Annotated in this window: 58 protein-coding genes and 1 tRNA gene; 21 read left to right on the top strand and 38 right to left on the bottom strand. The window is 60.6% G+C overall.

Going from position 1 to position 53,976, the window contains the following annotated elements; genetic code table 11:
* Positions 1–89: 89 nt before the first annotated feature.
* The 9 genes from HX807_RS28500 to HX807_RS28460 all read right to left on the bottom strand — a co-directional run bounded on the left by HX807_RS28500 (position 90) and on the right by HX807_RS28460 (position 8,334).
* Positions 90–1,022, bottom strand: coding sequence for a sigma 54-interacting transcriptional regulator (locus tag HX807_RS28500; protein WP_177009586.1), 933 nt, complete (start codon positions 1,020–1,022; stop codon positions 90–92).
* Positions 1,023–1,424: 402 nt separating this feature from the next.
* Entirely contained in the window at positions 1,425–2,525 is a 1,101-nt protein-coding gene (ychF, locus tag HX807_RS28495) for a redox-regulated ATPase YchF (protein WP_010177033.1), read from the bottom strand.
* A gap of 23 nt (positions 2,526–2,548) precedes the next feature.
* Complete coding sequence (gene pth, locus HX807_RS28490; RefSeq protein ID WP_003208389.1) at positions 2,549–3,133, bottom strand: aminoacyl-tRNA hydrolase; 585 nt, start codon at positions 3,131–3,133, stop codon at positions 2,549–2,551.
* A 165-nt stretch (positions 3,134–3,298) separates the two neighbouring features.
* Complete coding sequence (locus tag HX807_RS28485) at positions 3,299–3,898, bottom strand: 50S ribosomal protein L25/general stress protein Ctc (RefSeq protein WP_003208391.1); 600 nt, start codon at positions 3,896–3,898, stop codon at positions 3,299–3,301.
* A gap of 138 nt (positions 3,899–4,036) precedes the next feature.
* Positions 4,037–4,978: a ribose-phosphate pyrophosphokinase gene (locus HX807_RS28480; RefSeq protein ID WP_003208392.1), complete on the bottom strand. Its 942-nt coding sequence runs from the start codon at positions 4,976–4,978 to the stop codon at positions 4,037–4,039.
* A gap of 45 nt (positions 4,979–5,023) precedes the next feature.
* Positions 5,024–5,098 (bottom strand) — tRNA-Gln (locus HX807_RS28475).
* Positions 5,099–5,134: 36 nt separating this feature from the next.
* Positions 5,135–5,986 (bottom strand): 4-(cytidine 5'-diphospho)-2-C-methyl-D-erythritol kinase, encoded by an 852-nt coding sequence (ispE, locus tag HX807_RS28470; RefSeq protein WP_003208395.1) that lies wholly within the window; start codon positions 5,984–5,986, stop codon positions 5,135–5,137.
* 1 nt (position 5,987) lies between these two features.
* A complete protein-coding gene (lolB, locus tag HX807_RS28465) occupies positions 5,988–6,605 on the bottom strand; it encodes a lipoprotein insertase outer membrane protein LolB (protein WP_008432261.1) in 618 nt (205 codons plus the stop codon).
* 4 nt (positions 6,606–6,609) lie between these two features.
* On the bottom strand, positions 6,610–8,334 hold the full coding sequence (locus tag HX807_RS28460) for a tetratricopeptide repeat protein (RefSeq protein ID WP_008432263.1): 1,725 nt from the start codon (positions 8,332–8,334) through the stop codon (positions 6,610–6,612).
* A 274-nt stretch (positions 8,335–8,608) separates the two neighbouring features.
* Here HX807_RS28460 and hemA point away from each other — a divergent pair, with 274 nt between their 5' ends.
* The 6 genes from hemA to HX807_RS28430 all read left to right on the top strand — a co-directional run bounded on the left by hemA (position 8,609) and on the right by HX807_RS28430 (position 13,975).
* Positions 8,609–9,898, top strand: a complete 1,290-nt coding sequence (gene hemA, locus HX807_RS28455) for a glutamyl-tRNA reductase (protein ID WP_008432265.1) — start codon at positions 8,609–8,611, stop codon at positions 9,896–9,898.
* Positions 9,895–10,977 (top strand): peptide chain release factor 1, encoded by a 1,083-nt coding sequence (prfA, locus tag HX807_RS28450; RefSeq protein ID WP_003208405.1) that lies wholly within the window; start codon positions 9,895–9,897, stop codon positions 10,975–10,977. The genes hemA and prfA overlap by 4 nt, the downstream gene beginning before the upstream one ends.
* Positions 10,978–11,805 (top strand): peptide chain release factor N(5)-glutamine methyltransferase, encoded by an 828-nt coding sequence (prmC, locus tag HX807_RS28445; protein ID WP_003208408.1) that lies wholly within the window; start codon positions 10,978–10,980, stop codon positions 11,803–11,805. It begins immediately after the preceding gene.
* Positions 11,802–12,557, top strand: a complete 756-nt coding sequence (locus HX807_RS28440; protein WP_177051819.1) for a molybdopterin-synthase adenylyltransferase MoeB — start codon at positions 11,802–11,804, stop codon at positions 12,555–12,557. Before prmC ends, HX807_RS28440 begins: the two co-directional genes overlap by 4 nt.
* Positions 12,550–13,344 (top strand): glutamate racemase, encoded by a 795-nt coding sequence (murI, locus tag HX807_RS28435; protein WP_177051817.1) that lies wholly within the window; start codon positions 12,550–12,552, stop codon positions 13,342–13,344. Before HX807_RS28440 ends, murI begins: the two co-directional genes overlap by 8 nt.
* Before the next feature lie 112 nt (positions 13,345–13,456).
* On the top strand, positions 13,457–13,975 hold the full coding sequence (locus HX807_RS28430; protein WP_003208415.1) for an acyloxyacyl hydrolase: 519 nt from the start codon (positions 13,457–13,459) through the stop codon (positions 13,973–13,975).
* 137 nt (positions 13,976–14,112) lie between these two features.
* Here the strand turns inward: HX807_RS28430 and HX807_RS28425 are convergent, their stop codons facing one another.
* From HX807_RS28425 to HX807_RS28370, 12 genes are all read right to left on the bottom strand, one after another.
* Entirely contained in the window at positions 14,113–14,418 is a 306-nt protein-coding gene (locus HX807_RS28425; RefSeq protein WP_003208416.1) for a YkgJ family cysteine cluster protein, read from the bottom strand.
* 54 nt (positions 14,419–14,472) lie between these two features.
* Positions 14,473–14,964, bottom strand: coding sequence for a DUF2878 domain-containing protein (locus tag HX807_RS28420; protein ID WP_008432274.1), 492 nt, complete (start codon positions 14,962–14,964; stop codon positions 14,473–14,475).
* A complete protein-coding gene (locus HX807_RS28415) occupies positions 14,957–16,228 on the bottom strand; it encodes a cyclopropane-fatty-acyl-phospholipid synthase family protein (protein ID WP_003208420.1) in 1,272 nt (423 codons plus the stop codon). The genes HX807_RS28420 and HX807_RS28415 overlap by 8 nt, the downstream gene beginning before the upstream one ends.
* Positions 16,215–17,021 (bottom strand): DUF1365 domain-containing protein, encoded by an 807-nt coding sequence (locus HX807_RS28410; RefSeq protein ID WP_003208422.1) that lies wholly within the window; start codon positions 17,019–17,021, stop codon positions 16,215–16,217. Before HX807_RS28410 ends, HX807_RS28415 begins: the two co-directional genes overlap by 14 nt.
* A complete protein-coding gene (locus HX807_RS28405) occupies positions 17,018–18,265 on the bottom strand; it encodes an FAD-dependent oxidoreductase (RefSeq protein WP_177051815.1) in 1,248 nt (415 codons plus the stop codon). Before HX807_RS28405 ends, HX807_RS28410 begins: the two co-directional genes overlap by 4 nt.
* Positions 18,262–19,044 (bottom strand): SDR family oxidoreductase, encoded by a 783-nt coding sequence (locus HX807_RS28400; RefSeq protein WP_177029275.1) that lies wholly within the window; start codon positions 19,042–19,044, stop codon positions 18,262–18,264. Before HX807_RS28400 ends, HX807_RS28405 begins: the two co-directional genes overlap by 4 nt.
* The gene (locus HX807_RS28395; RefSeq protein ID WP_003208426.1) at positions 19,041–19,463 is read right to left on the bottom strand and encodes a nuclear transport factor 2 family protein; all 423 of its coding nucleotides are present in this window, start codon (positions 19,461–19,463) and stop codon (positions 19,041–19,043) included. Before HX807_RS28395 ends, HX807_RS28400 begins: the two co-directional genes overlap by 4 nt.
* Positions 19,456–20,901, bottom strand: a complete 1,446-nt coding sequence (gene phrB, locus HX807_RS28390) for a deoxyribodipyrimidine photo-lyase (RefSeq protein ID WP_177051814.1) — start codon at positions 20,899–20,901, stop codon at positions 19,456–19,458. The genes HX807_RS28395 and phrB overlap by 8 nt, the downstream gene beginning before the upstream one ends.
* Positions 20,902–21,831: a MerR family transcriptional regulator gene (locus tag HX807_RS28385; protein WP_177051813.1), complete on the bottom strand. Its 930-nt coding sequence runs from the start codon at positions 21,829–21,831 to the stop codon at positions 20,902–20,904. It lies immediately after the preceding gene.
* A gap of 3 nt (positions 21,832–21,834) precedes the next feature.
* On the bottom strand, positions 21,835–22,806 hold the full coding sequence (locus HX807_RS28380) for a DUF523 and DUF1722 domain-containing protein (RefSeq protein WP_008432288.1): 972 nt from the start codon (positions 22,804–22,806) through the stop codon (positions 21,835–21,837).
* Between the two features lie 112 nt (positions 22,807–22,918).
* Positions 22,919–23,134 carry a TIGR02450 family Trp-rich protein gene (locus HX807_RS28375; RefSeq protein WP_008432289.1) on the bottom strand — a complete coding sequence of 72 codons (216 nt, stop codon included), beginning with the start codon at positions 23,132–23,134 and terminating at the stop codon, positions 22,919–22,921.
* Positions 23,131–24,117, bottom strand: coding sequence for an NAD(P)/FAD-dependent oxidoreductase (locus HX807_RS28370; RefSeq protein ID WP_003208434.1), 987 nt, complete (start codon positions 24,115–24,117; stop codon positions 23,131–23,133). The genes HX807_RS28375 and HX807_RS28370 overlap by 4 nt, the downstream gene beginning before the upstream one ends.
* A gap of 209 nt (positions 24,118–24,326) precedes the next feature.
* Between HX807_RS28370 and HX807_RS28365 the strand changes: the two genes are divergently transcribed.
* Complete coding sequence (locus HX807_RS28365; protein ID WP_177051812.1) at positions 24,327–25,226, top strand: TIGR01777 family oxidoreductase; 900 nt, start codon at positions 24,327–24,329, stop codon at positions 25,224–25,226.
* A 14-nt stretch (positions 25,227–25,240) separates the two neighbouring features.
* Positions 25,241–26,266 (top strand): ferrochelatase, encoded by a 1,026-nt coding sequence (gene hemH / locus HX807_RS28360; RefSeq protein ID WP_177051811.1) that lies wholly within the window; start codon positions 25,241–25,243, stop codon positions 26,264–26,266.
* 344 nt (positions 26,267–26,610) lie between these two features.
* Here hemH and HX807_RS28355 read toward each other — a convergent pair whose 3' ends face one another.
* From HX807_RS28355 to algW, 3 genes are all read right to left on the bottom strand, one after another.
* Entirely contained in the window at positions 26,611–27,330 is a 720-nt protein-coding gene (locus HX807_RS28355; RefSeq protein ID WP_003208440.1) for a DUF4198 domain-containing protein, read from the bottom strand.
* Between the two features lie 12 nt (positions 27,331–27,342).
* Positions 27,343–29,454 (bottom strand): TonB-dependent siderophore receptor, encoded by a 2,112-nt coding sequence (locus tag HX807_RS28350; protein WP_177051810.1) that lies wholly within the window; start codon positions 29,452–29,454, stop codon positions 27,343–27,345.
* A 108-nt stretch (positions 29,455–29,562) separates the two neighbouring features.
* Positions 29,563–30,717: a Do family serine endopeptidase AlgW gene (gene algW / locus HX807_RS28345; protein WP_003208442.1), complete on the bottom strand. Its 1,155-nt coding sequence runs from the start codon at positions 30,715–30,717 to the stop codon at positions 29,563–29,565.
* Between the two features lie 103 nt (positions 30,718–30,820).
* On the opposite strand from algW, the gene HX807_RS28340 reads away from it, so the two are divergent.
* From HX807_RS28340 to cysN, 3 genes are all read left to right on the top strand, one after another.
* The gene (locus tag HX807_RS28340) at positions 30,821–31,579 is read left to right on the top strand and encodes a Nif3-like dinuclear metal center hexameric protein (protein ID WP_003208444.1); all 759 of its coding nucleotides are present in this window, start codon (positions 30,821–30,823) and stop codon (positions 31,577–31,579) included.
* Positions 31,580–31,835: 256 nt separating this feature from the next.
* The gene (gene cysD / locus HX807_RS28335; RefSeq protein ID WP_003208447.1) at positions 31,836–32,753 is read left to right on the top strand and encodes a sulfate adenylyltransferase subunit CysD; all 918 of its coding nucleotides are present in this window, start codon (positions 31,836–31,838) and stop codon (positions 32,751–32,753) included.
* A 9-nt stretch (positions 32,754–32,762) separates the two neighbouring features.
* A complete protein-coding gene (gene cysN / locus HX807_RS28330; protein ID WP_008432291.1) occupies positions 32,763–34,661 on the top strand; it encodes a sulfate adenylyltransferase subunit CysN in 1,899 nt (632 codons plus the stop codon).
* A 168-nt stretch (positions 34,662–34,829) separates the two neighbouring features.
* Here the strand turns inward: cysN and HX807_RS28325 are convergent, their stop codons facing one another.
* From HX807_RS28325 to HX807_RS28315, 3 genes are read right to left on the bottom strand one after another with little or no spacing between them, the layout of a single operon-like run.
* Positions 34,830–35,729 (bottom strand): acyltransferase, encoded by a 900-nt coding sequence (locus HX807_RS28325; RefSeq protein ID WP_177051809.1) that lies wholly within the window; start codon positions 35,727–35,729, stop codon positions 34,830–34,832.
* Positions 35,730–37,829 (bottom strand): phosphate acetyltransferase, encoded by a 2,100-nt coding sequence (pta, locus tag HX807_RS28320; protein WP_003208454.1) that lies wholly within the window; start codon positions 37,827–37,829, stop codon positions 35,730–35,732.
* Positions 37,830–37,889: 60 nt separating this feature from the next.
* Positions 37,890–38,228 carry a DUF3565 domain-containing protein gene (locus tag HX807_RS28315; RefSeq protein ID WP_003208456.1) on the bottom strand — a complete coding sequence of 113 codons (339 nt, stop codon included), beginning with the start codon at positions 38,226–38,228 and terminating at the stop codon, positions 37,890–37,892.
* Between HX807_RS28315 and HX807_RS28310 the strand changes: the two genes are divergently transcribed.
* The 3 genes from HX807_RS28310 to HX807_RS28300 all read left to right on the top strand — a co-directional run bounded on the left by HX807_RS28310 (position 38,197) and on the right by HX807_RS28300 (position 40,635).
* The gene (locus HX807_RS28310) at positions 38,197–38,682 is read left to right on the top strand and encodes a peptidylprolyl isomerase (protein ID WP_003208457.1); all 486 of its coding nucleotides are present in this window, start codon (positions 38,197–38,199) and stop codon (positions 38,680–38,682) included. The two genes, HX807_RS28315 and HX807_RS28310, sit on opposite strands and share 32 nt — an antisense overlap.
* A 135-nt stretch (positions 38,683–38,817) precedes the next feature.
* The gene (locus HX807_RS28305) at positions 38,818–39,300 is read left to right on the top strand and encodes a glutathione peroxidase (protein WP_102606072.1); all 483 of its coding nucleotides are present in this window, start codon (positions 38,818–38,820) and stop codon (positions 39,298–39,300) included.
* 231 nt (positions 39,301–39,531) lie between these two features.
* Positions 39,532–40,635 carry an NADH:flavin oxidoreductase gene (locus HX807_RS28300; RefSeq protein WP_177051807.1) on the top strand — a complete coding sequence of 368 codons (1,104 nt, stop codon included), beginning with the start codon at positions 39,532–39,534 and terminating at the stop codon, positions 40,633–40,635.
* Here the strand turns inward: HX807_RS28300 and HX807_RS28295 are convergent.
* Positions 40,604–41,806: a glycosyltransferase family 1 protein gene (locus HX807_RS28295; RefSeq protein WP_177051805.1), complete on the bottom strand. Its 1,203-nt coding sequence runs from the start codon at positions 41,804–41,806 to the stop codon at positions 40,604–40,606. The two genes, HX807_RS28300 and HX807_RS28295, sit on opposite strands and share 32 nt — an antisense overlap.
* A gap of 64 nt (positions 41,807–41,870) precedes the next feature.
* Complete coding sequence (gene cysZ, locus HX807_RS28290; protein ID WP_177051803.1) at positions 41,871–42,626, bottom strand: sulfate transporter CysZ; 756 nt, start codon at positions 42,624–42,626, stop codon at positions 41,871–41,873.
* A 293-nt stretch (positions 42,627–42,919) separates the two neighbouring features.
* Between cysZ and trxB the strand changes: the two genes are divergently transcribed.
* Entirely contained in the window at positions 42,920–43,882 is a 963-nt protein-coding gene (gene trxB / locus HX807_RS28285) for a thioredoxin-disulfide reductase (RefSeq protein WP_003208470.1), read from the top strand.
* Between the two features lie 182 nt (positions 43,883–44,064).
* Here the strand turns inward: trxB and HX807_RS28280 are convergent, their stop codons facing one another.
* From HX807_RS28280 to HX807_RS28255, 6 genes are read right to left on the bottom strand one after another with little or no spacing between them, the layout of a single operon-like run.
* The gene (locus tag HX807_RS28280; RefSeq protein ID WP_008432300.1) at positions 44,065–44,406 is read right to left on the bottom strand and encodes a HopJ type III effector protein; all 342 of its coding nucleotides are present in this window, start codon (positions 44,404–44,406) and stop codon (positions 44,065–44,067) included.
* Positions 44,399–44,695, bottom strand: coding sequence for a DUF1244 domain-containing protein (locus HX807_RS28275; protein ID WP_008432302.1), 297 nt, complete (start codon positions 44,693–44,695; stop codon positions 44,399–44,401). The genes HX807_RS28280 and HX807_RS28275 overlap by 8 nt, the downstream gene beginning before the upstream one ends.
* Before the next feature lie 23 nt (positions 44,696–44,718).
* Positions 44,719–45,090: a dihydroneopterin triphosphate 2'-epimerase gene (gene folX / locus HX807_RS28270; protein ID WP_003208474.1), complete on the bottom strand. Its 372-nt coding sequence runs from the start codon at positions 45,088–45,090 to the stop codon at positions 44,719–44,721.
* Between the two features lie 2 nt (positions 45,091–45,092).
* Positions 45,093–45,653, bottom strand: coding sequence for a GTP cyclohydrolase I FolE (folE, locus tag HX807_RS28265; RefSeq protein ID WP_003208476.1), 561 nt, complete (start codon positions 45,651–45,653; stop codon positions 45,093–45,095).
* A 20-nt stretch (positions 45,654–45,673) separates the two neighbouring features.
* A complete protein-coding gene (gene folM, locus HX807_RS28260; protein WP_177022707.1) occupies positions 45,674–46,384 on the bottom strand; it encodes a dihydromonapterin reductase in 711 nt (236 codons plus the stop codon).
* Between the two features lie 57 nt (positions 46,385–46,441).
* The gene (locus HX807_RS28255) at positions 46,442–47,002 is read right to left on the bottom strand and encodes an antibiotic biosynthesis monooxygenase (RefSeq protein ID WP_008432309.1); all 561 of its coding nucleotides are present in this window, start codon (positions 47,000–47,002) and stop codon (positions 46,442–46,444) included.
* Positions 47,003–47,217: 215 nt separating this feature from the next.
* Between HX807_RS28255 and HX807_RS28250 the strand changes: the two genes are divergently transcribed.
* Positions 47,218–48,174: a MerR family transcriptional regulator gene (locus tag HX807_RS28250; protein ID WP_371316501.1), complete on the top strand. Its 957-nt coding sequence runs from the start codon at positions 47,218–47,220 to the stop codon at positions 48,172–48,174.
* Positions 48,175–48,176: 2 nt separating this feature from the next.
* Here the strand turns inward: HX807_RS28250 and HX807_RS28245 are convergent, their stop codons facing one another.
* The gene (locus HX807_RS28245; RefSeq protein WP_003208483.1) at positions 48,177–48,782 is read right to left on the bottom strand and encodes a hypothetical protein; all 606 of its coding nucleotides are present in this window, start codon (positions 48,780–48,782) and stop codon (positions 48,177–48,179) included.
* 58 nt (positions 48,783–48,840) lie between these two features.
* The gene (locus HX807_RS28240) at positions 48,841–49,308 is read right to left on the bottom strand and encodes a PAS domain-containing protein (protein ID WP_177051801.1); all 468 of its coding nucleotides are present in this window, start codon (positions 49,306–49,308) and stop codon (positions 48,841–48,843) included.
* Between the two features lie 113 nt (positions 49,309–49,421).
* On the opposite strand from HX807_RS28240, the gene HX807_RS28235 reads away from it, so the two are divergent.
* Positions 49,422–49,877 carry a flavodoxin gene (locus HX807_RS28235; protein ID WP_003208486.1) on the top strand — a complete coding sequence of 152 codons (456 nt, stop codon included), beginning with the start codon at positions 49,422–49,424 and terminating at the stop codon, positions 49,875–49,877.
* Here the strand turns inward: HX807_RS28235 and HX807_RS28230 are convergent.
* Positions 49,858–50,754, bottom strand: coding sequence for a LysR family transcriptional regulator (locus HX807_RS28230; protein ID WP_177051799.1), 897 nt, complete (start codon positions 50,752–50,754; stop codon positions 49,858–49,860). The two genes, HX807_RS28235 and HX807_RS28230, sit on opposite strands and share 20 nt — an antisense overlap.
* Positions 50,755–50,853: 99 nt before the next feature.
* Between HX807_RS28230 and HX807_RS28225 the strand changes: the two genes are divergently transcribed.
* From HX807_RS28225 to HX807_RS28210, 4 genes are all read left to right on the top strand, one after another.
* On the top strand, positions 50,854–51,240 hold the full coding sequence (locus HX807_RS28225; RefSeq protein WP_177022708.1) for a CidA/LrgA family protein: 387 nt from the start codon (positions 50,854–50,856) through the stop codon (positions 51,238–51,240).
* Complete coding sequence (locus tag HX807_RS28220) at positions 51,230–51,916, top strand: LrgB family protein (RefSeq protein ID WP_102368140.1); 687 nt, start codon at positions 51,230–51,232, stop codon at positions 51,914–51,916. Before HX807_RS28225 ends, HX807_RS28220 begins: the two co-directional genes overlap by 11 nt.
* Positions 51,917–52,065: 149 nt before the next feature.
* The gene (locus HX807_RS28215) at positions 52,066–52,848 is read left to right on the top strand and encodes a class II aldolase/adducin family protein (RefSeq protein ID WP_003208491.1); all 783 of its coding nucleotides are present in this window, start codon (positions 52,066–52,068) and stop codon (positions 52,846–52,848) included.
* Positions 52,848–53,750, top strand: a complete 903-nt coding sequence (locus HX807_RS28210) for an alpha/beta fold hydrolase (protein WP_102368142.1) — start codon at positions 52,848–52,850, stop codon at positions 53,748–53,750. Before HX807_RS28215 ends, HX807_RS28210 begins: the two co-directional genes overlap by 1 nt.
* Positions 53,751–53,976: the final 226 nt, after the last annotated feature.

Raw genomic sequence — 53,976 nt, 5'->3', positions numbered from 1 at the left:
GATCGGCGAAGTTGCTGATCATGTAGATGGCCTTTCCTTGAGTGGTTAAATGAAGATTTCAGTTCCAGAAAAAACTGCTGGTCCTGGGTTTAACCTGTTCCGCCGAGTGATATATCCAGTTGTTTCATCCTGTAGTACAGCGTGCGCTTGGCAACCCCCAATTCCCCGGCTACTACATCCACGTTGCCGCCGTGACGGCGCAGCGACTCTTCAATCAGCGATTTCTCGATTTGCTGTAGCCGCGCCTTGAGGTTCATCTCTATGTCCTGATGGTCCCTCATCGACTCTGAAAGCGGCGGAAGATCCAACACAAAGCGCTTGGCTGTCGAGCGCAGTTCGCGGACGTTGCCCGGCCAGGAATGGCATAGCAATTGTTGCAGCAGCGAGCTGGATGCCAGGGGTATCGGGTATTTAAAGTACTCGGCTTCCTGGCGGACGATGTTCAGGAACAAGGGGATAATCTGCTCGCGACGTTCGCGCAGGGGAGGGAGGCTGATGCTGATTACGTTCAGGCGAAAATACAGGTCGCGCCTGAATAACCCTTGCTCGACCATTTCGTGCAGCGAATGCTGGGCGGACGCGATAACGCGCATGTCCACCGGGATAAAGCGGGTAGAACCCAATCGCTCAACGCCCCGGGACTCCAGTACCCGCAGCAGTTTGGCTTGCAGGGTGAGGGGCATGCTGTCTATTTCGTCGAGGTACAAGGTACCCAAGTGTGCGGCTTCGACAAAGCCTGCCCGTGATTGCATCGCACCGGTGTAGGCGCCGCTGTTGACCCCGAACAGTTGGCTTTCCGCCAGGCTTTCGGGAATTGCAGCACAGTTGACGGCGACGAAGTTGCCTCGCCGGCCCGATAAGCGATGGATGCGTTGGGCCAGGGTATCTTTACCGGTGCCGGTTTCCCCCAGCAAAAGTATGTCGATGTTTAAAGCCGCAGTATTGTTGATAGTGGCTTCAATGGTTGGGCATTCAGTAAATGGATCATCCGTTTCAAACGTGCTTTGATAGGAGGCCGACATATCGCTGTTGCTCCTATTGTTTCTCATTGTTTTACTGAGGGGCTTCCCTGCTGATATGGATAAGTAGAACGGAATTTAGCTGATTTGTCATTCTGTCGGAGAGTGCGAAATAGACGTTTGTTATGTGTGAAAAACCAAAAAATCTTAAGTTAAATATTATCAAGTGGGCGCTCGCTCGTGATTGCCTGATAATGGGTCGGAATAATCTTAAACTCGGGGGTGTCAGGGAGGATTGACGTATTTTTACGTATTGAGGGCTGTGGTTGTTTTATAGGGTTGCCGTATTAAGATGTCAGGGGATATTTCAAAGTCGATCTTTGTAGAAAGTTGCAAACATCGCCCACAAAAAAGCCGATGCAGTGCATCGGCTTTTTGTTTTGCGGCATAGGCCGCAGGTAAAGCTTATACGTTGAAGCGGAAGTGCATCACGTCGCCATCCTTGACGATGTATTCCTTGCCTTCCAGGCGCCATTTACCGGCTTCCTTGGCACCGGCTTCACCCTTGAACTGGATGAAGTCGTTGTAGGCGATGACTTCGGCGCGGATAAAGCCTTTTTCGAAGTCGGTGTGGATCACCCCAGCCGCTTGCGGGGCAGTGGCACCGACCTTGACGGTCCAGGCGCGTACTTCTTCAACACCGGCGGTGAAGTAGGTCTGCAGGTGCAGCATTTCGTAGCCGGCACGGATCACGCGGTTCAGGCCAGGCTCTTCCAGGCCCAGGGCCTCGAGGAACATGTCTTTCTCTTCGCCGTCTTCCAGCTCGGCGATTTCCGCTTCGATCTTGTTGCACACTGGAACAACCATCGCGCCTTCTTCTTCGGCAATGGCCATGACCACGTCGAGCAGCGGGTTGTTCTCGAAACCGTCTTCAGCCACGTTGGCGATGTACATCACCGGCTTGGTAGTCAGCAGGTGGAAGCCCTTGATCACCGCCTTTTCGTCGGTGCTCATGTTCTTCATCAGGCTGCGTGCCGGCTTGCCCAGAGTGAAGTGGGCAATCAGTTGCTCCAGCAAGGCTTTCTGGACCACTGCGTCCTTGTCGCCGCCCTTGGCGTTACGCGTGACCTTTTGCAGTTGCTTCTCGCAGCTGTCGAGGTCGGCGAAGATCAGCTCCAGGTCGATGATCTCGATATCGCGTTTCGGGTCGACGCTGTTGGAGACGTGAATCACGTTCTCGTCTTCGAAGCAGCGGACCACGTGGGCGATGGCATCGGTCTCGCGGATGTTGGCGAGGAACTTGTTGCCCAGGCCTTCACCTTTCGACGCGCCGGCTACCAGGCCCGCGATGTCGACGAACTCCATGGTGGTCGGCAGGATGCGCTTTGGATTCACGATGGCCGCCAGGGCGTCCAGGCGTGTATCGGGCATCGGCACGATACCGGTGTTCGGTTCGATGGTGCAGAAGGGGAAGTTCTCCGCCGCAATACCGGATTTGGTCAGGGCGTTGAACAGGGTGGACTTGCCGACGTTAGGTAGGCCGACGATGCCGCAATTGAATCCCATGGTGTTTCCCCTCGGGTAAAGAGTCAGGCCTTCTGGCTGTGCAGGTTTTTCATCGCACGGTTCCATTCACCGGCGAAGATATCCGGCAGCACGCCGAGGGCAAAATCGATGCTGGCATCGAGTTTTTCCTGTTCGGCGCGTGGCGCACGACCCAGGACGAAATTTGAAACCATACTGGCAACGCCCGGGTGGCCAATGCCAAGCCGCAAGCGGTAGAACGTATTCTGATTGCCCAACTGCGCGATGATGTCGCGCAGGCCATTATGCCCGCCATGGCCGCCGCCTTGCTTGAGCTTGGCAACGCCGGGTGGCAGGTCTAGTTCGTCATGGGCCACCAGGATTTCTTCGGGTTTGATCCGGAAGAAGCCCGCAAGCGCCGCGACAGCCTGGCCGCTGCGGTTCATGTAGGTGGTGGGAATCAACAGACGAACATCCTGACCCTGATGCGAAAAGCGTCCGGTCAGGCCGAAATATTTGCGATCGGCCACAAGATTGACGCCTTGGGCGTGGGCGATGCGCTCAACAAAAAGGGCCCCCGCGTTATGCCGGGTCTGTTCGTATTCGGCGCCTGGATTTCCCAGGCCAACGATCAGTTTAATGGCAGTCACGACAGGGGCCCTTCCTTTGGAGTTGTGGATAACATCGCCGTTGGTGCGGCGAAAGTGGACGACAAAAACTCATTAACCGTTAGAGGCCAACTTCGCATTCTCGCCCGCTTTCTCGCTACGTTCCGGTCCGCGATGTTTCCTCAAGCTCCGGCATTACAGAGTGAATTACTCTGCAGCGCCTTCTTCAGCTTCTGGTGCAACGCGTGGAGCGTGTACGTTTGCAACAGCTTTGTCGTCACCGTGAGCCAGTGCAACGAACTCAACGCCTTTAGGAGCCTTGAGGTCGGACAGGTGAACGATTGCGCCGATTTCCAGAGCCGACAGGTCGACTTCGATGAACTCAGGCAGGTCTTTCGGCAGGCAGGTCACTTCGATCTCGGCGATAACGTGCGAAACTTCGCCGCCTTTCTTGACCGGAGCTTCTTCACCAACAAAGTGCACAGGCACGATAGCGGTCAGTTTCTGACCAGCTACTACGCGTACGAAGTCAGCGTGCAGCACGTGGCCTTTAGCTGGGTGACGTTGCAGTGCCTTGATGATGACGTTCTGCTTGGTGCCGCCAACGTTCAGCTCGATGATGTGGCTGTAAGCCGCGTCGTTTTCGAGCAGTTTGGCGATTTCTTTAGCCAGCATGCTGATGGATTCAGGGGCTTTTTCGCCACCGTAAACTACAGCTGGAACCAGGCTTGCGAGACGACGCAGGCGGCGGCTCGCACCTTTCCCCAGGTCGGAACGCAGTTCAGCATTCAAAGTAAAATCGTTCATGTTGTATCTCCAAAATAACCACATTCGCCCTAGCGTTTGCGACCAGCGCTAAAGGCGATATGGGCAAAAAAGCCCCGCCCCAACAGAATGCTGGGGCGGGGCGCTTTTCGTCAGGTTGATGCTGCTAAGGTTTGACCCTTAACGGAACATCGCGCTGATCGATTCTTCGTTGCTGATGCGGCGAACCGCTTCGGCAACTACCGGTGCGATATCCAGTTGACGGATACGCGAACAGGCTTGAGCGGCAGCGGACAACGGGATGGTGTTAGTCACCACCAGTTCGTCCAGCATTGAGTTCTCGATGTTCTCGATCGCTCGGCCCGACAGCACAGGGTGTGTGCAGTAGGCGAAGACTTTTGCTGCACCGTGCTCTTTCAAGGCTTTCGCCGCGTGGCACAGGGTGCCGGCGGTGTCGACCATGTCATCAACCAGAATACAGGTACGCCCTTCGACATCACCGATGATATGCATCACTTCAGAGTGATTGGCTTTCTCGCGGCGTTTGTCGATGATCCCGAGATCCACGCCCAGGGATTTGGCAACAGCCCGTGCACGCACGACGCCACCAATGTCCGGGGACACGATCATCAGGTTTTCAAAGCGCTGGTCTTCGATGTCATCCACCAGGACGGGGGAGCCGTAGATGTTATCTACCGGAATATCGAAGAACCCCTGGATTTGGTCAGCGTGCAGGTCAACCGTGAGAACACGGTCGATACCTACCACGGTCAGCATGTCAGCAACGACTTTCGCGCTGATAGCCACACGTGCGGAACGCGGACGGCGATCCTGACGGGCATAACCAAAGTAAGGGATTACAGCTGTGATTCGAGTCGCTGAGGAGCGGCGGAAGGCATCAGCCATCACGACGAGTTCCATCAGGTTATCGTTGGTCGGAGCGCAAGTCGGCTGAATAATGAAGACATCTTTACCGCGGACGTTTTCATTGATCTCGGCTGTAATTTCGCCGTCGGAGAATTTACCGACAGAGATGTCACCGAGAGGGATATGCAGCTGACGTACAACACGCCGAGCCAGATCGGGGTTAGCATTCCCCGTAAAGACCATCATCTTGGACACGCGCAGTACCTAGAGGCTGAGGGTAACCTGGATGAGTATAGAAAATGGCAGGGGCGGCTGGATTCGAACCAACGCATGGCAGGATCAAAACCTGCTGCCTTACCGCTTGGCGACGCCCCTGTATCTGTTGCAACGAGTACCCAGTACTCGGTTCCTTTAGAGCAGACTTTGCAGCTTGCGATGCAACATCGAAACGTTGCTTCCCTTTGCTACAAACCCTGTAAGGGTCTCTGTAAGAAGGGCCGAGACTTTATCAGCTTCAGCTTTGCTTGGGAAGCCCCCAAACACACAACTTCCAGTTCCGGTTAATTTTGCTTCGGTAAAATTACCTAACAAATTCAAAGCGTTACGTACATCTGGATAACGCCTTGCTACAACCGGTAAGCAGTCATTTCGACTGTTTCCCTTGGGAACGGGGCGCACTTTAATGGGAGGAGAGTTACGTGTCAACAGTGGATCTGAAAAAATTTCTGCTGTACTTACAGATACTTGCGGAACAAGCACGACATACCACGGCTCTTCGGGGTCTACAGGGGTGAGTTTCTCCCCCACGCCTTCGGCAAAAGCGGCGTGCCCACGCACGAAAACCGGGACGTCCGCGCCCAGTGTCAGGCCCAGCGCCGCCAGGCGATCGTGGTCCCAACCCAGTTGCCACAAGTGATTCAGGCCGAGCAATGTCGTTGCGGCATTTGAGCTGCCGCCACCGATGCCGCCGCCCATGGGCAGGATTTTTTCGATCCAGATGTCGATGCCCAATGGGCAACCGGATTGTTCCTGGAGTTTTTTCGCGGCCTTCACAATCAGGTTGCTGTCGTGAGGCACGCCGTCGAATTCGGTGTGCAACTGGATCACGCCGTCATCGCGAACGGCGAAGGTCAGCTCATCGCCGTAGTCGAGAAACTGAAAAATCGTCTGCAACTCGTGATAGCCGTCTTCACGGCGACCGAGAATGTGCAGCATCAAATTCAGTTTGGCCGGGGAGGGCAGGGTCAGGCGTTGCTCGTTCATCTCACTGCCCCAGCTTGCGCGGTTGCCAGTCCTTGATCACCAGCGTGACGTCAAGGTCGGTGCCATGCAGCTTGATGCGCTCGGGCAGCCAGTAACCGTTCTGTTGCACATAGCTCAGGTATTCGACCTGCCAGCCATCCTGTTCCAGCGAAGCCAGGCGGCTGTCGCCATTGAGGCTCAGGCGGCTCTTGCTGTCTGGCGCAGGAAGACCGCGTACCCACCACACGAGGTGCGATACGGGGAGTTTCCAGCCCATCTGTTCTTCCAGCAGGGCTTCCGGCGTTGGCGCTTCATAGCGGCCCTGATTGGCCACTTCCAGGCTGACTTGCCCCGGTCGGCCGGTCAGGCGTGCCGCACCGCGGCCCAGCGGGCCAGACAGGCGAATGTCGTAATAGTCCTGGCGTTGCAGCCAGAACAAGGTGCCGCTGCCCGAATCTTTCGGGGCGCGAATGCCCACCTTGCCCTCGATCTGCCAGCCATCAAGGCTGCTCAGTTGATCCTTGTGCTGCTGCCACTGCGCCGGGTTGCCCGGGCCTTCGACAGATTCACGGGTGCCAAGACCGGAACAGCCGGCGAGCAGGGCGATAAAGCTGAAAACGATAACATGGCGCAAAAACATAAAATTAAAGGGTCTCGGATCCGGTCAGGCGCTTGATGGTGCTGCGCAGGATTGGGCTTTCGGGCTGTTCCTTGAGGAACTTCTCCCAGATTTGTCGCGCTTCACGCTGCTTGCCATTGGCCCAGAGCACTTCGCCCAGGTGTGCGGCGACTTCCTGGTCGGGGAAGCGCTCCAGCGCCTGGCGCAACAAGCGTTCGGCTTCGTCCAGGTTGCCCAGGCGGTAATTCACCCAGCCGAGGCTGTCGAGTACGGCCGGGTCTTCCGGGTTGAGCTGGTGAGCCTTTTCAATCAGCTCCTTGGCTTCGGCGTAACGCGTTGTACGGTCGGACAAGGTGTAACCCAGGGCGTTCAGTGCCATGGCATTGTCCGGGTCGCGCTTGATGATCAGGCGCAGGTCTTTTTCCATCTGCGCCAGGTCATTGCGTTTTTCCGCCTGCATGGCGCGGGTGTACAGCAGGTTCAAGTCGTCCGGATATTGCAGCAAGGCTTGCTGGAGGATTTTCCAGGCGCGATCGCCCTGCTTGTTGGCCGACAGGGTCTCGGCCTGGATCAGGTACAGCTGGATCGCGTAGTCCGGTTCGGCATCCCGTGCGGCAGCCAGGCGTTTTTCCGCCTCGTCGGTACGGCCGTTGTTCATCAGGATATCGGCCTGGCGCAGTTGCGCCGGCAGGTAGTCATTGCCGGCGCCGACCTGGGCGTATTCGAGCAATGCAGCCTGCGGGTCGTTACGCTCTTCAGCGATACGGCCCAGGTTCAGGTGCGCCGAATCCACGTGGCTCTCGCGGGCGATCAGGTCTTCCAGGTAACCCTTGGCCTCATCCCAGGCCTTGGCTTCCAGGCACACCAGCGCCAGGGAGTAGCGCAATTCGTCATCGTCCGGGTATTGCTGCACGAGGTTGGCGAACTGCACCTTGGCGTCTTCCATGCGGTCCTGTTCAACCAGCATGCGGGCATAGGTCAGCAGCAGGCGTTTGTCGCCCGGGTACTTCTTGATGCTTTTTTCCAGCAGCGGAATCGCTTCCTTGCCGCGGTTGAGGTTTTGCAGCAGGCGGGCACGCAGCAGGATCGGCGCGATCTCGCCCTCTTCCGGCGGGTGTTGCTCCAGCAGCTTCAGCGCAGCCTCGGGCTCATCATCCTGTTGCAACAACAGCGCCTTGCCGAAAATCAGCTGGCTGTTGTTCGGGTGTTTTTGCAGCAGGCGGTCGAAACTCTTCATCAGGCCGTTGCGGGTGTCCTGATCGGTGTCGGCGGCCGACAGCGCGAGGAAGTCGAAATGCGTGTCGCCCTTGCCCTGCAGGACCTTCTCCATATACACCATGGAGTCGTCATAGCGCCCGGCGCGGGCCAGTTGAATGGCCGCTGCCCGTTGTGCCTCGAGATCGTCCGGGGCGTTTTTCGCCCAGATCAGCGAGGAGTCCAGGGCCGCCTGATCGGCGCCCAGGTACTCGGCGATGCGAAACGCCCGCTCCGAAATCCCCGGATCCTGAGTATTGATGGCCTGGGTCACGTAGTTATCCAGGGCAATGTCGAAACGATTGCGCTGGCCGGCCAGCTCCGCGCTCAGCAGGCTGAAGATCGTCTCTTCACTGAACGAGGAATAAACCTTGGGCTTTTCAGGGGCGGGGGTGCTGTCTTCTACCGGCGGCGTACCGTCCGGCGACACGGGTGCCATGGCCTGGCAGCCGCTGAGAAAGACAAAAGCAAGGAGCAACGCGGAAGATCTATTCATATAGGAAGAGGACGACTAACCTGCGGTCGGATCATCATGACACAAGCCTTCGGCCAAACATAACCGTGTAGGAGCGAGCTTGCTCGCGAAGAACCAGAGGACAACGCGTTTTATCCCGTAAGCCAGCGTTATCGTTAACGACCATCGCGAGCAAGCTCGCTCCTACAGATGGCCTTTATAGGCGTAAGCTACTAGGACAATAGCCTACGGTGGTTGTTCTGAATCATTCGAAGTAGGACAATTGTCGGCTTCCCGACATCATCAGCGATATTGAATGGCCTTCCTTGCACTCGGTATTAACCACAAGACTGCTTCTGTAGACGTCCGCGAGCGCGTGGCTTTTACTCCCGAGCAGTTGGTTGAGGCCTTGCAGCAGCTCTGCCGGCTCACCGACAGTCGCGAAGCTGCGATCCTTTCGACCTGTAATCGCAGCGAGCTCTATATAGAGCAGGAACATCTTTCAGCGGATGTGGTGCTGCGCTGGCTGGCCGATTACCACCATTTGAGCCTCGATGAGTTGCGCCAAAGCTCATATGTGCACGAAGAGGATGCGGCAGTTCGTCACATGATGCGCGTCGCCTCCGGGCTGGATTCGCTGGTGTTGGGCGAGCCGCAGATTCTCGGCCAGATGAAGTCCGCCTACGCCGTGGCCCGCGAGGCCGGCACCATCGGCCCGCTGCTGGGGCGCCTGTTCCAGGCCACCTTCAACTCCGCCAAGCAGGTGCGCACCGACACCGCCATCGGTGAAAACCCGGTGTCCGTGGCGTTTGCCGCCGTCAGCCTGGCTAAACAGATTTTCAGTGACTTGCAGCGCAGCCAGGCCCTGCTGATCGGCGCCGGCGAGACCATCACCCTGGTCGCCCGCCACCTGCACGAGCTGGGCGTAAAGCGCATCGTCGTCGCCAACCGTACCCTGGAACGCGCCAGCATCCTGGCCGAGCAGTTCGGTGCCCACGCGGTGTTGCTTTCCGACATCCCGGCCGAGCTGGTGCGCAGCGACATCGTCATCAGCTCTACTGCCAGCCAGTTGCCGATCCTCGGCAAGGGCGCGGTGGAAAGCGCCCTGAAACTGCGCAAGCACAAGCCGATCTTCATGGTGGATATCGCCGTTCCCCGGGATATCGAGCCTGAAGTCGGCGAGTTGGACGACGTTTACCTCTATAGCGTCGACGACCTGCACGAAGTGGTCGCCGAAAACCTCAAGAGTCGCCAGGGCGCTGCCCAGGCTGCCGAGGAAATGGTCAGCACCGGTGCCGACGATTTCATGGTGCGCCTGCGTGAACTGGCGGCAGTGGACGTGCTCAAGGCCTACCGTCAGCAAGGCGAACGCCTGCGGGACGAGGAATTGATCAAGGCCCAGCGTATGCTCGCCAACGGCAGCAGCGCCGAAGACGTGCTGATGCAGTTGGCGCGCGGCCTGACCAACAAATTGCTGCATGCTCCCAGTGTCCAGTTGAAAAAGCTTACCGCCGAAGGCCGCCTCGATGCGCTGGCCATGGCCCAGGAACTCTTTGCCCTCGGTGAGGGCGCGACAGAAAGCTCTTCGGATAAAAAACCGCAATGAAAGCGTCACTGCTCAATAAACTGGACGTCCTTCAGGACCGTTTCGAAGAACTGACCGCCTTGCTCGGCGATGGCGAGGTCATCTCCGATCAGACCAAGTTCCGCACCTATTCCAAGGAGTACGCGGAAGTTGAGCCGATCGTGGGCACCTATAAACAGTTGCTCAAGGTTCAGGCTGACCTCGAAGGCGCCCAGGCGCTGCTCAAGGACAGCGACCCGGACATGCGCGAAATGGCCGTTGAAGAAGTGCGAGAAGCCAAGGACAAGCTGATCGAATTGGAAGGCGACCTGCAACGCATGCTGTTGCCCAAGGACCCGAACGACGGGCGCAACGTATTCCTTGAAATCCGCGCCGGCACCGGCGGTGACGAAGCGGCGATTTTCTCCGGCGACCTGTTCCGCATGTATTCGCGCTATGCCGAGCGTCGCGGCTGGCGTGTGGAGATTTTGTCCGAGAACGAAGGCGAACACGGCGGCTATAAAGAAGTCATCGCCCGGGTTGAGGGCGAGAATGTCTACGGCAAACTGAAGTTCGAATCCGGCGTGCACCGCGTGCAGCGGGTGCCGGCCACGGAATCCCAGGGCCGTATCCACACCTCGGCGTGCACCGTGGCCGTGTTGCCCGAGCCCGACGAGCAGGAAGCCATCGAGATCAACCCGGCAGACCTGCGGGTCGACACCTACCGCTCATCGGGCGCCGGTGGCCAGCACGTCAACAAGACTGACTCGGCGATCCGTATCACTCACTTGCCTTCGGGCATCGTGGTGGAGTGCCAGGAAGAACGTTCCCAGCACAAGAACCGTGCGCGGGCCATGTCCTGGCTGTCGGCCAAGCTGAATGACCAGCAGACCAGCGCCGCCGCCAATGCGATTGCCAGCGAACGTAAGCTGCTGGTGGGCTCGGGCGACCGTTCCGAGCGCATTCGTACCTACAACTTTGCCCAGGGCCGGGTCACCGACCACCGCGTCAACCTGACGCTGTACTCCCTGGACGAAATCCTCGCCGGTGGCGTCGATGCGGTAATCGAGCCGTTGTTGGCCGAATACCAGGCCGACCAGCTTGCGGCGATAGGTGAATAAATGACCATTATTGCCAGTTTGTTACGCGCCGCCGACCTGCCGGACTCGCCGACTGCGCGCCTGGACGTGGAATTGTTGCTGGCCGCCGCCTTGGGCAAGTCCCGCAGCTACCTGCACACCTGGCCGGAAAAAATCGTCAGCAGTGAACACGCGCTGACCTTTGCCGACTACCTGCAACGCCGTCGTGCCGGCGAGCCCGTGGCCTACATCCTCGGCCAGCAAGGCTTCTGGAAGCTCGACCTGGAAGTGGCACCGCACACGCTGATCCCGCGTCCGGAAACCGAGATGCTGGTGGAAGCCGCCCTGGAATTGCTGCCTGCCACACCGGCCAAGGTCCTGGACCTGGGCACCGGCAGCGGCGCGATTGCCCTGGCCCTGGCCAGCGAACGCCCGGCCTGGCAAGTCACGGCGGTCGACCGCGTGCTGGAAGCTGTGGCCCTGGCCGAACGCAACCGCCAGCGCCTGCACCTGAACAACGCCACGGTGCTGAACAGCCATTGGTTCAGTGCCCTCGAAGGCCACACTTACAACCTGATCATCAGCAACCCACCTTATATAGCCGACACCGACCCGCACCTGGTGGCCGGTGACGTGCGCTTTGAACCGGCCAGCGCGCTGGTATCCGGGCATGACGGCCTGGACGACCTGCGGCTGATCATCGCCCAGGCGCCTGCGCACCTCGACGCCGCGGGTTGGTTGCTGCTGGAACACGGTTACGACCAGGCGCCCGCCGTGCGCGACCTGCTGCTGGGGGAAGGCTTTGAAGAAGTCCACAGCCGCATCGACCTGGGCGGCCACGAACGCATTACGTTGGGACGCCGCCCGTGATGAACGACCAGGAGCTGTTGCGCTATAGCCGGCAGATTCTGTTGCAGCATGTCGACATCGAAGGTCAGTTGCGCCTGAAAAACAGCCGCGCGCTGATCGTCGGCCTGGGTGGCCTCGGTTCGCCGGTGGCGCTGTACCTGGCGGCGGCGGGGGTGGGTGAGCTGCATTTGGCGGATTTCGACACTGTCGACCTGACCAACCTGCAACGCCAGATCATTCACGACACCGACAGCGTCGGCCTGAGCAAGGTCGACTCGGCGATTCGCCGCCTGAGCGCGATCAATCCTGACATACAGCTGGTTGCCCATCGCAGCGCGCTGGATGAGGATTCCCTCGCGGCCGCCGTTGCGGTGGTCGATGTGGTACTGGATTGCAGCGACAACTTCTCCACCCGCGAAGCGGTCAACGCTGCGTGTGTCGCTGCCGGCAAGCCTTTGGTGAGCGGTGCGGCGATTCGCCTCGAAGGCCAGCTGTCGGTGTTCGACCCTCGTCGCGCCGAAAGCCCCTGCTACCACTGTTTATACGGGCACGGCAGCGACGCCGAACTGACCTGCAGCGAAGCCGGTGTCATCGGCCCGCTGGTGGGTTTGGTCGGCAGCCTGCAAGCCCTGGAAGCCTTGAAATTGCTGGCCGGTTTCGGCGAGCCGTTGGTGGGGCGGCTGTTGTTGATCGACGCCCTGACCACGCGTTTTCGCGAGTTGCGGGTCAAGCGCGATCCCGGTTGCATCGTCTGCGGTAGCCAACATGGTTAAGGATGCGCCGATTGGTGTGTTCGACTCCGGTGTCGGCGGCCTGTCGGTGCTGGACGAAATCCAGCGTCTGCTGCCCCATGAGTCGCTGCTGTACGTGGCGGATGGCGGGAATATCCCCTACGGCGAGAAAACCCCGGCGTTCATCCTCGATCGTTCGCGACAGGTGGCGGAGTTCTTCCGTGAGAAGGGCGCCAAAGCGTTTGTGATTGCCTGCAACACGGCGACCGTTGCGGCGGTTGCCGATTTGCGCCAGGACTATCCCGACTGGCCATTGGTGGGCATGGAACCGGCAGTCAAACCTGCGGCTGCCGCGACCCGCAGTGGCGTCGTCGGCGTGCTGGCGACCACCGGCACCCTGCAAAGCGCCAAGTTCGCCGCCTTGCTCGACCGCTTCGCCACCGATGTGCGGGTGATCACCCAACCCTGCCCGGGCCTGGTGGAGCTGATCGAAACCGGCGATCTGGACAGCCCGGCCCTGCGCCTGCTGTTGCAAGGCTACGTGGAGCCGCTGATTGCGGCCGGTTGCGACACCATCATCCTCGGCTGCACCCACTACCCGTTCCTCAAGCCCCTGCTCGCCGAGATGCTCCCGCCGACGATCATTTTGATCGACACCGGGGCGGCAGTAGCGCGTCAATTGCAGCGTCTTTTGAGTGATCGCGAATTGCTGGCCACTGGCAATCCGCCGCCTGTACAGTTCTGGACCAGCGGCGATCCGCAGCATCTAAGAAATATCCTACCGACCCTATGGAAATCTCCCGGAGTTGTGCGTAGTTTTGGCGTGTGAAAAAAACGTGAAATAACGCCTTTATCCGCTGAACTTCTGGCTATACGGCAGCTTCTATAGCAAGTTAGCCGGTACAAAATCATACAACTTCGTTCGGAAGGGATGTTTCTCTATGAAGCGCTTGTTCTGTTTGGCTGCGATTGCGGCCGCAATGTTGGGGCACTCTTTTTCCGCACAGGCGGCAGGCCTGGAACTTGGGGTGGGAAGTACGAGCGATTCGACCATGACCTATCGGTTGGGGCTGACCTCGGACTGGGATAAAAGCTGGTGGCAGACCGATACGGGGCGCGTGACCGGGTACTGGAGCGGCGCCTACACCTACTGGGACGGTGACAAGCGCGCCAGTGTCAGCAGCCTGTCGTTCTCGCCCGTGTTTGTGTATGAGTTTGCCGGGGAGAGGGTGAAGCCGTACATCGAGGCCGGCGTGGGTGTGGCCGTGTTCTCCCGCACGCGGGTTGAAGACAACAATATCGGCCAGGCTTTCCAGTTTGAAGACCGGCTGGGCTTTGGCTTGCGCTTTGTCGGTGGCAGTGAAGTGGGCATTCGGGCCACCCATTACTCCAATGCCGGGATCAGCAGCAATAACGATGGTGTAGAGAGTTATTCGCTGCACTACACGCTGCCGTTGTAGTTTTTTAAGCACACTGCAAAACCATTGTGGGAGCGGGCTTGCTCGCGAAAGCGGTATATCAGCCACGAATCAGTTGACTGACACACCGCTTTCGCGAGCAAGCCCGCTCCCACATTGGCTACTCATTGGTTCCGAAATCAGCGATACACCGTCGCAATCCCCTGGCGCTCATCGATGCACTCCGGCGCGCCCATCTCGAATTCCCGGCAGATCAGCGGCCGCTTCTCGTAAATCGTGCACATCATCGTGTCGCGATCCAGCGCCGCGCACCAGCCGTCATCCAGGCGCAGCATGACTTCGCCGCCCCAATCGTCGGTATCGATAAAGCGATCGGGCACGCCGGTGTCGGTGATCAGCATGACTTCCAGCTGGCAGCAGCACGCGGCGCAGGTGGAGCAGGTGACGGCAGGTTCGGCGATTTGGGTATGGGGGATGTTGGTCATAGGCGCGCAGTGTAAGGCAAGCGGCTCATAGGTGTGTGAAAGGCCTGACGGACGTCAATGTGCCAACTGCCTGGCAACCCAATGCAACAACGGAAAAATCATCCCCCAGAGTAACGCCAGGCCGATGACGGTCGGCACGGTGCCATAGCCGAAACTCACCCCGGCCAGTTGGCTGCCCGCGTAATAGGACAACGGCCCGCCCACCGCCCCCAACAAACTCGCACGCCACCAGGGCTGCGCGCTCCAGGCCAGGCAATGGCGCAGCGTGGTCGCCAGCAATGCCCACAACAGGATCAGCCACCATGGTGCCAACGGTCCGGGCAGGCTGAAATGAAACACGCCGAATGCTCGTAGCACGGTGTCGATCACGGTGCCCAACAAGGTGACGGCAAGAATCACCTGGCCTTCCGCTGACCACGAACTTATCCACAGCAGGTGGATTACCAGCACCGCCAACCCCACCAACAGCCACAGACTGTCGCCGCCCAGCACACAGGCAAACCAGCCGCACTGGAACAGCACGGCATTTGCCAGTGGTTTAAGCATCAAAGCGCCCGAGCAGTGGCTGGGTCAGCGCCGCCGGCTTGGCCAGCAGCATCTGCGCGGTGCCGATGGTGCGCTCCATAAAGCCGCCTTCGCAGTAGCACAGGTAAAACTCCCACAGCCGCAGGAAGTATTCGTCGTAGCCCATTTCCGTCAGGCGGCTGTGGGCGCGGCGAAAGTTCTCATGCCACATGCGCAGGGTTCGCGCGTAGTGCAGGCCGAAGTCCTCCATGTGCAGCAGGTTCATGTCAGTGTCGCGGCTGACGACCTCCAGCATCTTCTGTACACAGGGCAGGGCGCCGCCGGGGAAGATATAGCGCTGGATAAAATCCACGCTGCTCTTGGCTTGTTCGTAGCGCTGCTCGCGAATGGTGATCGCTTGCAGCAACATCAGGCCGTTGCTCTTGAGCAACTGCGCGCACTGTTTGAAATAGGTCGGCAGGAAGCGGTGGCCCACGGCTTCGATCATCTCGATCGACACCAGCTTGTCGTACTGCCCGGTCAGGTCGCGGTAGTCCTCCAGCAGCAACGTCACCTGATTCTGCAAACCCAGGGCCTCGATGCGTTTTTCAGTGTAGGCAAACTGCTCTTTGGACAGGGTCGTAGTGGTGACCTTGCAGCCGTACTGCTGCGCGGCATAAATCGCCATGCTGCCCCAGCCGGTGCCGATTTCCAGCAGGTGGTCGGACGGTTTCAGCGCGAGCTTCTGGCAGATGCGTTCCAGCTTGTTCAACTGCGCCTGTTCCAGGGTGTCGTCAGCGGTGAGGAACTGCGCGGCCGAATACATCATGGTCGGGTCGAGGAACTCCTCGAACAGGTCGTTGCCCAGGTCGTAGTGGGCGGCAATGTTTTTCTGCGAGCCCTTGCGCGTATTGCGGTTGAGCCAGTGCAGGCCCTGGGTGAAGGGCCGCGCCAGTTTGGCCAGGCCACCTTCCAGCGCATCCAGCACGTCGAGGTTACTGACCATCACTCGTACCACGGCGGTCAGGTCCGGGCTGCTCCAGTAACCATGGATAAATGCCTCGCCGGCGCCGATGGAGCCGTTGGCCGCCACCAGCCCCCACACGGCTGAATCGAGGATCTGGATCTCCCCCAGCAGGTGCGCTTCCCGTGCGCCGAAGACTTGCCGTTCGCCGTCCTCGATCACCACCAACTGGCCGTGGCGCAGTTGGCCGAGCTGGCGCAGCACGGCTTTGCGCAGCAGCGCGGCGGTCATGCCGTTGACGTTCAAGCGGTTGGATTTGACCGATAAGCTAGGGGATTTCATGGCGGCGATCCTTGGTGTAACCGACTGCGGTGCGAGAAGCGCCTTCGGCGGCGTGATGGGAAAAAATCGGCGTGCGTTTAAGCAAGAGGCGCAAGGCCTGCCAATAAATGGCCAGGCAGGTCTTGGCGGTCATCCACGGGAAGCGCCACAGGTAGCGGTGCAGGCTGGCGCGGTTCAGGGCTTCGCGTTGCAGGCTCAAGGTGGCGTCGAAGACTTTCAGTTCGCCCTGCCAGTCGGCCATATGCACGCCGAGCCTGGCGGCGGGCGGGCTGAAGCTCATGCGGTATTCCAGGTCCCGGGGCAAGAACGGCGACACATGAAACGCCTTGGCCACGGCGAAGTGCTGATGCTCACCGGCAGGCAGCGCCTGGGCCGGCAGCACGTAGTGATAGCGCTCGCGCCACGGGGTGTTGGTCACTTCACAAAGGATCGCGGCCAGCGTTCCGTCGGCCTCGAAGCAGTAGAAGAAACTCACCGGGTTAAAGGCCAGGCCCCAACTGCGGGCCTGGGTCAGCAGGCAGATAACGCCCGAGGGGATGCGCCCCAGGGCCTTGCCGACTTCTTGGCGTACGGCATCGGTCAAGCTCATGCCGTGACGGGTAAATTCACGCAGGTAATCCTGCTGGCGAAACGCGAACGGCGCCCAGCGCTCGCCCGCCAATGGCGACAAGCCGAACACTTCGTCCTGTTCGCTGAGGTCCAGGTACAGCAGGCCGATCCGGTAGCGGAAGGCATGGCCCTTTGGCGTAAACCGCCGATGGGCGATCCAGCCACTGTACAGGGCGCTGTTCACAGGATTTCCCCGAACGCCTTGGCCACGCGCAATGCGCTGACCACGCCGTCTTCGTGGAAACCGTTGGCCCAGTAGGCGCCGCAATAATAGGTGTGCTGCGTGCCGTGCAGTTCTTCCCAGCGCGCTTGGGCGGCCACGGCGGCCAGGCTGTATTGCGGGTGGGCGTAGGTGTAGCGGGCGAGGACTTTGAGCGGGTTGATCAGCGCCGTTTGATTGAGGCTCACGCAAAAGGTGGTGGTGCTGTCGATGCCCTGCAGGATGTTCATGTCGTAGGTCACCGCCGCCTGTTTTTGCGCGCGGCCATCCAGGCGGTAATTCCAGCTGGCCCAGGCCAGTTTGCGCTCGGGCAGCAGACGGGTATCGGTGTGCAGGACGACGTCATTGTCGGCGTAGGGCAGGGCGCCAAGGATCTGTTGCTCGGCCAGGCTCGCATCCCCCAGCAAGGCCAGAGCCTGGTCGCTGTGGCAGGCGAACACCACCTTGTCGAATGCCTCGCTGCCGGCGGCGCTGTGGATAACTGCGCCGATGGCTGAGCGCTCAACCCGGGTGACCGGGCAATTGAGGCGGATATTTTCGCGGAAGGACTGGGTCAGCGGTTCGATATAGCGGCTGGAACCGCCTTCGATCACGCACCACTGCGGCCGGTTGCTCACCGACAACAAACCATGGTTCTTGAAGAACCGCACGAAGAATTGCAGGGGAAACCCGAGCATGTCGGCCAGGGACATCGACCAGATCGCCGCGCCCATCGGCACGATGTAGTGCTGGATAAAACGCTGGCCGTAGCCGCCCGCTTGCAGATACTCGCCCAGGGTCATCTCGGCGCTGATGCGTTGCTCTTGCAGGTCCAGCGGCGCCTGGCGGTTGAAGCGCAGGATATCGCGCAACATGCCCCAGAACCCCGGCGACAGAATATTCCGGCGCTGGGCAAACAGGCTGTTGAGGTTGTTGCCGTTGTACTCGAACCCGGCGTTCGGGTCGCACACCGAAAAGCTCATCTCGGTGGGTTTGTACGTCACGCCAATTTGCCCCAGCAGCTTGATGAAGTTGGAATAGGTCCAGTCGTTGAACACGATAAAGCCGGTGTCCACCGCATGGCTTTTGCCTTCCACCGTGACATTCACCGTGTGAGTGTGCCCGCCGATGCGGTCGCCCGCTTCGAACAGGGTGATGTCGTGGCGGCGACTGAGCAGGTAGGCGCTGGTCAGCCCGGCAATGCCGCTGCCGATAATGGCGATCTTCACAGGTCGTCCTTTCTCGGCGGCGGGCTGCGCAGCATGCGTTTGCCAATGATCAACTGGACGCGGTTCGGCAGTTTCGACAGTGGCCACAAGGCGGCAATAAACAGGGCAGGGAAGGCAATTTCCAATGGGCGGCTCTGCAGCTTGGCGAAGATATGTCGCGCGGCCTTGTCTGCCGGCCAGCTCAGGGGCATCGGGAAGTCATTGCGGGCGGTCAGCGGCGTGTCGACAAACCCCGGGCTGACCACGGTGACGTCGATCCCTTCAGGCGACAGGTCGATACGCAGGGACTCGAACAGGTAACGCAGGCCCGCCTTCGACGCACCATAGGCTTCCGCCCTAGGCATCGGCAGGTAGGTCACCGCACTGGCCACACCGACCAGGTGCGGTGTATGACCGGCACGCAACAGCGGCAGCGCGGCCTCGATGCAGTAACTGCTGGCCAGCAGGTTGGTGCGCACCACGTGCTCGATGATCGAGGCGTCGAACTGCCTTGCATCCACGTATTCGCAGGTGCCGGCATTCAGGATCACCGTATCCAGCGAACCCCAGGCCACCGCTATGTGTTCACCGATCTCGCGCACGGTCTGGCTGTTGGTCAGGTCGCCGGCCACCACCAGCACTTGCCCGGGGTATTGCTGGGCAAGCTGTTCCAGGGGCGCCTTGGAGCGGGAACTGAGGGCCACATGGGCACCGCTTTCGAGCAGCGTCTTCGCCAGTTCGGCCCCGATGCCACTGCTGGCACCGGTCAACCAGTAACGACGTGGAAGGTTAAGGCTCATCCCATTCTCCTTTTCAGCCAGCTGACCACACCGCCAAGGACCGGCACGTGTTCATACAGCAACTGTCCAGCGTCAAAATAATCCCGGTGGCGATACACCTTGTCGCGCCACAGCAGGTGCGAGCAGCCTTCCACACGAATCACTTCGCCCTTGGCCAGGCGCGGGTGGCAGAAGCTCATTTTCCAGCGCAGATAGCCTTCGCCTTCCGCTACTTGATCAAAGCCATGGAAGTCAAAGCGCAACTGAGTGACGTTGTCGTACAGCTCGGCGAAGTAGCGGTGCAACGCCGGTAGCCCGTGCACCTCGTGCAGTGGGTCGGTGAAACTGATGTCCTGGCTGTACAGGCCGTCGAGCAGGTGCAGGTTGTGCTTGTCCACACTGGCGAACACCTGGGCGAAGCGGCGCAGGAAATCACTCATAAGCACCTCCGACCGCCTGGCGTGAAGGCAGGCTGCGGAAAGCGGCGAGGGCGCGCTCGCGGGATTTTTTCAAATCGACGATAGGACGAGGATAGTCGGCCACACCAAAGAGGCCGCCCACGGCGTCGGGGTTGTGCACTTCCTTTTTGTTCAGCGCCGCCAGTTGCGGCAGCCAGTGCTTGATAAACACACCTTCGCCGTCGAATTTTTCCGATTGGCTCAAGGGGCTGAAAATCCGGAAGTACGGGGCCGAGTCGGTGCCGGTGGACGAGCTCCACTGCCAGCCACCGTTGTTGGCTGCCAGGTCGCCGTCGATCAGGTGACGCATGAAAAAGCGCTCGCCTTCGCGCCAGTCGATCAGCAGGTTTTTGGTCAGGAACATCGCCACCACCATGCGCAGGCGATTGTGCATCCAGCCGGTTTCCAGCAGCTGGCGCATGGCGGCGTCGATGATCGGCAGGCCGGTGCGTGCTTCCTGCCACGCCTTCAAGTCTTCCGGGCTGTTGCGCCAGGCCACGGCTTCGGTCTCTGGGCGGAATGCGCGGTGGCGCGAGACCCGTGGGTAGCCCACCAGAATATGTTTGTAGAACTCGCGCCACAGCAGCTCGTTGATCCAGGTAATCGCGCCGATGTCGCCGCTTTCGAATTCACCCTGGTTGCTTTGCAGCGCGGCATGCAGGCATTGGCGCGGTGAGACCACGCCCGCTGCAAGGTAGGCCGAAAGCTGGCTGGTACCGGGCTTGGCCGGGAAGTCGCGTTCGTCCTTGTAGTAGCTGATTTGTGCGTCGGCGAACTGGTCGAGACGGCGCCGGGCTTCGGCTTCGCCGGCAGGCCACAGGGCGCGCAAGGCTTCGCTCGGGGTAGCGAAGCCCTCGACGTGATCCGGAACCTCGTCGCTTTTGAGTTTGAGCGGCGCCTGCGCCTTGGGCGTGGCGACCAAACGCGGCAAGGCGCCATGCAGGCGGCTGTAGCAGACCTTGCGGAACTGGCTGAACACCTGGAAGTAGGTGCCGGTCTTGGTCAGCACGCTGCCGGGCTGGAAAAACAACTGGTCCAGATAGGTGTGGAACGTGATGCCTTGAGCTTCGAGGGCCTTGGCCACGGCGGCGTCGCGGCGCTCTTCGTGGATGCCGTATTCGTCATTGACGTGCACCGACTCCACCGCCAGTTCCTGGCACAGGCCTGCCAAAACTTCAGGTGCTTGATCCCAAGTGTCGGCATGGCGGATCAATAACGGAATGTTCAACTCGCTCAGTGCCGAGCTCAAGCGCTGCAGGTTGCGCAGCCAGAAATCGACCTTGCACGGCGCGCCATCGTGGGCCAGCCATTGCCCGGGGCTGATCAGGTAGACGGCCGCTGTCGGGCCACGCTGTGCGGCGGCGGCGAGGGCGGTGTTGTCATGTAGGCGCAGGTCGGTGCGCAGCCAGATCAAGTGCATTTAAATAAGTCCACGCTGGATCAGTACCTGATGGGCCGACAACGGGTCTTCGGCCAGGAGCAATTCAGGAATCTCTTCGGTTAATACGGACAGCTCCGCCTGGTGGATGCATACCGTTGGTCCGGTTATCAGTTTTGGGCAACTGAAGCCGCTCAACAGTTTGCCCAGCACCGAGGTATGGAGTGCCTTGCTCGAATACAGCAGTACCGCACGGGGTTGCAGATGCTCGACGGCCAGGGCCAGTTCGCCCACCGGCAATGGCCAGTCGAAAACTTCCACCGGGCAATCGGCGCTGCTGGCGAGCCAGGCGGTGAGCCACAGGTGCGGCTCCAGCGGCATGTCGGAATGGTTGATCAGCAGCAGGGGGGCGCCGTTGAGCTGGCGGTTGTTGTGATACATCCGCGCACCGAATTTGCTGCGCAGCCAGGAATAGAAAAATACCCGTTCCATTTGCGCGCCGAACTGGCCTTGCCAGCGCAGCTCAAGCTCCTTGAGCAACGGCAATAACAGTTGCTCGCACAAGGTGCGCGGCGGGTACAGCGCCATGGCCTGGTTGAAGGCATCATCCACCCGGCGCTCGGCCAGTTCGCTGATGGCCTGCACCAGGTGCTGGCGGCGGTTGTGCCATTCGTTTTCCACCGGCGGTTCGCTGGTGGCTTGCGCGGTGTCGATCAGGCTCTTGACCTGGCTGACCGGCACACCGCGGTTGAGCCAGGTCAGGATGGTATGGATGCGTTGCACGTGCTCGGCACTGAACAGGCGGTGCCCCTTGGGCGTGCGCTGGGGCACGATCAGCCCGTAGCGCCGCTCCCAGGCGCGCAAGGTCACGGCGTTGACGCCGGTCTGGCGCGCCACTTCGCGGATCGGCAGCCAGCCTTGTTCGATGGCCTCGGCGATGTCTTCGCCAGGTTCTTGCAGGGGAAAAGTCATAGGTTAAATCGCATTACGCAGGCTGAGGTTTTCCGGGTGCGGTTGCAGGTAGGCCTGCTGCGCGATATAGCGGTCCGGATGCTGGCGAAAGTGGTGCTTGAGCAGCGTCAGCGGTACCACCAGCGGCACGATGCCCTGGCGGTATTGGCTGATGATGGTCTGCATTTCCTGTTTGTCTTCGGCGCTGATGGCTTGCTTGAGGTAGCCGCTGATGTGTTGCAGCACGTTGGTGTGGGTGCCGCGTGTGGCGCACTGGGTCAGGGCGCTCATCAGTTCGCTGAAGTAGCCGGCGGCCAAGGCGCCCAGGTCGACGTCCCTGGGCATGCTGCCCAGCAGGTTGCCGAGGCTTTTGTAATGCACCGGGCTGTGGGCCATCAGCAGGTATTTGTAGCGCGAGTGAAATTCCAGCAGGCGGTGACGGGTCAGGCCTTCGGCGAGCAGTTGCTGCCAGGTGGCGTAGACGAACACCCGGGTCAGGAAGTTTTCCCGCAGCACCGGGTCATTCAGCCGACCGTCTTCTTCCACCGGCAGGTTGGGGTGGCGCGCACAAAACGCCTGGGCGTAGATGCCGCGCCCGCCGCCGTCGATGGGCATGCCGTTGTCCTGATAGACCTTGACCCGCTCCAGGCCGCAGGACGGGGATTTCTGCATGAAGATGTAACCGCAGAGGTCGGTGTGTTCAGCAGCCATTTGCTGGCCGTAATCGTCCAGCGGCTGGGTCACGTTAAGTTCGCGGTTTACGGTGCCAACGGCCTGTGGATTGAGCGGGTCGCCCACCAGGCGAATCGGCTCGCGGGGGATGCCCAGGCCAATGGCGACTTCAGGACACAGCGGCACGAAGTCGAAATAATCGGCCAGGGTCTGGCTACACAGCTGGGATTGTTTATGCCCGCCGTTGAAGCGCACGTTCTCGCCCAACAGGCAGGCGCTGATGGCGATTTTCGGTTTGCCGGTGGCGGGCAGGGTGCTGGACATGGCCAAACCTCGATGAAATTCCTGTACAGGGTTAAATGTCTGTACAACTTAATCTCATCATAGGTTTGAAGCTGTACAAGTCAAATAATTTGTACAGGTATTTGCGGAATGGCTATTTCCAGCCGATTTTCCAGTCTTCGGCGTTTTGCAGGGTTTGCCAGGCCAGGCGCTGCACGCGATGGCTCATCACGGCTTCCAGCTCGATTTCCTGCACATCGCCTTCGTCATCACGCAGCAGTTTGGTCACCAGAAAATGTTTTTCCTTGTACTGCGGGCGGGCTGCTGTCCACTTCGACAGCAGCAGCTTGGCGGGATTGATGCGGTTCATCGCAGGTGCTCGATCAACCGCCGCGCCGCCTCCTGGCCGCTGAGCCACGCGCCTTCCACGCGGCCTGACAGGCACCAGTCGCCACACACATACAGGCCCAGGTCGGCGTCGGCCAGCACGCCAAATTCATGGCTGGTGGACGGCCGCGCGTACAGCCAGCGGTGGGCGAGGGTGAAGGATGGCGCCGGCATGGCGCTGTGCAGCAGCTCGGCGAAGGCGCCGTGCAGGTGTTCGATCACGGCTTCCTTGGACAGGTCCAGGTGTTGCTTGCTCCAGGTGCTGGTGGCGTGCAAAACCCAGGTGTCGAGGGTGGTGTCGCGCCCCGGTTTGCTGCGGTTGCGCGCCAGCCAGTCCAGCGGGCTGTCCTGGACGAAGCAGCCTTCCATGGGCGTATCCAGCGGCTTGTCGAAGGCCAGGGCAATGGCCCAGGTCGGGTCCATCTTGACCCCGGCGGCGACACTCGCCAGCTTGGGCGCAGCGGCCAGCAAGGCAGTGGCCTGGGGCGCTGGGGTGGCGATGATCACGTGGCTGAACGGGCCGTGGCTTTCGCCGTCGGCGTCCAGCAGGTTCCAGTGATGTTTGCCCTGGAACACTTCGGTGATGCGGCAACCGAACTGCACCGGCAAGTCATCGAGCAGGGCGCGGGTGATCGCACTCATGCGCGGCGTGCCGACCCAGCGGATCTGTTCATCGGGGGAGGGCGTCAGTTGGCCGGACTTGAAGTTGTACAGCTGTGGCTTCCATTGCTCGGCGCAACCATTGGCCTGCCAGCGTTGCACCTCGTTGACGAAGCGCCGGTCGCGGGCGGTGAAGTACTGTGCGCCCATGTCCAGCGAGCCCGCATCGCTGCGCTTGCTGGACATGCGACCGCCACTGCCGCGGCTTTTATCGAAGAGTTGTACAACGTGCCCCGCGTCTTTCAACGCTCGGGCGGCGGAGAGACCGGCGATGCCGGTGCCAATGATCGCGATGGGAACAGTCATGGGAGGCCTCGTTTTACCGTTGGGTACAGACTACGCCGACACCAATAGCTGTACAATATTGTTTTTTGGTATAAGTTTTGGCGTACCTGATCGTTTGGCGTGACCTATGGTTAAACCTGAAGGTTTAACCAGCGTTGCGCCCGATTAAAACATCCCTGTTTATAAAATAGACTAACGGTGGTCGGCGAACGTTACACGAGGAACAACTCATGCACATTTTGCTGACCGGCGGTACCGGTTTGATCGGCCATCAACTTTGCCAATACTGGCTTGCCCAGGGCCATCGCCTCACGGTCTGGAGCCGCCATCCCGAACAAGTGGCTAAATTGTGCGGCGCCCAGGTGCGTGGCGTCGCCCGCCTGCAGGACATAAACGAGGCGGTGGACGCGGTGGTCAACCTGGCCGGCGCGCCGATTGCCGACCGGCCCTGGACGCATAAACGCAAGGCGCTGTTGTGGAGCAGCCGTATCGGCCTCACCGAAACCCTGCTGGCCTGGCTTGAGGACCTTGAGCACAAACCGGCGGTGTTGATCTCCGGTTCCGCGGTGGGCTGGTACGGCGACGGCGGTGAGCGCGAGCTGACCGAAGACAGCGGTCCGGTGCAGGACGATTTCGGCAGCCAGCTCTCCATTGCCTGGGAAGAAACCGCCCAGCGTGCCGAGGCATTGGGCATCCGCGTGGTGCTGGTGCGTACCGGGCTGGTGCTGGCGGCGGAGGGCGGCTTTTTGTCGCGGCTGTTGCTGCCGTTCAAACTGGCGCTGGGCGGGCCTATCGGCAATGGTCGGCAGTGGATGCCATGGGTCCATATAAAGGATCAAATCGCCCTGATTGATTTTCTTCTGCACAAGACCGATGCCAGCGGTCCTTATAATGCCTGCGCGCCACACCCGGTACGCAACCTGGAGTTCGCCAAGACCCTGGGCAAGGTGCTGCACCGCCCGGCGTTCATGCCCATGCCGGCGTTTGCCTTGCGTATCGGCCTGGGCGAGTTGTCCGGTTTGTTGCTGGGTGGCCAGCGGGCTTTGCCGCAGCGGCTGTTGGCGGCCGGTTTCACTTTCCAGTTCACTGAGTTGCATGCGGCCCTGGACGACTTGTCCAGCCGCCTCTAGAGATAGGATGTTGCATGACGGATCACGCGTTGTTACTGGTCAACCTGGGTTCACCGGCGTCCACTTCGGTGGCGGATGTGCGCAGCTACCTCAATCAGTTCCTGATGGACCCTTACGTCATTGACCTGCCATGGCCGGTTCGGCGTTTGCTGGTGTCGCTGATCCTGATCAAGCGCCCGGAGCAATCGGCCCATGCCTACGCCTCGATCTGGTGGGACGAAGGCTCGCCGCTGGTAGTTCTTAGCCGTCGCTTGCAACAACAGATGACTGCACAGTGGACCCAGGGGCCGGTGGAGTTGGCCATGCGCTATGGCGAGCCGTCGATTGAAAGCGTACTGACCCGGCTGGCGTCCCAAGGCATCCAGAAAGTGACCCTGGCGCCGTTGTACCCGCAGTTTGCCGACAGCACCGTGACCACGGTAATCGAAGAGGCCCGGCGCGTGGTGCGGCACAAAAAGCTGGCGATCGAGTTTTCGATTCTGCAGCCGTTCTACGATGAACCGGAGTACCTGGATGCCTTGGCCAACAGCGCCAGAGCCTATGTGGAGCAGGATTTCGATCATCTCCTGCTGAGCTTTCATGGGTTGCCCGAGCGCCACCTGAAAAAGCTCGACCCTACTGGGCAACACTGCTTCAAGGACGCCGACTGCTGCCAGAACGCCTCTCCCGAGGTGCTTGCCACGTGCTATCGCGCGCAGTGTTTCAGCGTTGCGCGGGATTTTGCCGAGCGCCTTGGCTTGCCGGATGGCAAATGGTCGGTGGCGTTCCAGTCGCGGCTGGGCCGGGCCAAGTGGATCGAACCCTACACCGAGGCACGCCTTGAAGCGTTGGCTCAGCAGGGCGTGAAGAAGCTGCTGGTGATGTGCCCGGCGTTTGTTGCGGACTGCATCGAGACACTGGAGGAAATTGGTGATCGCGGCCTGGAGCAATTCCGCGAGGCGGGGGGCGAGGAGTTGGTGTTGGTGCCGTGCCTGAACGATGACCCGCAGTGGGCGGCGGCGCTCAATACCCTGTGTGAAAGAGCGCCGGTCGCGCTGTAATCAAGCCGAGTGAGGACTGAATGTGGGAGCGGGCTTGCTCGCGAAGACGGTGGGTCAGTTAATGAAGATAGCGACTGAAACACCGCTTTCGCGAGCAAGCCCGCTCCCACATTGACGGTGCCCACTCTGAATTTTCGGTGTTACTCGTGATGCGGCTCGCCCAGGAAGGTCAGGGAGCTGGAAGGAGCGCCGGTTGCACTGTAATCAAGCCGAGTGAGGACTGAATGTGGGAGCGGGCTTGCTCGCGAAGACGGTGGGTCAGTTAATGAAGATGGCGACTGACACACCGCTTTCGCGAGCAAGCCCGCTCCCACATTGACTGTGCCCACTTTGGATTTGCGGGGTTACTCGTGATGCGGCTCGCCCAGGAAAGTCAGGGAACTGAACAGTCCGCGAGTCGCGACATCAGCATTGTCTTTGAGCGGGATTTCCACCTGCGCCGCAATCACATTCAATCCTTCATTTCTCACCAGCACCTGGGCGCGACCGTCTTTATCGGTCTCGGTGCTCAGGGTGTTCGGTGCGTTGCGATAGTCTCCGATCAGCTTGACCCCAGCCGCCGGCTTGCCATCCAGCAGCACCCGTACCGGCAGTGATTTACCCGGGCCGACCGTCAGCGGATCAACTTCCGGCAAGATCAGTAGCTTGATCTGATCCAGCTTCGGCAACTTCGCCCCCGGCTGGTAGATCGCCAGGCTGTACTTGAGGGTCTGGGTCGACTCAATCGCCCCCGGCACCTTGCTGCGGCCCTCGTTGATCCACTTCTTGTCAGGCGTCTGTGACCACATCCCGTTATCCAGGGCGACCGCCAGTACAGCCGGCGATTTGAGCGGCTTCAGGCGCGCATGGTCGGGCAGACGTTCCACGGTCACCGGGATCATTTTGCCGCTGGCGTCGTAGGCCCAGGCGCCGCTGATTTTCTGCGCCTTGAACGCGTTGTCTTCGGCGCCGTGGCCGTAGATCACTTCGATATTGCCGCGCCGTTGTTCGGTCCACAGTCCGTGGGCCGAGACTTGGGTGGCAAACAGCAGGCCGAGCACGGCCAGGGATTTGAAGGCTTGCATGGAGACGTCCTTTTACAGGTTGAGGGTCAGGCTGACGGTGAAGTTGCGCGGCTCGCCGGGATTGACCCAGTAATTGCTGTAGGAGCGCTCGTAGTACTTTTCATCGAACAGGTTGTTGAGGTTCAGGCCCACGGTGACGTTGTCGCTGGCCTTGTAATGGGCCAGTAAATCGACGGTGTGGTAGGCCGGTAATTCAAAGCGGCCCCCGGCTTCACCGGAGCGATCGCCGACGTAGGTAAAGGCCGCGCCGAGGTCGGAGCCGCGCAGCAAGCCGTCCTGGAATTCATACACTCCGAGCAAGCTGGCGCTGCGTTTGGCTACGCCGAGAATCCGGCTGCCAGTGGGGATGGCTTTGTCGCCTTTGGTCACTTCGGCGTCGATGTAGGCAAAGGCGCCGATCACCCGTACGGCGTCAGTCACCTGGCCGGTCAGTTGCAGGTCAAAACCCTGGCTGCGGGCCTTGCCCATGGCGCGCTGTGTGTCGGTAGCCGGGTCCAGGGCCAGGACATTTTCTTTCTCGATATGGAAGGCGGCGAGGGTGGTGCTCAGGCGGTCGTCGAACAGCTCGCTCTTGATCCCGATTTCATACCCCACGCCTTCTTCCGGCTTGAAGGATTTGCCGTCGGCGTCCAGGCCATTGTTGGGTTTGAACGAGGTGGAGGCGTTGGCGAACAGGCCCACTTCAGGCGTCAGTTGGTAGAGCAGGCCGGCGCGTTGGGTCAGGGCGTCGTGGGTCTGCCGGCTTTTGGCATGGTTGCGGCTGAAGTCGTCGGTGCGCTGCTCGAAGTGTTCGAACCGCGCGCCGATCATCCCCCGCAGGCGGTCGGTGAAGATGATCTGGTCCTGCAGGTTCAGCGCCTGGCTTTTCACCTGTTCGAAAAAGTCAGTGCCGGAGCGCTTGCCGTTCGGTTTGGGCTGGCCATAGACCGGGTCATAGATGTCGATGGCGTAATCGCCGCCGGCGATGGCGGTCACCCGTTCTTTCTTGCGGTAGTCCTCGTACTCGGTGCCGATCAGCAATTCGTGCTGCCAACTGCCGATGTCGAACCGACCGCGCAGTTCGAGCTGGGTGATGCTGTCATGCCAACCGGTGGAGCGCTCGCGGTAGCGGCGGCTGAGGGTGTGGCCATCGGCATCCAGCGCGCGGTTTTCCGAGGCGTTGCCCCACAGGCTGCCTTGTTTGTAATGGCTGGCCAGGCGCAGTTGCCAGGCATCGTTGAGGTGATGCTCGAGGCTGGCTTGCAGGCGGTTGTTGTGGTTGCGGATATCGCCGTCGTCGGGCTCGCCGAGAAAGGTCGAGCGGGAGACGCCGCTCCAGCGGTTGTTGGGCGCGACGATGCCGCGGTCGAAAGTGGAGCGGTGACGCACGAATTCACTTTCCACCAGCAGGTGTGTGTCCGGGTCCAGTTGCCAACTGATGGAGGGCGCGACGAAGACCCGTTTGGCCTCAACGTGGTTGCGGAAGCTGTGGTTGTCTTCCACCGCCAGGTTGACCCGCGATAACACGTTGCCCTCGCTGTCCAGCGGCGTGTTCACGTCCAGCGCGGTGCGGTAGCGGTCCCAACTGCCGGCGCTGGTCTGCAGTGTGGTGAAGGCCTCGTGCTGCGGCTTTTTGCTGACGATATTCACCGTACCGCCTGGGTCACCACGGCCATACAGGCTGGCGGCGGGGCCCTTGAGCACCTCGATGCGCTCGATATTCGCCGCGTCCGGCGTGCTCGGGTAACCGCGGTTGGCGCTGAAACCGTCCACGTAAAACTCTGACGTGGTGAAGCCGCGAACGCTGTATTCGTAGAGCGTCAGGCCGCCGAAGTTGTTCTGTTTGGACACGCCGCCGGCAAACTCAAGGGCACGCTCGACGTTGGTGCTGCCCAGGTCGTTGAGTACCGAAGCGGGAATCACGCTGATGGACTGTGGGATATCCCGCAAGGCGGTGTCGGTTTTTGTGGCGCTGGCGGAGCGGGTGGCGCGATAGCCCTTGACCGGGCCGGTGGCTGATTCGTACGCCTCGCTGGTGATGCGGGTGGCTTCCAGTTCAATGGTCGCAGTGTCTTCGGCGTAGGCCGGGTCCACCAGCAAACCCAGGGCGATTCCCGCCAGCGGGGCAAATCTTCGAGACGGCATGATAGAGCGTTCCAATAGCGATATTGAAACAATATAACATGACTAATGAGAATGAATTTCTTTTGAAATATTAGGTAACAGGAGCCCGCGAACGGGCTCCCGAAGCCGTTATTCCTCTTCTTTCACCGGTGCAGGCGGCGGACGCAGGCCGATTTCCGCCGACAGCTTGATTTCCTTGCCATTGCGCATCACCTGGATCGCCACCTTGTCGGTGGGTTTGATCCGCGCCACCTGGTTCATCGACTTGCGACCATCCCCGGCCGGCTCGCCGTCGATGCTGAGGATCACATCCCCCAGTTGCAGGCCGGCTTTCTGCGCCGGGCCGTCGCGGAAGATCCCGGCGACCACGATGCCAGGGCGTCCGGTCAGGCCAAACGACTCGGCCAGTTCCTTGGTCAGCGGCTGGACTTCAATCCCCAGCCAGCCCCGAATCACCTGGCCATGCTCGATGATCGACTTCATCACTTCAGTGGCCAGCTTCACCGGAATCGCGAAACCGATGCCCTGGGAGCCGCCGGACTTGGAGAAGATCGCGGTGTTGATGCCGGTCAGGTTGCCGTTGGCATCCACCAGCGCGCCGCCGGAGTTGCCCGGGTTGATCGCCGCGTCGGTCTGGATGAAGTCTTCATAGCTGTTGAGGCCCAACTGGTTACGCCCGGTGGCGCTGATGATGCCCATGGTCACGGTCTGGCCGACGCCGAACGGGTTGCCGATGGCCAGCGCCACGTCACCTACGCGCAGCCCTTCGGAGCGCCCGATGGTGATCGAGGGCAGGCCTTTCAAATCGATTTTCAGCACCGCGAGGTCGGTTTCCGGGTCGCTGCCGACCACGCGGGCCAGGGTTTCCCGGCCATCACGCAGGGCCACCACAATCTGGTCGGCGCCGGTGGTGACGTGGTTGTTGGTGAGGATGTAGCCTTCCGGGCTCATGATCACACCGGAGCCGAGGCTGGATTCCATGCGCCGCTGCTTGGGCGAGTTGTCGCCGAAATAGCGACGAAACTGTGGGTCTTCAAACAGCGGGTGCGCCGGTTTGTTGATGACCTTTGTGGTGTACAGGTTGACCACGGCGGGGGCGGCGATCACCACCGCATCGGCGTAAGTCACCGGGCCTTGTACCACCGCGCTGGTTTGCGGTGCCTGTTGCAGGTTGACATCAAGGGTCGGCAGGCCGACCAGTTGTGGATAACGCTGAATAATCAGCATCGCGATCAGCACGCCAGCCAACAATGGCCATCCAAAAAAACGCAGTGCCTTGAGCATGAAGAAAAATCCTGACAGGTTGCAGGGGGCGGGAGAGCGCCCATAATGTCGCGCATTATACGAGGCCGTGAGCGCCTCTGAACGGGATATTTAGGAGTCTTTTATGGCCGTTGCCCTGAGCACCTTAGTCGAGGAAGCGGACCGCTACCTTAATAGTGCCAAAATCGCCGATTACTGCCCCAACGGCCTGCAGGTCGAGGGCCGTCCGCAAGTGCTGCGCATCGTCAGCGGCGTGACCGCCAGCCAGGCATTGCTGGACGCGGCGGTCGAAGCCCAGGCCGACCTGGTGCTGGTGCACCACGGTTATTTCTGGAAAGGCGAAAGCCCGTGCATCACCGGCATGAAGCAGCGCCGCCTGAAAACCCTGCTCAAGCACGACATCAGCCTGCTGGCCTATCACTTGCCGCTGGACCTGCACCCTGAGGTCGGCAACAACGTGCAACTGGCCCGGCAACTGGACATCACCGTCGAAGGCCCGCTGGACCCGGACAACCTCAAGGTCGTCGGCCTGGTGGGCTCCCTGGCCGAGCCGGCGTCGCCCCGTGATTTTGCCCGCCGCGTGCAGGAAGCCATGGGCCGCGAGCCGCTGCTGATCGAAGGCAGCGAGATGATCCGCCGCGTGGGCTGGTGCACCGGTGGTGGCCAGGGCTATATCGACCAGGCGGTGCTCGCCGGGGTTGACCTGTACCTGAGCGGCGAAGCCTCGGAGCAGACCTTCCACAGTGCCCGGGAAAACGACATCAGCTTTATCGCGGCCGGGCATCACGCCACCGAACGGTATGGTGTACAGGCGTTGGGTGATTACCTGGCGCGACGCTTCGCCCTCGAACACCTCTTCATCGACTGCCCAAACCCGATCTAACGAACACCACCGGACACATGTGGGAGCGGGCTTGCTCGCGAATGCGGTGCATCAGTCGCCATATGCATTGACTGACACACCGCATTCGCGAGCAAGCCCGCTCCCACATTTGATCGAGTCGAGCCAAACCCAGCGGTATATTGATATACCGTTTCGATCTAGCCAGCCCCCTCAATAGAATCAGGCGCTGTGCTAGCATGCCCCGCTCGAACACGGCCCGCTGGCCGTCCATAAGATCGTTTTTCCGTGAGTAACCATGGTCGACAAACTGACGCATCTGAAACAGCTGGAGGCGGAAAGCATCCACATCATCCGCGAGGTCGCCGCCGAGTTCGATAACCCGGTGATGCTCTACTCGATCGGTAAAGACTCCGCCGTGATGCTGCACCTGGCACGCAAGGCCTTTTTTCCGGGCAAGCTGCCGTTTCCGGTGATGCACGTCGACACCCGCTGGAAATTCCAGGAGATGTACAAGTTCCGCGACAAGATGGTCGAAGAGCTTGGTCTTGAGTTGATCACTCACGTCAACCCGGACGGTGTGGCGCAGGGCATCAACCCGTTCACCCACGGCAGCGCCAAGCACACTGACATCATGAAGACCGAGGGCCTGAAACAGGCGCTCGACAAGTATGGTTTCGATGCTGCATTCGGCGGTGCCCGTCGCGATGAAGAGAAATCCCGTGCCAAAGAGCGCGTGTACTCGTTCCGCGACAGCAAGCACCGCTGGGACCCGAAAAACCAGCGCCCGGAGCTGTGGAACGTCTACAACGGCAACGTCAACAAAGGCGAGTCGATCCGTGTGTTCCCGCTGTCCAACTGGACCGAGCTGGATATCTGGCAGTACATCTACCTGGAAGGAATCCCGATTGTCCCGCTGTACTTCGCCGCCGAACGCGAAGTGATCGAGAAGAACGGCACGTTGATCATGATCGACGACGACCGCATCCTCGAGCACCTGTCCGACGAAGACAAAGCCCGAATCGTCAAAAAGAAAGTACGTTTCCGTACCCTTGGCTGCTACCCGTTGACGGGCGCGGTGGAGTCCGAAGCCGAGACGCTGACGGACATCATTCAGGAAATGCTCCTGACGCGAACTTCCGAGCGCCAGGGCCGTGTCATCGACCACGATGGTGCAGGCTCGATGGAAGATAAAAAACGTCAAGGCTATTTCTAAGGGGCTGTCATGTCGCATCAATCTGATTTGATCAGCGAGGACATCCTCGCCTACCTGGGCCAGCACGAGCGCAAGGAAATGTTGCGCTTCCTGACCTGTGGCAACGTCGACGACGGCAAGAGCACCCTGATCGGGCGCCTGCTGCACGACTCCAAGATGATCTACGAGGATCACCTGGAAGCCATCACCCGCGATTCGAAAAAATCCGGCACCACCGGTGACGACATCGACCTGGCGTTGCTGGTCGACGGCCTGCAGGCCGAGCGTGAGCAGGGCATCACCATCGACGTTGCCTACCGCTACTTCTCCACCGCCAAGCGCAAATTCATCATCGCCGACACCCCCGGCCATGAGCAGTACACCCGCAACATGGCCACCGGTGCCTCCACCTGTGACCTGGCGATCATCCTGATCGACGCCCGCTACGGCGTGCAGACCCAGACCCGTCGCCACAGCTTCATCGCCTCGTTGCTGGGCATCAAGCACATCGTGGTGGCCGTCAACAAGATGGACATCAATGGCTTTGACCAAAGCGTATTCGAGTCGATCAAGGCTGATTACCTGAAGTTTGCCGACGGTATCGCGTTCAAGCCGAGCACCCTGGCCTTCGTGCCGATGTCGGCCCTCAAGGGCGACAACGTGGTGAACAAGAGCGAGCGTTCGCCCTGGTACACCGGCCAGTCGCTGATGGAGATCCTCGAGACCGTCGAGATCGCCAATGACCGCAACTACACCGACCTGCGTTTCCCGGTGCAGTACGTCAACCGTCCGAACCTGAACTTCCGTGGTTTTGCCGGCACCCTGGCCAGCGGCATCGTGCACAAGGGCGACGAAGTCGTGGTGCTGCCGTCGGGCAAGAGCAGCCGCGTCAAATCCATCGTCACCTTTGAAGGTGAACTGGAAAACGCAGGTCCCGGCCAGGCCGTGACCCTGACCATGGAAGACGAAATCGACATCTCCCGTGGCGACCTGCTGGTGCATGCCGACAACGTGCCGCAAGTGACCGACGCTTTCGACGCCATGCTGGTGTGGATGGCTGAAGAACCGATGCTGCCGGGCAAGAAATACGACATCAAGCGCGCCACCAGCTACGTGCCGGGTTCCATCACCAGCATTGTGCATCGCGTGGATGTGAACACCCTGGAAGAAGGCCCGGCGAGCGCCTTGCAGTTGAACGAGATTGGCCGGGTCAAGGTCAGCCTCGACACGGTCATCGCCCTGGACGGTTACGCGAGCAACCGCACCACCGGTTCGTTCATCGTCATCGACCGTTTGACCAACGGCACCGTGGCTGCGGGCATGATCATCGCGCCGCCGGTGACCCATGGCAGCGCGGCGCAGCACGGCAAACTGGCTCACGTGGCCACCGAAGAGCGCGCCCAGCGCTTCGGCCAGCAACCGGCGACCGTGTTGTTCAGCGGCTTGTCGGGCGCCGGCAAAAGCACCCTGGCCTACGCGGTTGAACGCAAGCTGTTCGACATGGGCCGTGCGGTGTTTGTGCTGGACGGCCAGAACCTGCGCCACGACCTGAACAAGGGCTTGCCGCAGGACCGTGCCGGGCGTACCGAGAACTGGCGTCGTGCCGCGCATGTGGCGCGTCAGTTCAACGAGGCCGGCTTGCTGACGTTGGCGGCGTTTGTTGCCCCGGATGCTGAAGGGCGTGAACAGGCCAAGGCGCTGATCGGCGGTGATCGTTTGCTGACCGTGTACGTGCAGGCTTCGCCGCTGGTGTGTGCCGAGCGTGATCCGCAAGGTTTGTACGCGGCGGGCGGCGATAACATCCCGGGTGAGTCGTTCCCGTATGACGTACCGTTGAATGCGGACCTGGTGATCGACACCCAGGCGTTGTCGCTGGAAGACAGCGTCAAGCAAGTGCTGGAACTTCTGCGCCAGCGCGGCGCGATCTAAGCTTCACGCGCGCAAAAAAGCCCGCCATGTTGGCGGGCTTTTTTATGGGGCCTTGGAAACAACTCGGTCAAACGTGGGAGCGGGCTTGCTCGCGAAAGCAGAGTGTCAGCCGCCACATGTATAGGCTGGCACACCGCATTCGCGAGCAAGCCCGCTCCCACATTTTGATCAGTGACTGGCGGGATAATCTGTGTGCAATTTGGCGAGCAGCACATCCTTCTCTTCCCACAACCGGTTGATCCAGCCCTGGAACGCCAACCGATACTCCCCATCCTGCTCGTAATTCTTGCCGATAAACTCGGCCGGAATCTGCACCTCTTCAAACTGCACGACAACGTCCTTCACATTCCCGCACAGCAAATCCCAATAACCGGGGCGCCCACCAGGATAGTGAATGGTCACGTTCACCAGCGACTTCAGTTGCTCACCCATGGCATCCAGCACAAAGGCAATGCCGCCGGCCTTGGGCTTGAGCAGGTAGCGAAACGGTGACTGTTGCTGTGCATGCTTGCCCGGGGTAAACCGCGTGCCTTCGGCAAAGTTGAAGATTCCCACCGGGTTGTGGCGAAACTTCGCGCAGGTCTTGCGGGTAGTTTCCAGGTCCTTGCCTTTCTTTTCCGGGTGCTTTTCCAGGTACGCCTTGGTGTAGCGCTTCATGAACGGGAAGCCCAGCGTCCACCACGCCAAGCCAATCACCGGGACCCAGATCAGCTCTTGCTTGAGGAAGAACTTCAGCGGGCGAATGCGCCGGTTGAGCACGTATTGCAGCACCATGATATCGACCCAGCTCTGGTGGTTGCTGGTCACCAGATATGAGTGTTCATAGTCCAGGCCTTCCAGGCCTTTCAGGTGCCAGCGGGTGCGTCGCACCAGGTTCATCCAGGCCTTGTTGTTGCTGATCCAGGCCTCGTGGGTCTGGTTCATCAGCCATTCACTGAAGCGTTTGGCAAACGGCAGCGCCTTGAACAGCGCCACGATAAACAGGAACGAGCACAGCAAAATCGTATTCAACGCCAGCAACAGCGAGGCCATCACCCCGCGCACGGCGGCAGGTAGAAAATCCAGCATTTAGACATCCATAGGTCGGTTGGCGGCTTGAATCGCGGTCAATGCGATCGTGTACACGATGTCGTCCACCTGCGCCCCGCGGGGCAGGTCGTTCACCGGTTTGCGCAGGCCTTGCAGCATTGGGCCCAGGCTGACGCAATCGGCACTGCGCTGCACGGCCTTGTGGGTGGTGTTGCCGGTGTTGAGATCCGGGAACACGAACACCGTGGCCTTGCCCGCCACCAGGCTGTTGGGCGCCAGTTGCCGGGCCACGCTTTCGTTGGCGGCGGCGTCGTACTGCAACGGGCCGTCGATCAGCAGCGAGCTTTGGGCTTCGTGGGCCAGCAGGGTGGCTTCGCGGACCTTCTCGACCTCCTCGCCCGTGGCCGAATCACCGCTGGAGTAACTGATCATCGCCACCCGTGGCGTGATACCGAAAGCGGCGGCCGAGTCGGCGCTTTGCAGGGCGATTTCCGCCAGCTCCGCCGCGCTGGGGTGCGGGTTCATCACGCAGTCGCCGTATACCAGCACTTGCTCGGGGAACAGCATGAAAAACACCGACGAGACCAGGGTGCAGCCCGGCGCGGTCTTGATCAGTTGCAAGGCCGGGCGAATGGTATTGGCAGTGGAGTGGATGACGCCGGAGACCAGGCCGTCCACTTCATCCAGGGCGAGCATCATGGTGGCGATCACCACGGTGTCTTCCAGTTGCTGCTCGGCCATCGGCGCGTTGAGGCTTTTGGTTTTGCGCAGGGCCACCATCGGTTCCACGTAGCGCTGGCGAATCAGGTCGGGGTCGAGAATCTCCAGGCCTTCGGGCAGCTCGATGCCATGGGCGCGGGCTACGGCTTCCACGTCGGCCGGCTTGGCCAACAGTACGCAACGGGCGATCCCGCGTGCCTGGCAGATGGCGGCGGCCTGCACGGTCAGCGGCTCGCTGCCTTCGGGCAACACGATGCGCTTGTTGGCGGCCTGGGCGCGCTGGATCAGTTGATAGCGGAACACCGCCGGCGACAGGCGCATCTCCCGCGGCGTGCCGCAGCGCTGGTGCAGCCAGCGGGCGTCGAGGTGGCTGGCGACGAAGTCGGTGATGATCTCCGCACGTTCGCGGTCATCAATCGGGATTTCCTTGTTCAGGCTGTTGAGCTGGTTGGCGGTGTCATACGAGCCGGTGCTCACCGACAACACCGGCAGCCCGGCCTGGAACGCGCCACGGCACAGGTCCATGATCCGTGGGTCGGGCAGGGTGTCGCTGGTCAGCAACAGGCCGGCCAACGGCACGCCGTTGATGGCGGCCAGGCTGACGGCGAGGATGATGTCGTCGCGGTCGCCGGGTGTCACCACCAATACGCCGGGCTTGAGCAGCTCCACGGTGTTGCGCATGGTACGGGCGCAGATGATGATCTTGGTCATGCGCCGGGTTTCGTAATCACCGGCATTGAGGATCTGCGCGCCCATCAGGTCGGCCACGTCGCGGGTGCGTGGGGCGTTGAGTTCCGGTTGGTAGGGGATGCAGCCCAACAGGCGGAAATCGCCGCTGCGCAACAACGGCGAATGCTCTTTGAGCCGTGCCGAGAACGCCTCCATGCTTTCGTCGGTGCGCACTTTGTTGAGGATCACGCCCAACACTTTTGGATCTTTCGGGCCGCCGAACAGCTGGGCCTGCAATTCCACGCGGCCGGAGAGTTCGGTCAGCACTTCGTTTTCCGGGGCCGAGACCAGGATCACCTCGGCGTCCAGGCTCTTGGCCAGGTGCAGGTTGACCCGGGCCGCATAGCTGGCGCTGCGGGTCGGCACCATGCCTTCGACGATCAGCACGTCCTTGCCCACGGCGGCTTGCTGGTAAAGGGTGATGATTTCTTCCAGCAGCTCGTCGAGCTGGCCGTCGCCGAGCATCCGTTCGACATGGGCCAGGCCCAGAGGCTGGGGCGGTTTCAGGCCGTGGGTGCGGGCCACCAGCTCGGTGGAGCGCTCGGGGCCGGTGTCGCCGGGGTGCGGCTGGGCAATCGGTTTGAAGAAGCCGACTTTCAGCCCGGCCCGTTCAAGGGTGCGCACCAGCCCAAGGCTGATGGAGGTCAGACCCACACCAAAATCGGTGGGCGCGATAAAAAAAGTCTGCATGCGAATTCTCTGGAGGTGCATGGCTTCGGTGGCGGCCTATGGCTGGCTGCCTACCGGGAATCAGGTGCCAAGGTTATCTTTATCTGAGCCTTGCGCACACCAGCCGCACGTAAAGGGCTTGTCTATTTTTTCAAGGCGTTGCGCCGGGTCCGTGACCCAGGCCCGGGATTGCCAGGGTGGCTGGTGGCGCAGGTGCTGGGTGTGGCCGCAGGAAAGCTCGACGACCCAGTGCCGGTCTTCGTCCTGGTGAAATCCGACGACCGTCGGGTCAGTTGTTCGACCCCGTCCGTCCGGGTTGTGTTCGCTTTCGGGCAAATCCTTGTTTAGACTTGTCCGTTCTTCATTCTTCTGCAAAAGGTCTCGCCCCATGCCGATCGCCGCCAATAAGGCTGTCTCCATTGACTATACCCTGACCAACGACGCTGGTGAGGTCATCGACAGTTCTGCCGGCGGCGCGCCGCTGGTCTACCTGCAAGGTGCAGGTAACATCATCCCGGGCCTGGAAAAGGCCCTGGAAGGCAAAGAGGTCGGTGACGAACTGACCGTTGCCGTAGAACCTGAAGATGCCTACGGCGAATACGCTGCCGAACTGGTCAGCACCCTGAGCCGCAGCATGTTCGAAGGTGTCGACGAGCTGGAAGTGGGCATGCAGTTCCACGCTTCCGCTCCGGACGGCCAGATGCAAATCGTCACCATCCGTGACCTGGACGGCGACGACGTGACCGTCGACGGCAACCACCCGCTGGCTGGCCAGCGCCTGAACTTCCAGGTGAAGATCGTCGCTATCCGTGACGCTTCCCAGGAAGAAGTGGCCCACGGCCACGTGCACGGCGAAGGTGGTCACCACCATTAATTGACTGAGCGCCGCTCTGTCAGTTGGAAAAAGGCGCCTTCGGGCGCCTTTTTCATTTGGCGGCTATTCTTGCCGACTTGGCGGCTGTAATCTCGAATGGCCGTTACGAAGAACATGGGATATCTGGAGTTCGTCATGAGTGCTTTCCACGACCTTAAACTCAAAGCCCTGGATGGTCAGGAGCTGCCTCTGGCGCCCTTCAAGGGGCAAGTCGTGCTGGTGGTCAACGTCGCCTCCAAATGTGGGTTGACCCCACAGTACGCCGCGCTGGAAAACCTCTATCAGCAATACAAAGACCAGGGTTTCACCGTACTCGGGCTGCCGTGCAATCAATTTGCCGGGCAGGAACCGGGTACTGAAGAAGAAATCCAGAAATTCTGCAGCCTCAACTACGGCGTGACCTTTCCCCTGGGCAGCAAGCTTGAGGTGAATGGCCACGATCGCCACCAGCTGTATCGATTGCTGGCGGGCGAGGGCGCCGAATTTCCCGGGGACATCACCTGGAACTTCGAGAAATTCCTGTTGGGCAAGGACGGCCGGGTGCTGGCGCGTTTCTCGCCGCGTACACCGCCGGATGACCCCTCCATTATTCAGGCGATCGAAAAAGCATTGAGCTGATACTTTCAGCATTGTCGAGTGAGTTTCTGTGGCAAGGGAGCTTCCTGTGGCAGGGAGTTTCCTATGGCAAGGGAGCTTGCTGTGGCGAGGGAGCTTGCTCCCGCTGGGCTGCGAAGCAGCCCCATGCCCTCCCGCTTTTACCCCTTAATCACCCCAATCAATAGTGCTATCCAACACGCTGCACACTCCATATTATCCACATCATAAATTCCTTTCCGATGGAGTGCTCCCATGCCTGTCCAAGCCTTGTTCAAACCGTTCCAGCTCGGTGCACTGCAACTGCCGAGTCGCGTGGTCATGGCGCCGATGACCCGTTCCTTTTCTCCGGGTGGCGTGCCCAACTCCAAAGTGATCGAGTACTACCGCCGCCGCGCCGCCGCCGGTGTAGGCCTGATCATCACCGAAGGCACCGTGGTCGGCCACCCGGCTTCCAACGGCTACCCGAACGTCCCGCACTTCTACGGTGAAGCCGCCCTGGCCGGCTGGAAGAAAGTAGTCGACGCGGTACATGCCGAAGGCGGCAAGATCGTTCCGCAACTGTGGCATGTGGGCAGCGTACGGCGCATCGGCACCGAGCCGGATGCCAGCGTGCCGGCTTACGGCCCCACCGAAAAACTCAAGGACGGCAACGTCGTCGTCCACGGCATGACCGTGCAAGACATCAAGGACGTGATCGCCGCGTTCGCCCAGGCTGCCAAGGATGCCCAGAGCATCGGCATGGACGGCGTTGAAATCCACGGCGCCCATGGCTACCTGGTGGACCAGTTCTTCTGGGAAGGCACCAACCAGCGCACCGACGAATACGGCGGCAGCCTGGCCAACCGTTCGCGTTTCGCCATCGAATTGATCCAGGCCGTCCGCGCCGCCGTGGGCCCGGACTTCCCGATCATTTTGCGTTTCTCCCAGTGGAAGCAGCAGGACTACACCGCGCGCCTGGTGCAAACCCCGGAAGCCTTGGGTGGATTCCTCAAGCCGCTGTCTGACGCGGGCGTGGATATTTTCCACTGCTCCACCCGCCGTTTCTGGGAGCCGGAATTCGAAGGCTCCGAGCTGAACCTGGCCGGCTGGACCCGCAAGCTCACCGGCAAGCCGACCATCACCGTGGGCAGCGTCGGCCTGGATGGCGAGTTCCTGCAGTTCATGGTCAACACCGACAAAGTGGCGCAACCCGCCAGCCTGGAAAAACTGCTGGAGCGCCTGAACAACGACGAGTTCGACCTGGTCGCTGTGGGCCGTGCGCTGCTGGTGGATCCGGATTGGGCACTGAAGGTTCGCGAAGGCCGTGAAGGCGACATCCTGCCGTTCAGTCGTGAGGCGTTGACGACGTTGGTGTAAGGGGCGACAGGGCGGGCATCGGTTGCTCGTCCTCGCACACCCCGCGTAATTGGCGCTCAAACTGCTCGATAATCGCCGGCCAACCCTGACGGCTGGCGTGTTGCCGGGCATTGAGCCGCACCCGGCGCAAGCTCTCGCGCTCTTCCAGCAGCCAATTGGCCGCATCGTAAAACGCTTCTTCATCCCCCGGCATCGCCAGCACGCCGCTGTAGCCATGGCGAATGTGCTGGGTTGCGGCCGCCTGGTCGTATGCCACCACGCCCAACCCTGAAGCCATGGCCTCCAGCACCACGTTGCCGAAGGTTTCGGTCAGGCTGGGAAACAGGAACACATCCCCGGACGCGTAATGCCGGGCCAGTTCCTCACCGCGCAAGGTGCCGCAGAAAATCGCCTCCGGCAGTTCCTTTTCCAGCATCGCCCGTTGCGGGCCATCGCCGACGATGATCAGTTTCATCTGGCGCAGTGGATACGTGTCCTGCAGCGTCTCGAAACAGCGCTTGAGTAACCCGAGGTTTTTTTCCTGGGCCAGGCGGCCGACATGCAGCACGGCAGTTTGCTCACTGGTCAGTGCCCAACTTTCACGCAACGCATTGTCGCGTTTGGCCGGGTGAAACAGCTGGCTGTCGACACCGCGCGCGAGCATGCCCAGGCGCTCGAAATGGCGCCGCTCCAGCTCCAGTCGCTGGCTGGCGCTGGGCACCAGGGTCAGGGTCGAGCGGTTATGGAACCAGCGCAGATAGTGGGTCAGCACCCGGCTCAGCATGCCCAGGCCGTACTGGTTGGAATACTGCTGGAAGTTGGTGTGAAAGCCACTCACCACGCTGATCCCCAGGCGCCGCGCCGCCCGCAACGCCGACAAACCCAGCGGCCCTTCCGTGGCGATATACAACACATCCGGGCGCTGGCGGGTCCAGCGCCGCAACAGCTTGTGCATCGACGACTGGCCCCATTGCAGCCCCGGATAACCCGGCAAAGGCCAGCCGCGGCAGAGCATCAGGCCGTCGTCGCTGGGCCGGCTCTGGTCGCTGCCCTGTCGTGGGCGAACCAGTTCGACTTGATGCCCGCGCGCGCGCAAACCGTCACACAGGCGGCCAAGGGTATTGGCCACCCCGTTGATCTCTGGCGGGAAGGTTTCGGTGATCAGGGTGATGTGGAGCGAAGCTGTCGTCATGACCCACAGTGTCGGCGTGGGCCATGTCGTCATTGTGTCTTTTGGATGATGGATTTGTGACGGCTCAGGCCTTTTTAATGGACATGGCCTCGGCGCCTTGCTCACGCACCCAGAACAACGTCGCCCCAGCCACCGCTGCCGGCATCATCAGCAGGTTGACCACCGGCACCAGCAACACCAGGTAGACGATGCCGCCAAAACTCATGCTCTGCCAGCGCTTCTGGCGCAGCCAGGCGAGCATTTCGTTCCAGCCCAGCTTGTGGTTGTCGGCCGGGTAGTCGATGTACTGGATCGCCATCATCCACACACCAAACAGCAGCCACAGCGGTGCTGCCACCAGATTGACCACCGGGATGAACGACAGGATAAACAGGCCGATAGCCCGGGGCAGGAAGTAACCCAGTTTGCGCATTTCCCGGGCCAGGGTGCGCGGGACCATGGCCGCCAGTTCGCCCCAGCTGAACGCCGGGAAATCATCGGTGCCGCGCACCACCACTTCGACCTTTTCCGACAGAAAGCCGTTGAACGGCGCGGCAATGATGTTGGCGAGCATGGTGAAGGTGAAAAACACCATCAGCACCACCAGCACCACAAATAAAGGCCACAGCAGGTAATTGAGGAAGCTCAGCCAGCTCGGCAGGGTCGGCATCAGCGTGTCGACCCACAGGCTGAACTGATGGCCGGCGAAGTAGATCAATCCGACGAACAGGATCAGGTTGATTGCCAGCGGCAGCAGCACAAACAGCCGCAGGCCGGGGCTGAGTACCAGTTTGAGACCTTCGCGCAGGTACTGTGGGCCTGAAAGAACGGGGGCGGGCATGGATAACTCCGGGCAATAGGGGCGAACGCGCCGACCTTACCGGCTTTGGGAGTACCGGGAAAGCACGGCCCGCATCGCGACATTAACGGTAACAAAGGTGTCGATTAATAGAAGGCATGGGATAGAGACCACCTATGAGCTGGATTGTTAATCCGTATTTCCTTAATCTTGCCTCCCTCTATACGCTGCACCCATTATTTTCAGGATCTGCGAGTTCAAGCCTTCCCCAAGTGCTTCGCGGTCCTTTTTTATTCCAGCCGTTCTGTAGTCCGGGCGGTCGATAGGAGTGAGTCATGTCTGATACCCGTCATTCGCGAGTGATTATTCTCGGTTCCGGCCCTGCCGGTTACAGCGCTGCCGTCTACGCTGCCCGGGCCAACCTCAAGCCGTTGCTGATCACCGGCATGCAAGCGGGCGGCCAGTTGACCACCACCACTGAAGTCGACAACTGGCCGGGGGACGTCCACGGCCTGACCGGCCCGGTGCTGATGGAGCGCATGAAAGAGCACGCCGAGCGTTTCGAAACCGAGATCGTGTTTGATCACATCAACAAGGTCGACTTCTCCAAGAAGCCTTACAGCCTGACCGGCGACAGCGGCGTGTACACCTGTGACGCGCTGATCATCGCCACCGGCGCCAGCGCTCGTTACCTGGGCCTGCCGTCGGAAGAAGCGTTCATGGGCAAGGGCGTTTCCGCCTGCGCAACCTGCGACGGTTTCTTCTACCGCAACAAGCCAGTGGCTGTGGTCGGTGGCGGCAACACCGCGGTGGAAGAGGCGCTGTACCTGGCCAACATCGCCAGCACCGTGACCCTGGTTCACCGCCGCGAGACCTTCCGCGCCGAGAAGATCCTGATCGACAAGCTGCATGCCCGCGTGGCCGAAGGCAAGATCATCCTCAAGCTCAACGCCACCCTGGATGAAGTCCTGGGCGACAACATGGGCGTGACCGGTGCTCGCCTGAAGAACAACGACGGCAGCTTCGACGAGCTGAAAGTCGACGGCGTGTTCATCGCCATCGGCCACACTCCGAACACCTCGTTGTTCGAAGGCGTGCTGGATGCCAAAGATGGTTACCTGATCGTGCAGGGCGGCCGTGAAGGCAATGCGACTGCCACCAACATCGAAGGTATCTTCGCTGCCGGTGACGTGGCCGACCACGTGTACCGCCAGGCGATCACCTCCGCCGGCGCCGGTTGCATGGCGGCCCTGGATGCCGAGCGTTACCTCGACGGTTTGAAGGACGCTTCGTTCTAAACCGCAGAAACAAAAAAACCGGCTGCGAGGCCGGTTTTTTTATGCGCGGGATTTGATGATCACCGCAGTCCAAATGTGGGAGCGGGCTTGCTCGCGAAAGCGGTGTGTCAGTCACCCGATGTATTGACTGACACTCTGCTTTCGCGAGCAAGCCCGCTCCCACATTTTGATCTATGTCTGACTCAGGATTTGCGGGTCAGTGGCTGTGCGGCAAACTTCACACCCGCCAACCCATGCTCGATCAGCGCACGAATGTTGCCATGGTCACTGCCTTCAGGCGTGGCCAGCACCGAACGGTAATGCTCGCCAAACGCCAACAGCGCTTCCTGGTCGCTCAAGCCTTCCAGCAGCGCCAGGCCCAGGGTCTTGCACGAACCTTCGTTCTGCCCGGCGGCGTTTTCCACGCTGCCATTGGTGAACGCTTGTGGCTGGTAGTCGTAACCCGCAGCTACAAAGGCCAGGGTATCGGCAAAAACATGTTCGCCACTGTTGAGGCTGGCGCGCAGGGTGTTCAGGTCAGTCATGGGTTTTTCCTTTGGCGAATGCCGCTTGCTGTTCGGCACTGGCTTCTTGCTGGTATTGGGCTTTCCACTCGGCGTACGGCATGCCGTACACCACTTCACGGGCGTCATCGAGGCTCAGCTCGATCTGGCGCTCGTCGGCCTCGGCCTTGTACCACTTGGACAAGCAGTTGCGGCAGAAGCCCGAGAGGTTCATCAGGTCGATGTTCTGCACATCCTTGCGGCTGTCCAGGTGGGCCACCAGCCGGCGGAAGGCGGCGGCTTCGAGTTCGAGGCGTTGTTGATCGTTCATGATGCTCACTGCAAAGGTAAGGGTTAGCGACTGGCCGCCAGGGTGATCGACACCGATTCGGCAAAACGCAACGCATGGGGTTTGTCGACTTCGACTTCGGCGTACAGCACCGATGTATTGCTCATCACCAGGTCGAGGATCTCCTGGGTCAGGCGCTCCAGCAGGGCAAAGCGATTGCCTTCCACATGGGCGATGATCGCCTTGGTGATGGTGCGGTAGTTCAGCGCGTGGTCGATGTCGTTGTCGCGCACGGCTTCCTGGGCGGCATACAGGATGGTCAGGTTGATCAACACATCCTGCTTGTTGAGGATTTCATCCTCGTTGATCCCGATAAACGTGCGCAGGCACAGGTCCTTGACCCGGATGCGCGCCATGCCTGGCTGAAGTTGTGGCATTGCTACTTGCTCCGTCCAATCAGTTGCAGGAACTCCATGCGCGTGGTGTTCGACTCGCGGAAGGCGCCGAGCATCACCGAGGTGTTCATGGTTGAATTCTGTTTTTCGACACCGCGCATCATCATGCACATGTGCCTGGCTTCTATCACCACCGCCACGCCGGCGGCCTGGGTCACCGTCTGGATGGCGTCGGCAATTTCGCGCGTGAGGTTTTCCTGGATCTGCAGGCGACGGGCGAACATGTCGACGATACGCGCCAGCTTCGACAGGCCGAGCACCTTGCCGGTCGGAATATAGGCCACATGGGCCTTGCCGATAAAGGGCAGCAGGTGATGCTCGCACAGCGAATACAGCTCGATGTCCTTGAGGATCACCATCTCGTCGTTGTCGGAGGAAAACAGCGCACCGTTGACGATTTCTTCCAGGTTCTGCTCGTAGCCGTGACACAGGTACTGCATGGCCTTGGCGGCACGCTTTGGCGTGTCGAGCAAACCCTCGCGCTCGGGGTCTTCACCCAGGCCCTTGAGGATCTCGCGGTAGTGGTGGGGCAGGGACAAAGTCATACAACATCCTCGCAAACGGCTTACTTGATATGCCGCCCGCCGTTGACGGTCAGGGTGGTACCGGTGACATACGGGTTATCCAGCAGGTAGCGCACGCTCTGGTAAATCACCTCGGGGCCGGGCTCGATGCCCAGTGCCGCCTTGGCCAGGACCTTGGCGCGGTAAGCCGCGTCGTCGCCCTCGTTGAACATCACCATTGCCGGGGCAATGCCGTTCACCTTGATATCCGGTGCAAGCTGCGCGGCAAACGACAAGGTCAGGCTGTCGAGCCCGGCCTTGGTGGCGCAGTAGGCAATGTGCTGGCGGCTGCCCTTGCGGGTCACGTCATCGCTGATGTGCACGATATCCGCAGGCGTGGAGCGTTGCAGCAGGTAAGCACAATGCAGGTTGATCAGGTACGGCGCAAGCATGTGCACGCTGAACATGTCGGTAAAGGCGCGGCTCTCGTCGCCGGGCGCTTCCGCCACCCAGGCCGAGGCATTATGAATGATCGCCCGCAGGCTTTGGGTGTGCGTCTTCAGTTCGTCGATGAAGGCGAGAATACCGGTCTCGTCGGAGAAGTCGGCAAACACACCGATCGCACCGCGTTCGCGCAAGGCTTGCACGCCGGGACGTTCGGTGCGGTAGCTGAAAATCACTGGCTGCCCTTCGTCCAGCAGGCGCTGGGCGCAATGCAGGCCGACGCGCTGGCCGGCACCGGTGATCAGGATCGGGGCGGGTGTTGAAGACATGGGAGGCTCGAATCGCTGGCAGGCTAAAACTATACCAGCGAGCGGCCTCCCTTGTACTCAAGCAGCGGCTTCGGTGGCCTTTACCCGGGCTGGCGCCGGATGCAGCCAACCGGCCAGCAGGTGGGTCGACAACGGGATAAAGAAGTAAACCATCAATGGCGTGAGCGCGAGGGTGCTGACTAGCACACGGCTCAGCAACCCCAACTCGCTGAGCAGCGGCTCAAGGCCGAAGTTGAACAGCAGCGACACCGGGAAAAATGCCAGCCAGATGGCCACGGCCTGCTTCCAGCGCGGCGGACGTGCGGCGGCGGCGCCAAACCAGCCGTCGATACCGCGTACGCGATGCTCCGACGGCGCAGCAAACAGCTCACTGCCACGCCCGAGCCATGCACCACGGGAGGCGGAAAACTCCCACGCATGCAGGGTTTTTTCGTCGGCGAAGCGGAAAATAATCTGGAACTCGTCATCGTTGGGCGGCGGTGCAAGCACGCCTGAACCCAGGTAACCGGGGAAGTCCGTGGCCAATTGCTCGCCTTCGCGCAGCCAGGCCATCAACTCTTCATAGCGACCCTTGGCCACGCGGCGCGCAACCATCAGGGTGACGGGGGAGGTAGACATTGTGTATCTCCATAAGGATCAGGTGCACTGGGCCGGGTAGGCGGCGCACGAACGAAGCTGCGGGGTAAGCAGCCACGTTGAAAAAACAGGCAAGGATTATTCCTGTTTTGCAGAAATACACCAGCGACATTGGTCGGCTTGTCGAAGACCTTGAATCGGACAGCTGTATGGGCGTTAAATGGGATCCAAGTTCCTGACAGTATATTGATGCCCTGATGTCTGTAATGACTGCTCCACGTCCCGACATGGCCCTTGGCAACCCTGCCGATTCCGATGAGCTGTTTCCGATTCGCGAAGTCGCGAGATTGACAGGCATCAACCCTGTCACCTTGCGTGCCTGGGAACGGCGTTACGGGCTGATCCACCCGGTTCGCACCGAAAGTGGGCACCGCCTGTATTCGCGCACCGATATCGAGACCGTTCATCGCATTCTTGACTGGATCGAGCGTGGCGTGGCCGTGAGCAAGGTCGGCAAGATCCTCGCCCGCGACGATCATCAAGTCGAAGCGGCGGCTGCTTCGCCGGCAGGTGCAGAGCATGAGTGGGCCCAATGGCAGGCGCAGTTGCGAATGGCCGTCGGTGCCTTCGACGACCGGCAACTGGACCGGTTGTATGGCCAGATTTTCGCTGCCTACCCGGTCGCGGTGGTGTTCCAGGACATCCTGATGCCCCTCTGGCAGCAACTGTTGCGACATCAGGGGCTGTTTGGCCAAACCAGTGAATGGCTGTTTTTTGATGGATTTCTGCGCAGCCGAACCTGGAAACGCCTGCAGATAGGCTGTGCCTCAGCGGCGCCGCGGGTATTGCTGGCGGCCATTGCGGGGGAGTGCCGAGAGCTGGAGTTGTTGGTCGCAGGCCTGTTGATGAGCGGTGACGAGTTGGCGGTCAAGGTCCTGGCTGTGGGCCAGCCGATGGATGAATTGACCCTTGTCTGTGAAAAAACCAGGCCACAAGCCCTTGTGGTGTTCTCCAATCACTCGCCGGCCAATGGCTTGCCTCGGCGCCTTGAACGGCTGGCCCTGACCCTGGATTGCCCGCTGTTGCTGGCCGGCGATGCGGCGGAGTTGGCGCAGGAACAACTGGCGGGTTCATCCGTCGGCTGCCTGGGTAACGAAGGGCGATTGATGCAGCGCCGCTTGCAGCAGTTTCTGCGCGGTAACCTGGATACCTGACGTCAGGCGTGGACTTCGGGGTGAAACAGGCGATGTTGCTGCAGGATAAACTGGCGCAGGCGCTCGGTCTCATCCACATCGTTCTGGCTCAGGCGGTAGGCGAACAATCCTCGGGCAGTTTCCCGTTCCAGCGTGCCCCGCACCGAAATGCGCTCGTACCCGGACGGACTGAACCACAGGGAAAAGGTTCTTGGCGCCTTGATCCGCCCGCGAATTTCCACCAGCAATCCCTTGAATGACACCTCATGTACCCACAGCGCACCGGGCTGGCCCTTGATGTTTTCCAGCGGCACCGGCTCTTCGAGCGCCAGGCGCCACGGGCGGATCATCGGCCCGTCTTCGAAAATACTCGGTACACCCAGCCGCAGATGCACGGCATGAAACTCGTCTTCCACCAATTGCAGCGGAAACGTCATTTGCTGGTTGTCGAATTGGGCCTGGAGGGTGACATGGTCATGGGCGGCCAGGCGGGTGAGCAGATCACGAATCTGCGCACCGCCATTGACCGTCAGGCTCGACGACGCGTCCCGCACGTTGAGTTGCGGGTTATGGTGCATGGTCTGAATAAAATCCAGCTCGTCCTGCGTCAAAAGCGCGTCGCGTTGCATTGATCTTGCTCAAGAAAAAGGTATTAAAACGCCATTATCTCTTTAAAGACCGCGTTTTCTAGTTTTTGTTAGATCCGCTCGTCGCCTTGAGTGCCGCAAGCTCCGCCTTGAGGTCAGCCAACTGGGCTTCCAGTTGCGCGACACGCTGCTGGGCCTTGACCTGAACGGTCACATCCTTCTGCACGCCGACCACATAGGTCTGTTTGTCGGCCGGGTTGTAAACCGTCGATAACGACAGCTCGTTCCAAAAATGTGTGCCGTCCTTGCGGTAATTGCGCAGGATTTCCCGGCAGGCGCCGCCACTCTCCAGGGCTTCGCGAATCGCCATCAGACCCGGCTGGTCACGGTCACCCGATTGCAGGAAGCGGCAATCCTGATAGAGGATTTCGTCGAGGGCGTAGCCGGTCATGCGCTCGAACGCCGGGTTTACGTAAATCAGTGGCATATCCTTGCCTTCGCGCTCGGCGATAACGATGCCGTCGTTGGAAGCGTTGATCACCAGTTGCATCAGCTTGGCGTTAATCATTGAGCGGTCCATGGCTTGTAGTTGGAGTTTGCAGTTTAAGACATGCCGGCAGCCTGTCCATGGGCCCCAGCTGTTAATATCCCAGGCTTTTAGTCAGCTACAGGATCAGATTGATGAAAGTCGCCATCCTTTCCGGCTCGGTGTACGGCACGGCTGAAGAAGTCGCCCGTCATGCTGCAAGCATCCTCAACGCTGCCGGCTTCGACGCCTGGCACAATCCGCGCGCCACCCTGGCCGATGTGCAGGGTTTTGCCCCCGAGGCCTTTTTAGCCGTGACCTCCACCACCGGCATGGGCGAATTGCCCGATAACCTGCAACCGCTGTATTCGACCATTCGCGACCAACTGCCGGCCGCCTGGCGCGGACTACCGGGCGCGGTGATCGGCCTGGGCGACGCCAGCTATGGCGACACCTTCTGCGGCGGCGGCGAGCAAATGCGCGAGCTGTTTGCCGAGTTGGGCGTGCACGAAGTGCTGCCGATGCTGCGCCTGGACGCCAGCGAAAGCGTGACCCCGGAAGCCGACGCCGAGCCGTGGCTGGCCGAGTTGGTCACTGCACTGCGCGGTTGACCGGGAACTCGCGCAACAACGCCAGCCAGGCCTGGGCGGCTTTCGACAGGTAGGCACCCTCACGCCAGATAAAGGCAATGTCCCAGCGCAGGTAGTCCGGCGCCTTGAGTGTCAGGCGCACCACCCCGGGCCGCACCAGGCCCCGGGCCACCACGCTGGGCAGCAACACCACGCCTTGGCCGGCGGCCACCAGGGCCGCAAGGAAATCCGCCTGGCCGCTGCGACCACTTTCCTTCGGGGTGAAGCCCAATTGCTGACAGGCCTGTAGCAGGCGGTCGTTCAACACAAAACTGCGCTGATACATCAGGAACGGCGTGTCAGCCAACTCCTCCAGGCGGATCTGCGCGTTATCGGCCAATGGATGGTCCATCGGCAGCAGGGCGTCCAGCGGTTCATCGCAGAATGCCTGCCAGGCGAATGCCGGGTCGCTGGGCATCAGGCTGCCGCCCACTTCCAGCTCTCCGCTCAAGATCGCCTGCTCGATATTGCGGCTGCCGCCTTCCAGCAACTGGATGGTGACGTTCGGATAACGCCGGCGGTATTCGGCAAACAGCCCGGCGAACAACGTGTCGCCGCCCAACTGCGGCAGGCCCATGCGCAACTCGCCACGGGTCAACTGATTCAAGTCATCCAGCTCACTGAGCAACTCGGTTTGCTGGCGCAGCATGGCCTCCGCCCGCTGCAGCACCACCTGCCCGGCAGCCGTCAGGCGAATCTGCGAACCCAGGCGATCCAGCAGCGGCGTGCCCAGGCTTTGCTCCAGTTGTGCCACCTGCTTGCTGACCGCGGACTGGCTGATGTGCAGGGTTTTACCGGCTTGGGTAAAACCGCCCCGGTGGATCACTTCGACAAAGCTGCGCAGCTGTTTAAATTCCATTCGCCTGATTCCAGTTTGGAATAGATTGCAGTCTAACAATTCGCTGTGGGGATGCCAGGCGCCTCTTTAAAATGGGTGCCCTGGGAGGACCCAAAGCTCATGAAACGTTTCACCTTCAAATTCGTTGGTCGGTTGCTGGCTGAACTGATCATCCTGCTGGCCATTTACTTTCTGGGCTGCCAACTGGCGGCCTGGCTGAGCTGGCCTATTCCCGGTGGCGTAGTCGGCTTGGGCCTGTTGCTGCTGACCTTCGCCACTGGCCTGGTCAAGCCGGCGGCCCTGCAATTGGGCGCCGGTGTGTTGATGGCGGAGATGCTGCTGTTCTTCATTCCTGCGTTGATGAGCCTCTTGGACTACGGCGGCCTGGTAAAGCACGACGGCTGGCGGATCATGTTGGTCATCGGCTTCAGCACCTTGTCGGTGATGCTGGTGACTGCGTTTACCGTGGAATTCGTCTGCCGCTGGAAGCTGCGCCATGAAGCTTGAGCTGATGCCGATGTTCTGGCTGGCGCTGACCCTCGGTGCCTACGGCTTCAGCCGCTGGATCTACCGGCGCACCGGGCGCTACCTGCTGTCGCCGCTGATCCTGGTGCCGGCGCTGCTGCTGGCGGTGGCCGTGCCGATGAAAACCGCCTATGCCGAATACGCCACCGACACCCACTGGCTGATGCTGGTGCTGGGCCCGGTGACCGTGGCGTTCGCGATTCCGATCTGGCAACAGCGCCAATTGCTGATGCGCCACTGGTCAGCGTTATTGCTGGGGATGGTCGCGGGCAGCGCGGCGTCCATCGCCACTTCGTATGGCCTGGCCAAGGCCCTCGCTCTCGACAGCTCGGTGACGATGTCGTTGGTGCCCCGTTCGATCACCACCCCGTTCGCGATGCCGGTGTCTTCCGACCTGGGCGGCGTGCCGGAACTGACGGCGGTGTTCGTGATGTTCACCGGGGTGTTTGGCGCCATGCTCGGCGGCGTACTGCTCAAGTGGTTGCCGTTGCGCACGCCATTGGCCCGTGGCGCATTGTTTGGCGTGGGCGCTCATGGCGCGGGTGTCAGCCGGGCTCATGAGGTGGGCGGTGAGGAAGGCTCCGTGGCGGGCCTGGTAATGGTGCTGACCGGCTTGCTCAACCTGTTCGCCGCGCCTTTATTGGCGTCGCTTCTCTGACACGCGCAGAACAAAATCGAACTATCCTCAGGACTGACCCGTTCGGTCATCAAGCTGGCTGCCAATGCAACTACGGCGGCCTCGAGGTCTGACTAGACTGCCTCTTCACTCAAAAAAACAATAATAAGCGCGCCAAGGAGGTCATTGCCGTGAGCCTAGCCACTGTTCAATCGACACACAGTGTAAAAGACCAGGTCAGCGCGGCCGAATGGCAGGCCCGCGTCGACCTCGCCGCGTGCTATCGCCTGGTGGCGATGCATGGTTGGGACGACCTGATTTTCACCCACATATCGGCCAAGGTGCCGGGCACCGAAGACTTCCTGATCAACCCCTACGGGCTGATGTTCCACGAGATCACCGCGTCGAGCCTGGTGAAGGTCGACCAGGCCGGCAACAAACTGATGGACAGTCCCTACGAGGTCAACCCGGCGGGCTACACCATCCACAGCGCGGTGCACGAAGTACGGCACGATGTGGTCTGCGTGCTGCACACCCACACCGCTTCCGGCATTGCCGTCTCCGCGCAGAAACAGGGCGTGCTGCCCATCAGCCAGCAATCGTTGTTCGTGTTGTCCAGCCTGGCCTATCACGCCTACGAAGGTGTGGCGCTGAACCACGAGGAAAAGGCCCGCTTACAGGCCGACCTTGGCGAAAACAATTTCCTGATGCTGCACAACCACGGTCTGCTGACCTGTGGCGGCAGCATCGCCGATACGTTCCTGATGATGTTCATCTTCCAGCGCACCTGCGATATCCAGGTGATGGCGCAGAATGGTGGCGCTGAACTGATCAGCATTGCGCCGCAGATATTGGCCGGTGCCCGGGCGATGATCGCTGGGGTCACCAAAAGCGCTCAGGGCATGGGCGGCGCGCTGGCGTGGCCGGCGTTGCTGCGCAAACTCGATGCACTCGACCCCGGGTATAAAAGCTGATGCCACTCGCCGAGATCCCGCTGCGCATCTGGCGCCAGCGTGCCCAGAGCTTTGAGTTTCGCGGCCGCACCATTCGGTACTGGGTGGCGGGGCAGGGCGAGCCGTTGCTGCTGATCCATGGTTTTCCCACGGCCAGTTGGGATTGGCATTACCTCTGGCAGCCGTTGGCCCAGCGCTATCAAGTGATTGCCTGCGACATGCTGGGGTTTGGCGATTCGGCCAAGCCGCTGGACCACACCTATTGCCTGCTGGAGCAGGCGGACTTGCAACAGGCGTTGCTGGAGCATCTTTGGGTGCAGCAGCCGGTGCATGTGCTGGCCCATGATTACGGTGACAGTGTTGCGCAGGAGTTGTTGGCGCGGCATTACGAAGGCCGGTTTCGGATGGGCAGTTGTGTGTTTCTCAACGGTGGGTTGTTTCCGGAGACGCATCGTCCGGCGTTGGTGCAGAAGCTGTTGCTGAGCCCATTGGGTTGGATGATCGGGCGGGCGTTTGGGCGTAATGCCCTTGCTAACAGTTTTGGGCAGATTTTCGGGCCGGCGACTCGGCCCAGTGAGAGTGCGCTGGATGATTTCTGGAGCTTGATCGAGAGCCAGGATGGGCCGCGGATTTTGCACAAGTTGATTGCGTATATTCCTCAGCGTCGGCGGCAGCGGGATCGATGGGTGGCGGCCATGCAGCGGGGGGAGGTGCCGTTGCGGGTGATCGATGGGGAGGTTGATCCGATTTCCGGGGGGCATATGGTTCAGCGTTATCGTGAGCTGGTGCCGCACGCGGATACGGTGTTGCTGGCGAATATTGGGCACTACCCGCAGATTGAGGCGCCGGTGCAGGTGTTGAAGCATTATTTGGCGTTTCGGGAGGGGCTTGGGGTTGGGGCTGCTCGGGTGGCTTATTCTTGATTGGGGTTGAGTACATATCCGTTATTTAGGTAACGGCGGCTTATGGTTCCGCTCTTACAGCGGGTCACTTTTGAAAAGCGCAAAAGTAACCAAAACGCTCTGCCCCGCCTGTCGGCGCCTCGCTTTGGCTCGGCGTTCCCTCACTCCGGCATTGCTCCGCGGGCCGCCGCGACGGGCCATCCATGGCCCGGCGCGGCTAAACCGGCGTCCTGCCGGTTTACCCGCT

Source organism: Pseudomonas sp. D8002 (genome assembly GCF_013385695.1).
In the GTDB taxonomy this organism is placed as follows: Bacteria; Pseudomonadota; Gammaproteobacteria; order Pseudomonadales; family Pseudomonadaceae; genus Aquipseudomonas.
This window is presented reverse-complemented; position numbering and strand designations above follow the sequence as displayed.

What these genes read in the sequence shown, in the direction of transcription:
- HX807_RS28280 (WP_008432300.1), bottom strand. Translation starts at nt 44,406, where the DNA reads ATGACTGACCTGAACACCCTGCGCGCCAGCCTCAACAGTGGCGAACAT.
- folX (WP_003208474.1), bottom strand. Translation starts at nt 45,090, where the DNA reads ATGCCACAACTTCAGCCAGGCATGGCGCGCATCCGGGTCAAGGACCTG.
- phrB (WP_177051814.1), bottom strand. Translation starts at nt 20,901, where the DNA reads ATGCACTTGATCTGGCTGCGCACCGACCTGCGCCTACATGACAACACC.
- HX807_RS28250 (WP_371316501.1), top strand. Translation starts at nt 47,218, where the DNA reads ATGTCTGTAATGACTGCTCCACGTCCCGACATGGCCCTTGGCAACCCT.
- HX807_RS28300 (WP_177051807.1), top strand. Translation starts at nt 39,532, where the DNA reads ATGCCTGTCCAAGCCTTGTTCAAACCGTTCCAGCTCGGTGCACTGCAA.
- cysZ (WP_177051803.1), bottom strand. Translation starts at nt 42,626, where the DNA reads ATGCCCGCCCCCGTTCTTTCAGGCCCACAGTACCTGCGCGAAGGTCTC.
- HX807_RS28485 (WP_003208391.1), bottom strand. Translation starts at nt 3,898, where the DNA reads ATGAACGATTTTACTTTGAATGCTGAACTGCGTTCCGACCTGGGGAAA.
- ispE (WP_003208395.1), bottom strand. Translation starts at nt 5,986, where the DNA reads ATGAACGAGCAACGCCTGACCCTGCCCTCCCCGGCCAAACTGAATTTG.
- HX807_RS28235 (WP_003208486.1), top strand. Translation starts at nt 49,422, where the DNA reads ATGAAAGTCGCCATCCTTTCCGGCTCGGTGTACGGCACGGCTGAAGAA.
- HX807_RS28430 (WP_003208415.1), top strand. Translation starts at nt 13,457, where the DNA reads ATGAAGCGCTTGTTCTGTTTGGCTGCGATTGCGGCCGCAATGTTGGGG.
- HX807_RS28230 (WP_177051799.1), bottom strand. Translation starts at nt 50,754, where the DNA reads ATGGAATTTAAACAGCTGCGCAGCTTTGTCGAAGTGATCCACCGGGGC.
- prfA (WP_003208405.1), top strand. Translation starts at nt 9,895, where the DNA reads ATGAAAGCGTCACTGCTCAATAAACTGGACGTCCTTCAGGACCGTTTC.
- folM (WP_177022707.1), bottom strand. Translation starts at nt 46,384, where the DNA reads ATGTCTTCAACACCCGCCCCGATCCTGATCACCGGTGCCGGCCAGCGC.
- HX807_RS28375 (WP_008432289.1), bottom strand. Translation starts at nt 23,134, where the DNA reads ATGAACCGCATCAATCCCGCCAAGCTGCTGCTGTCGAAGTGGACAGCA.
- HX807_RS28355 (WP_003208440.1), bottom strand. Translation starts at nt 27,330, where the DNA reads ATGCAAGCCTTCAAATCCCTGGCCGTGCTCGGCCTGCTGTTTGCCACC.
- HX807_RS28340 (WP_003208444.1), top strand. Translation starts at nt 30,821, where the DNA reads ATGGCCGTTGCCCTGAGCACCTTAGTCGAGGAAGCGGACCGCTACCTT.
- folE (WP_003208476.1), bottom strand. Translation starts at nt 45,653, where the DNA reads ATGACTTTGTCCCTGCCCCACCACTACCGCGAGATCCTCAAGGGCCTG.
- HX807_RS28210 (WP_102368142.1), top strand. Translation starts at nt 52,848, where the DNA reads ATGCCACTCGCCGAGATCCCGCTGCGCATCTGGCGCCAGCGTGCCCAG.
- HX807_RS28500 (WP_177009586.1), bottom strand. Translation starts at nt 1,022, where the DNA reads ATGTCGGCCTCCTATCAAAGCACGTTTGAAACGGATGATCCATTTACT.
- ychF (WP_010177033.1), bottom strand. Translation starts at nt 2,525, where the DNA reads ATGGGATTCAATTGCGGCATCGTCGGCCTACCTAACGTCGGCAAGTCC.
- cysD (WP_003208447.1), top strand. Translation starts at nt 31,836, where the DNA reads ATGGTCGACAAACTGACGCATCTGAAACAGCTGGAGGCGGAAAGCATC.
- HX807_RS28415 (WP_003208420.1), bottom strand. Translation starts at nt 16,228, where the DNA reads ATGAAATCCCCTAGCTTATCGGTCAAATCCAACCGCTTGAACGTCAAC.
- murI (WP_177051817.1), top strand. Translation starts at nt 12,550, where the DNA reads ATGGTTAAGGATGCGCCGATTGGTGTGTTCGACTCCGGTGTCGGCGGC.
- HX807_RS28460 (WP_008432263.1), bottom strand. Translation starts at nt 8,334, where the DNA reads ATGAATAGATCTTCCGCGTTGCTCCTTGCTTTTGTCTTTCTCAGCGGC.
- hemA (WP_008432265.1), top strand. Translation starts at nt 8,609, where the DNA reads ATGGCCTTCCTTGCACTCGGTATTAACCACAAGACTGCTTCTGTAGAC.
- HX807_RS28220 (WP_102368140.1), top strand. Translation starts at nt 51,230, where the DNA reads ATGAAGCTTGAGCTGATGCCGATGTTCTGGCTGGCGCTGACCCTCGGT.
- HX807_RS28255 (WP_008432309.1), bottom strand. Translation starts at nt 47,002, where the DNA reads ATGTCTACCTCCCCCGTCACCCTGATGGTTGCGCGCCGCGTGGCCAAG.
- HX807_RS28295 (WP_177051805.1), bottom strand. Translation starts at nt 41,806, where the DNA reads ATGACGACAGCTTCGCTCCACATCACCCTGATCACCGAAACCTTCCCG.
- prmC (WP_003208408.1), top strand. Translation starts at nt 10,978, where the DNA reads ATGACCATTATTGCCAGTTTGTTACGCGCCGCCGACCTGCCGGACTCG.
- HX807_RS28380 (WP_008432288.1), bottom strand. Translation starts at nt 22,806, where the DNA reads ATGTCCAGCACCCTGCCCGCCACCGGCAAACCGAAAATCGCCATCAGC.
- HX807_RS28310 (WP_003208457.1), top strand. Translation starts at nt 38,197, where the DNA reads ATGCCGATCGCCGCCAATAAGGCTGTCTCCATTGACTATACCCTGACC.
- HX807_RS28420 (WP_008432274.1), bottom strand. Translation starts at nt 14,964, where the DNA reads ATGCTTAAACCACTGGCAAATGCCGTGCTGTTCCAGTGCGGCTGGTTT.
- pta (WP_003208454.1), bottom strand. Translation starts at nt 37,829, where the DNA reads ATGCAGACTTTTTTTATCGCGCCCACCGATTTTGGTGTGGGTCTGACC.
- HX807_RS28315 (WP_003208456.1), bottom strand. Translation starts at nt 38,228, where the DNA reads ATGGAGACAGCCTTATTGGCGGCGATCGGCATGGGGCGAGACCTTTTG.
- HX807_RS28240 (WP_177051801.1), bottom strand. Translation starts at nt 49,308, where the DNA reads ATGATTAACGCCAAGCTGATGCAACTGGTGATCAACGCTTCCAACGAC.
- HX807_RS28370 (WP_003208434.1), bottom strand. Translation starts at nt 24,117, where the DNA reads ATGACTGTTCCCATCGCGATCATTGGCACCGGCATCGCCGGTCTCTCC.
- HX807_RS28325 (WP_177051809.1), bottom strand. Translation starts at nt 35,729, where the DNA reads ATGCTGGATTTTCTACCTGCCGCCGTGCGCGGGGTGATGGCCTCGCTG.
- HX807_RS28385 (WP_177051813.1), bottom strand. Translation starts at nt 21,831, where the DNA reads ATGACTTTTCCCCTGCAAGAACCTGGCGAAGACATCGCCGAGGCCATC.
- hemH (WP_177051811.1), top strand. Translation starts at nt 25,241, where the DNA reads ATGACGGATCACGCGTTGTTACTGGTCAACCTGGGTTCACCGGCGTCC.
- trxB (WP_003208470.1), top strand. Translation starts at nt 42,920, where the DNA reads ATGTCTGATACCCGTCATTCGCGAGTGATTATTCTCGGTTCCGGCCCT.
- HX807_RS28350 (WP_177051810.1), bottom strand. Translation starts at nt 29,454, where the DNA reads ATGCCGTCTCGAAGATTTGCCCCGCTGGCGGGAATCGCCCTGGGTTTG.
- HX807_RS28395 (WP_003208426.1), bottom strand. Translation starts at nt 19,463, where the DNA reads ATGAGTGATTTCCTGCGCCGCTTCGCCCAGGTGTTCGCCAGTGTGGAC.
- HX807_RS28305 (WP_102606072.1), top strand. Translation starts at nt 38,818, where the DNA reads ATGAGTGCTTTCCACGACCTTAAACTCAAAGCCCTGGATGGTCAGGAG.
- HX807_RS28225 (WP_177022708.1), top strand. Translation starts at nt 50,854, where the DNA reads ATGAAACGTTTCACCTTCAAATTCGTTGGTCGGTTGCTGGCTGAACTG.
- algW (WP_003208442.1), bottom strand. Translation starts at nt 30,717, where the DNA reads ATGCTCAAGGCACTGCGTTTTTTTGGATGGCCATTGTTGGCTGGCGTG.
- HX807_RS28275 (WP_008432302.1), bottom strand. Translation starts at nt 44,695, where the DNA reads ATGAACGATCAACAACGCCTCGAACTCGAAGCCGCCGCCTTCCGCCGG.
- HX807_RS28365 (WP_177051812.1), top strand. Translation starts at nt 24,327, where the DNA reads ATGCACATTTTGCTGACCGGCGGTACCGGTTTGATCGGCCATCAACTT.
- cysN (WP_008432291.1), top strand. Translation starts at nt 32,763, where the DNA reads ATGTCGCATCAATCTGATTTGATCAGCGAGGACATCCTCGCCTACCTG.
- HX807_RS28425 (WP_003208416.1), bottom strand. Translation starts at nt 14,418, where the DNA reads ATGACCAACATCCCCCATACCCAAATCGCCGAACCTGCCGTCACCTGC.
- HX807_RS28245 (WP_003208483.1), bottom strand. Translation starts at nt 48,782, where the DNA reads ATGCAACGCGACGCGCTTTTGACGCAGGACGAGCTGGATTTTATTCAG.
- HX807_RS28400 (WP_177029275.1), bottom strand. Translation starts at nt 19,044, where the DNA reads ATGAGCCTTAACCTTCCACGTCGTTACTGGTTGACCGGTGCCAGCAGT.
- lolB (WP_008432261.1), bottom strand. Translation starts at nt 6,605, where the DNA reads ATGTTTTTGCGCCATGTTATCGTTTTCAGCTTTATCGCCCTGCTCGCC.